The following is a 53,740-nucleotide window of genomic DNA, read 5'->3' as shown; positions in this document are numbered from 1 at the left end:
GGCCGGCGCCGCCGACATACTGGATAAGCAGCAGGCCGACCCAGAATACCGGAACCGAGACGCCCATCACCGAGAGCGCCATGATGGCACGATCGATCAGGGTGCCTCGGCGCCGCGCCGCGAGCGTCCCCAGCGTGATGCCGAGCGGCACAGCCCAGATCAGGCAGGCCAGCATCAGCTCGACGGTCGGCCAGAGGGTGAGGGCGATCTCGTCGACCACGGCGCGGTTGGAAATCATCGACCGGCCGAGATCGAGCTGGAAGACGCGGCCGAGATAGCGGCCGAACTGGACCCAGAGCGGCTGGTTGAGGCCGAGATCGTTGCGGATGGCGTCGACCTCGGCTTTCGTGGCGGTCGGGCCCGCGACCACGGTTGCCGGATCGGTGGGCACGACCTGCAGCAGCAGGAAGCCGATGAGCAGCACTCCCAGCAGCACCGGAAGCGAAATCATCAATCGATGGGCGATATGACGCGCCATTTATTTCGAAACCTGCCCCTCTTCGGGTAAGAACACTGGCCGACGCCGCGGCGCTCGACAAGCGCCCGGCGGCTGGCATGATCGCTGCAACGTCATGTCGTGGCGTTTGCAAGAACCGCGCCGAGGAACATCGACCATGTCATCTGGCAAGCTGAACGAGCAGGCAAAAGGCGTCTACATCATCGCCGCGACGCCCTTCACCGACGAGGGCGCGGTCGATCTCCAGAGTGTCGATACCCTGACCGATTTTTATTTGGGGTGCGGCGTACATGGCTTCACCCTGCTGGGCATGATGGGCGAGGCGCACAAGCTCACGGCCGACGAATCGATCTCCGTGGTCAATCGCGTAATCGGTCGCGCCCAGGGCAGGCAGGTGATCGTAGGCGTCAGTCACGCCGGCCTGGAGAACGTGCGGCGCCTGTCGCACGAAGCGATGATGGCCGGCGCCGCCGGCGTGATGGTCGCGCCGCCGCCCGGTCTCAAGGGCGACGAGGGCCTCTACAACTACTATGCGCAGGTCTTCGCGGCGCTGGGTCCGCATATTCCCGTCGTGTACCAGGATTACCCGCAGACCACCGGCGTCTATCTGCCGGTCAACGTGTTCGAGCGGCTGGTCGACGACTTTCCGCAGCTCGTCATGCTGAAGCATGAGGATGCGCCGGGTCTCGCCAAGCTCACCAAGGTCCGCGAGGGCGAGAAGAAGCCGGGCCGCCGTCGCGTGTCGATCCTGGTCGGCAACGGCGGACTCTACTATCCGCAGGAGATGCGTCGCGGTGCCGATGGCGCGATGACCGGCTTCGCCTGGCCCGAGATGCTGGTGCAGGTCTACGAGCTCTTCGCGAAGGGCAAGCCGGAGGAAGCGGAAGACCTGTTCGACATCTTTCTGCCGCTGGTGCGCCACGAGGTGCAGCCGGCGATCGGTCTTGCGCTGCGCAAGGAAGTGCTGTTTCGGCGCGGCGCCATCAAGAGCCCCAAGCAGCGCGCGCCGGGATCGTCGCTGACGGCAACGGACAAGACCGAACTCGATGGAATGATTGCGCGCCTCGAGCGGCGCCTGGCGGCCACCGGCCGTCTCGCCAAGGCGGCGGAGTAGGGGAACATGGCTGACTACGATCTGATCGTCCGCAACGCCCGCATCGTCACGGCCGAGCGCCAGACCGAGGGTGACATCGCCGTCAGGGATGGGCACGTCGTCGAGATCGCTCCCGACCTCAAGGGCAGCGGTGCACGCGAGATCGATGCCGGTGGCAAGTTCGTCCTGCCGGGCGGCGTCGACAGCCACTGCCACATCGAGCAGAAGTCGGGCATGGGCGTGATGTGCGCCGATGATTTCTATACCGGCACCGTCTCCGCCGCGTTCGGCGGCACCACCACCGTCATTCCCTTTGCCGCCCAGCATCGCGGCATGTCGCTGCGGCAGGTGGTGAATGAGTATCACGAGGCTGCGACGCCGAAGGCCGTCATTGACTACGCCTTCCACCTGATCGTGACCGATCCGACGCCGCAGGCGCTGGGGCAGGAACTGCCGGCGCTGATCAAGGACGGCTATACCTCGTTCAAGATCTACATGACCTACGATGCGATGAAGGTCAGCGACTATCAGATCCTCGACATCCTTTCCGTGGCGCGGCGCGACGGTGCGCTGGTCATGGTGCATGCCGAGAATCACGACATGATTCAGTGGCTGGCGCATCATCTGGTCGAGCAGGGTCACGGCGCGCCGAAGTTCCATGCCATCGCCCACGCCCGCATCGCCGAGGCCGAGGCGACCAACCGCGCGATCTCTCTGGCGCGCCTGGTCGATGCGCCCCTGCTGCTGGTGCACATGTCCGAGATCGAGGCGATCGAGACCCTGCGCCAGGCGCAGAAGAAGGGCCTGAAGATCTTCGGGGAAACCTGCCCGCAGTACATCGCGCTGACGGCCGACGACATGGACAAGCCCGGCGTCGAGGGCGCCATGTGGTGCTGCAGCCCGCCGCCGCGCGATTCGGCGGCGCAGGAGGCCGTTTGGGCCGCGCTGAAGGACGGTACGTTCCAGACCTTCTCGTCCGATCATGCGCCTTACCAGTTCAATGCCGGCGGCAAGATCCCCAAGGGCGACAAGACGACCTTCAAGGAGATGGCCAACGGCGTGCCGGGCATCGAGATCCGGCTGCCGATGCTGTTCTCGGAGGGCGTCCAGAAGGGCCGCATCACCCTGCAGCAGTTCGTGGCGCTGACCTCCGCCAACCACGCCAAGCTCTACGGCCTCTATCCGAGGAAGGGCACGATTGCCGTCGGCTCCGACGCCGATTTCGCCATCTGGGATGCCGACAAGGACGTGACGGTCACCTGGAAGGACCTGCACGACAATGTCGGCTACACGCCCTACGAGGGCCGCCAGATCAAGGGCTGGCCCATCACCGTCGTGAGCCGCGGCAGGGTCGTGGTCGAGAACGGCAAGCTCAATGCCGAGCGGGGCTCCGGCCAGTTCCTGCCCTGCGCCTCACCCGATTCGTCGAAGCCGATCGGGCAGTCCGCGCCCGAGCTGCAGGCGATGTCGCGCTTCGGCCTGAAGCCGCTTTTTTGATTTGATGCCATTACCCGCACCCTGTCATCCCGAGCGGAGCGAGGGACCTTTCGAGAGACACGCAAGGGTCCTTCGCTGCGCTCAGGATGACAGACTTACTTTCCTTCAAGCCGAGAGCCGATAATGTCCCGCCGTCTGAAAGTCTCGTCCGCCCAGCTGGGGCCGATCCATCTCGCCGACAGCCGCGCCAGCGTGGTCAAGCGCATGATTGAGATGCTGAAGGAAGCCGATTCGCGCGGCTCCAAGTTCATCGTGTTTCCCGAGCTCGCGCTGACGACCTTCTTTCCGCGCTACTGGATGGAGGATCCCAACGAGGTCGAGAAGTACTTCGAGAGCCAGATGCCGAGCCCCGAGACGCTGCCGCTGTTCGAGCTGGCACGCGAGAAGGGCATCGGCTTCTACCTGGGCTATGCCGAGCGCACCGAGGAAGAGGGATCGACGCACCATTTCAATACGTCGATCCTGGTGGGGCCGGACGGGCGGCTGATCGGCAAGTACCGCAAGGTCCATCTGCCGGGTCATGACGAGCATCGCCCGACGGTGCCGTACCAGCATCTCGAGAAGAAGTATTTCGAGGTCGGCAATCTCGGCTTCAACGTCTGGAAGATGTTCAAGGACGAGGTGATCGTCGGGCAATGCATCTGCAACGACCGTCGCTGGCCCGAGACGTTCCGCGTCATGGCGCTGAAGGGCGCCGAGATGGTGGTGCTGGGCTACAACACGCCAAGCGACAACGTCTATGCGCCGCACGAGCCGCCGTACCTGCGTGTGTTCCACCACATGCTGTCGCTGCAGGCAGCTGCCTACCAGAACGGCATCTGGGTCGTGGCGACGGCCAAGGCCGGCAAGGAAGACGGGTTCTGGCTGCATGGCGGCTCGGTCATCGTGGCGCCGACCGGCGAGATCGTGGCCAAGGGCACGACCGAGGAGGACGAGGTCATCTCCTACGATTGCGACCTCGGCCTCGGCGAATACATCCGCAACACCACGTTCAATTTCGCCAAGCACCGCCGGCCTGAGCACTACAAGCTGATCAGCGAGCGCACCGGCGTGAAGCTCGAACCGTCGAACTGAGGGATATAGAGATGCAATACGCTTCCAACGACCTGACGCCGCACGAGCGCTACAAGGTCCTGACCGCCTTCGTCCTGCCGCGACCGATCGCCTGGGTGACCACGATGGGCCCGACCGGCACGGTCAATGCCGCGCCGTTCAGCTTCTTCAATGTCTTTGCCGAAGACCCGCCGCTCTGCATGTTCGCGATCAACAAGCGGCCGGACGGGCGCATCAAGGATACCTGGAGCAACATCGAGCGCACGGGCGAGTTCGTGGTCAACCTGACCGACGAGCCGCTGGCGCTCAAGATGCACGAATCGAGCGGCGACTTTCCGCCCAACGTCGGCGAGCCCGACTATCTCGGCCTGAAGCTCGCGCCGTCGGTCGACATCAAGACGCCGCGACTGGCCGATGCGCCGTGGGCGATGGAATGCAAGACCTGGCAGGTCATCAACGTGAAGGACGACCGTCAGCTCGTGATCGGCGAGGGGCTGCGCTTCCACATCCGCGACGAGCTGTGGGACGACAAGGCCAAGCGCGTCCACATGGACAAGTACCATCCGGTCGGACGCATGTTCGCCGACCGCTACTGCCGCACCAACGACCGCATGGAGTTTCCGGCGGCGCCCGTCGTCAAGGCCGCGGCGGCTGAATGACGGGCCTTGCCCGTCAACCCGAGCATTTGCGAGGGATCTTCTGATTTCGGACGGGTCCCTCGCTTACGCCCGGGATGCCAATCAGGACCAGTTCAGCCGGGAACGCCCGATCGCCATCGAGACGGCGGCCTGGCTGGGCTCGACCACGGGCAGGCCGACATGGCGCTGCAGTCGGTCGCGGTAGCGCGCCATGCCGGCGCAGCCCATGACCAGCACGTCGGCCCCGTCCTCGTCGCGCAGTTCGGCGGCGACCTCGGCCATGCGGCTGAAGGTGCGGGCCTCGTCCGCGAGTTCGACAACTCCCAGTCCGATCGCGCGGTCGCCCGCCATGCGATCGTTGAGGCCCATCTGGCCGACATAGCGCAGGTGGCGAGGGATCGATTTCCGCAGGATCGAGATGACGCCGAAGCGCTGACCGAGGGTGAGCGCCGTCAGGATGCCGCACTCGGCGATACCGAGGACGGGCTTGGTCGTCAGTTCGCGCGCGGCATGGAGGCCGGGATCGGAGTAGCAGGCGATGACGAATGCCGAGCAATCGTTGTCCCGCTTGCGGACCATCGTGCCGATCAGCGGAACCACCTGCTCGACATGCCCCTGGTTCTCGATGCCCGGGGGGCCGTCGGCAAGGGTCACGCATTCGATGGCAGGTCCGCCGGCCATGCGCAGCGGTTCCATGGCGACGTCGATTCCGCGGGTGACGGCTTCGGTGGAGTTGGGATTGATGACGAGGATGCGGTCGGGCATGGCGCGAGGATGGCCTCTAAATTGCTATTCAACAATGCCTGTTCTACCGTCACCGCCTGGGGATTTCATGGGAAGGAACGCACCGCAATGATTCACCGCCGTTTTGCCGCGATCGCCATCGCAGCCCTCATGTGCGCGAGCCCTGCGCTCGGCCAGGACAAGAAGCCGCCTCTGCGGACCGGTGTCGATGGTACCTTCGCACCGCATGCCATGCCGAAGCTGGGCGGCGGCGTCGAAGGCTTCCAGATCGACGTTTTCACCGAGGTCGCCAAGCGTATGAAGCGCGACATCACGATCGATGCCGTGAGTTTCTCGACGCTGATTCCGGGCATGCAGTCCGGCCGCTACGACTTCATCGCCGCGCCGACGACCGTGACCAAGGAGCGGGCCGAGAACATGCTGTTCACGGCGGGCTACCTGTGGACCGCCTTCCAGTTCGGCATCAAGAAGGGCAGTGCGCCGATCAAGAGCTGGGCCGATCTCAAGGGCAAGGCCGTGGCGGTGAACAAGGGCACGCCCTACGAGACGCTCGCCAAGAAGATGGGCGAGGAACATGGCTTCACGGTGCAGGTCTATGACACGCAACCCGACGCCACGCAGGCCGTGCTTTCGGGCCGGGCCTACGCCACGCTGGGCGGCAACACCACTATCGTCTATGCGGCGTCCAAGAACCCGCAGTTCATTGCCGACCTCGAGCTTGCCGAAACGCGTGCCCATTGGGCGGCGCCCGTGCCCAAGGACAATCCCAAGCTTCGCGCCGAGCTGCAGGATGCGCTCGACTGCATGAAGAAGGACGGCACGATGGCCAAGTTCTACGAGAAGTGGTTCAACAAGAAGCCGGCGGCCGACGATCTCGCGGTCGTGATCACGCCGGGTTACGGCGTGCCGGGCATGCCGGGCTACGATCCGACTCCGCACGAACTGAAGTGCGGCGGCTGACCGCCGTCGTCCTGAATCGACGAAACGAGGGGCCTTTCCGGTGCCGGCGAGGTCCCTCGCTTCTTTTTGATCCACCCGAAGCTACAAGAACCCCGTGACCAGCCACATCGTCGACGCGCGTGCCATCCACAAGCATTTTGGTACCCTTCACGTCCTGAAGGGCGTCGATCTGAAAGTGGACGAGCGCGAACTGGTTTTCGTGATCGGCCCGTCGGGCTCGGGCAAGTCGACGCTGCTGCGGTGCCTCAACCGCCTCGAGGAGCCGTCTTCCGGCTCGATCATGGTTGATGGCATCGACATGCTCGACCCGCGCACCAACATCAACCATGCCCGCCGCCGCATCGGCATGGTTTTCCAATCGTTCAATCTCTACCCGCACATGACCGCGCTGGGGAACGTGATGCTGGCCTTGCGCAAAGTGGCGGGCAAGAGCCGGGGGGAGGCCGAGTCGCTCGCCCACGCGGCGTTGAAGCGGGTGGGCCTGGCCGATCGCGCCGACCACACGCCGGGCCAGCTTTCGGGCGGCCAGCAGCAGCGTGTGGCAATCGCCCGCTCGATCGCCCTGGAGCCGCGCGTGATGCTGTTCGACGAGCCGACCAGCGCGCTCGATCCCGAATTGGTGGGTTCCGTGCTCGAGGTGATGCGAGACCTGCGCGAGAGCGGCATGACCATGATCGTCGTCAGCCACGAGATGGGCTTCGCACGCAATGCCGCCGACCGGGTCGTCTTCATGGACGACGGGCTGATCGTGGAGCAGGGGCCGCCGGGCGCCATTTTCGAGAACCCTGCCCATGAACGCACGCGCGCCTTCATCGGCCAGATCCAGCGGCACTGAGGGCCGCACGGCATGAGCGGCTGGGACAAGTTCGTCGAAACCTTCTTCAACGCGAAGGTCATGGTCAAATACCTGCCGGACATCCTCTCCGGCGTGGTGGTCACCATCGAGCTCGCGCTGCTGATCGTCGTAACCGGCCTCGGGGCGGGGCTGGCGTTTGCCCTGTTGCGCAGCCTCGCGATCCGGCCGCTCAACTGGCTGATCATCTTCGTCGTCGACCTGTTCCGTTCGCTGCCCCCGCTGGTCATCATCGTACTGATGTATTTCGGCCTTCCCTATGCGGGGCCGGCGCCGTCGGGCTTCGTCTCGACCTGGCTGTCGCTGGCCTTCGTGCTGATGGCCTTCTCCGAGGAGATTTTCTGGGCCGGCATCACCTCGATCCCGAAGGGGCAGTGGGAGGCGTCGCGCTCGACCGGACTGACCTTCGGCCAGACGCTGTTCAACGTCGTGCTGCCTCAGGCCTTCCGGCTCACCATACCACCCCTCACCAACCGGACCATCGCCATCACCAAGGGCACGGCGCTCGGCACCGTCGTGGCCGTCACCGAGATCCTGGGGCAGGCCAGCTCGGCCATGTCCAATTCCTACAATCCCTCGCCGCTGATGATGGGGGCGGCGGCCTATGTCGTGTTGTTCCTGCCCGTCGTGGTCGCGGCCCGCTGGGTCGAGACAAAATTCGCGTGGAAGCGATGATCGAGGCCTTCTTCAACATCGAGATCATGAAGGCGGCCTGGCCGATCGTGCTGACGGGCCTGTGGAACACGATCCTGCTGTCGCTGATCGTGGTGCCGCTCGGCCTGCTGGGAGGCTTGATCCTGGCGCTGCTGGCTTCGATCAAGCATCCGCTGGTGCGGTGGCCGCTGATGGCCTGGGTCGACTTCTTCCGGGCGTTTCCGCCGCTGGTGCTGCTGGTCCTGCTGTTCGCCGGGCTGCCGTTCGCCGGGCTGGAGCTGGGCGGCTTCGCCTGCGTGGCGATCGCATTCTTCCTGAACACCGGCTCGTATTACGGCGAGATCTTCCGCGCAGGCATCGATTCCGTGCCGGCAGGCCAGGTCGAGGCGGCGCGCTCCACCGGTCTCAGCCGGATGCAGTCCATGCGCTACGTCGTGCTGCCGCAGGCGGTGCGCAACGTGATGCCCGACCTGCTCTCCAACACGCTGGAAGTGGTGAAGCTCACCTCGCTGGGCTCGGTCGTCGCAGTCCCCGAGCTGCTCTATGAGGCGCGCCAGGCGCAGAGCATCACCTACAATCCCACGCCCATCGTCATGGCCGCGGTGATCTACTTCCTGCTGCTGTGGCCGCTGGTGCGGCTGCTGAGCCGGCTCGAGAACCGCGCCTTGGCCGGCCGACATTGAGGCGGCCCCTCAACGCCTGGTGACGCAGTCGCGGTAGGTGACCGTCTGGTTGGGGCCTTCCTCGACGAAGGCCGTGTCGCCCTTGCTCCAGAACACGAACGTGCCGCTCGAATCGGCGTAGCGCGTACCCGAGGCGGAGAGCGTCTGAGGCAGGCTTAACTTGCGGCCGTCGCTCAGCTGCACAACCACGCGCCCGCCGGGGATGGGACGGCCATCGGGGGCGACGCCCGACTTGCCGTCATAGTAGTCGGCGACCATCGTCTTGTTCTGCTGGCACTGATAACGGACCGTTGCCATCGGTGCATCAGGGGGCGGCGCCTTGAAGGAGGGCCCGTCGCTGCAGGCGGCGAGCGACGTGATCGGCAACAGCGTGACGCCCAGGATGCGTAAGCGGATCATGATCGAAGCTCCGGCCGGAAGCGGAAACGAGCGGCGAAGCATCATAAACGCCGGCGAGGGCCGGTTGTTTCCGCCGCGGTCAATCCCGCGCGAGTGCCATGATCAGCTCGCGGGTCTTCTCGCGGAGGCTCTTGCTGCGGATCTTGTAGTAGGCGCGGACCAGTTCGAGGGTTTCGCGCTTGGTGTTCAGATCGGAGTCCGTGGACTTTTCCGTTGAACGCGGACGTCCAGGCTTTCGCTTGGTCGTCACGGCGGCCTCGTCCATGCCGTCGAAGAAATGTTCGACGGGAACGTCGAGGACTTTCGCGAATTCGAAGAGTCGGCTCGAACTTACGCGGTTGAAGCCGCGCTCGTACTTCTGAACCTGCTGGAAAGTCAGGCCCACGGCGTTGCCGAGATCGGTCTGACTCATGCCGAGAAGGGCCCGACGCTGTCGGAGTCGGTTGCCGACATGAGTATCCACTGGATGAGAGCGCGCCACGTATACCTCCGCTGATTAAGATACCTATTGCAGTGCCGGCTTACACGCACCTTTCGGGCGCGCCTGGTGGATTGGTTGTTCAATTCCTTGTGCGCTCTGCGAAGTTCGCTGGCCGGATAAAGTCCGAAAGCTGCGGTTGCCTCTCAGCTGCAGGCTTTCTACCTTTCAAGCAGGCGGCAAAGACCGCTGTTGGGAGGAAGAATGATTGTCAGTCTCGTTCGCGCGGCTTGTAACTGCCTGCTTGCGCTGGCTTTAGCACATTCCGCATCGGCACAGACGAACTGGCCGGACAAGCCGGTGAAGATCGTTGTCGGATTCACGGCGGGCAGCTCGACGGATGTCACCGCCCGTATGTTTGCCCAGAAATTCTCGGAGGCCTGGGGCCAGCCTGTGATCGTCGAGAACGTCGCGGGCAACTCGGGCGCGATCGGCGTCGACCGCGTGGCGAAGGCCCCGCCGGACGGCTACACGCTGATGTGGTCCGGCAACGCCGCCATCACGATCCTGCCGTCCATGCAGGCGCTGCCCTTCGACCCGTTGAAGGACCTGACCCCGATCTCGACCTCCCTGGCGATGCCGTCGTTGTTCATGGTGAACAACGACCTGCCGGTGAAGTCGATCGCCGAACTGATCGCCTATGCCAAGGCCAATCCGGGCAAGCTGTCCTATGGGACGCCGGGCATTGGCACGCCGCAGCACATCGCGGGTGAGCTGTTCTGCGTGCTCGCCGGCATCAAGATGGAACACATCCCTTATCGCGGCGCCAACATGGCGGATCTCATGAGTGGCGTCGTCCAGGTCGGCATCCAGAACGCCGGCGCGGCGATGCCGCTGGTGCGTGACGGGCGTGTACGCGGCATAGCGGTCACGTCGCTCAAGCGGACGCGAGGTGCGCCCGACCTGCCGACCCTTGCCGAGCAGGGCTTCCCCGGCTTCGAGGCGACCTCATGGTTCGCGCTGATGGGCCCGGCCGGGCTGCCCGCGCCGATCGTCGACAAGGTGCGGGCCGAATCGCTGAAGGTGCTGGCCGATCCGGAGATGGAGAAGAAATTCAACGCCATGGGCCTCGACCTCGTGGGCAGCACGCCGGAGGAAACCCGCGCCGCGATCGCGGCCGACATTCCGAAATGGGCGAAGGTCATCAAGGACGCGAACATCAAGACGGGGCAATAGCCTCGGCTTCCCGGGGGAGGTAGGCTGGCCCGATCGTCAGCAGGGGATCGCTGCATGTCCGCCAGATCCGTGCTCAATGCCGTCTCGCTCAGTGGGTTTCTTGTCGTCTCGATCATGGTTTTCGTGACCGTGGTTTACGTCGGCTTGATCGGCGTGGGGGTGGTCGGACTGCTGATGTGGGTGATCTGCAACCTGATCGAGATCGACGCGCCGGCGAGTGTCCTCCACACCGCCGACTTCCTCGCCCGGCGGGAGCAGCTCCGGGCGGGGCCGCGGGCGGAGGAGCATGCGGCTTACATGGCCGAAAGGATCCCGTGGCTGCAATCGATCCGGTTCTACAGGTACCTCGGCGCAGCCCTGTCGGTTTTCGGAATCGGGGGCTTCGCACTCTTTCAGATCTAGCGGGCGAACATCTAGTATTCCTCGATGATCTGCCCGTTCGGGTGGATAGTGACCCGCTTCGGAACGCCCTGCGGCCTGGTCGGTACCGGGTCGCGCGTGACCTTCGCCCGCCATGACCCGTCATTCTGCTGGTCCAGCCGCTGAACGCGATAACCCTGGTTCTCCAGCCGGTCGCGATTGAGGGAGAAGGTGTTCGGCTGCGGCGGGGGCGGCGCCATGACCGGTGCCGGCGGCGCAACGGGCGGCGGGGGCAGGGCCCCCGGGGACATGGTGTCGGGCATGCGGCCACCATTGCCGATCGATCCGGGGACCAACTGGGAGAAGGCCGCGCCGGCGAATGAGACGATCGCCAATCCACATCCAAGGAACAGGAGGCTTTTTTGCATGGCCTACATATAGGGTCCCTGCCGCGATCTTGCTAAGAGGGAGCAGGGAGAATCCATCGTATGAGCTTGAAGGGCGTCGGAGCGCGCAAGCGACTGTCCGACATTGTGCGGCAGGCGGAGCAGGCAGCGCCACTGCCGAAGGTACTCGGTCCGCTCAGCATCGTTTTCATGGGAATCGGGGCCATCATTGGCGCCGGTATCTTCGTCCTGACGGGGACGGCGGCCGCTCTCTACGCCGGCCCGGCCGTGATCCTGTCCTTCGTGATGGCCGGCATCGCCTGCGCGTTCGTTGGACTCTGCTACGCCGAACTGGCAGCGATGATGCCGGTCTCCGGCAGTACCTATACCTACACCTATACCAGTCTCGGGCAGCTTGCCGCGTGGCTGGTCGGCTGGAACCTCATACTCGAATACTCGATCGGGGGAGCCGCCGTTGCCGTCGGCTGGTCGGGCTATCTCGATGGTACCCTGGGCCTCATCGGCATCGATCTCTCGCCGCGCTTCACGAGTTCCACGGGGACGATCGTCACGCTTGCCGACGGCAGCCGCGCGACGGCGATTGCCAATTTGCCGGCCGTCGCCATCGTGGTCGTTCTTACCCTCCTGCTGGTGGGCGGCACGCGCGAATCGGCACGCGTCAACAATCTCATGGTTGCCCTGAAACTGTCAGTCATCCTCGCGTTCATCGGCGTCGGGGTGTTCTACATTTCGACGGCCAACTGGCGGCCTTTCCTCCCACCCAACGACGGCACGTTCGGCGTCTTCGGCTGGAGCGGCGTGCTGCACGGCGCAACCGTCGTGTTCATCACCTATATCGGCTTCGATTCCGTTTCGAACTGCGCCCAGGAGGCGAGAAATCCCCAGCGGGACATGCCGGTCGGTATCATCGGCGCACTTGCCATATCGACGGTCCTCTACATCCTCGTGGCGGGCGTGCTTGTCGGGGTCGTGCCCTATCGCGAGCTCGACGTCGCGGCACCGGTGGGCCTGGCCGTCGAGCGGATGGGTCTCGGCTGGCTCGCGCTGCTGATCCAGCTCGGCGCCCTGATCGGCATCACAACCGCCATCCTCGTTCTTCTCTACGGCCAGAGCCGCATCTTCGCCGCGATGGCGAAGGACGGACTGATGCCGCCTCTCTTCGGCGCCATTCATCCTAAGCTGAAGACGCCCTGGATGAGTCAGATCCTGATCGGCGTCGTGGTCGCCACATTCGCCGCCGCTACCCCCATCGAGACGCTGAGCGAACTCGTGGGCGTCGGCACGCTCTTCTCGTTCGTGATGGTGTGTGCAGCGCTCATCCGCCTGCGCCGTCTCGAACCGGAGCTGCATCGCCCCTTTAGGGTGCCCGGCGTACCGTGGGTGCCGCTTCTCGGCATTCTGTCCTGCCTCGGGCTGATGGTTGGCCTTTCCCCGGTAACCTGGATGCGCTTCATCGTGTGGATGGTGATCGGCCTTGCGGTCTATTTCGCCTACGGACGGTCGCGCGCCACGGCTCGGCTGGCAGACTAGGCTTCAGCCGAGCAGCGAGTGCCGCTTGCGTGTGAGCGGCACCACCACGACGCTGGCGCCGGGCCGGGCGATGGCTTCCGTCACGGCCGCTGTCACCTCCGCGCCGGTCTTGGCCAGCGTCGCGGGGGCGCCGTAGCCCTTGGCCAGTGCCTCGAGATCGATACCCGGAAGGTCGAGTCCCGGCACGTTGGGTGTCTGCTCCAGGTCGGCGAAGGATTTGAGGATCGCGTATTCGTGGTTCTGCAGCACCACGAACACGACGTGTGCCTTCTGCTGTACGGCGGTGTAGAGCGCCTGCACGGAATACTGGAACGAGCCATCGCCCATGAGGGCGATCACGGGGCGATTGCGACCGCTTTTGCGCTCGGCCAGCGCGAGGCCGACCGCGGCAGGCATGTCCCAGCCGAGGCCACCCGAGGCAAAGGTGTAGAAGCAGTCCGGCTGATCGATGCGGAACTGGTCCTGCATCTCCGCGACCACCGAGGGCGCTTCTTCGACCAGCACGAAATCGGCGGGGCAGGCCTTGCGGACGGCCGCCATGATCGCATCGCCCGCGAGGGGCTGGGCATTCATGTCGGGGGCGCCGGGAGCCCCGCGCAGGGGCGCCAGGACCGACGCACTACGCTTCTTTATCAGCGGCTGGATGGCGTCGAGGAACAAGCGCGCGTCCGAAACGAGGCTGTCGCCGATCGGCGCCTTCGAGGACATGTTCGGATCGTCCGTGATCTGCAGGAGCTGGGTGCCCTTCGGCACGTATTCGCCGCCCACATAGGGGTAGTAGCGAAAGACCGGTGCGCCGATGACCACGACCAGATCGTGTCCGGCGAACTTTTTCCCGAGCGGCCCGATGGCGGCCGGCAGGGCGCCGGCATGCAGCCGGTGGGTCTCGGGAAACGGCGTGCGTTCTGCGAAGGGCGCCGTCCAGACTGGCACGTCGAGCGTCTCGGCGAAGCGGATGCCCGCATGCCACGCCTCGCTTCGGGCGAGATCCGACCCATAGACGATCACCGGGGACTTCGCCGCGTTGATCCGCTCGGCGAACTCCGCAAGACGGACGGGGTCGGGGCCCATGCGCGTGGCGACCGTGCGAAACGAATCGATGTCCGGCATCGGCTTGTCCCAGTCGTCGAGCGGCAGGGACAGGAACACCGGACCGCTGGGCTGCTGAATAGCCGTCGCGTAGGCCCGCATGAAGGCCGCCGGAATGTCCTCGGCACGGGCGGGCTCGTAGGCCCACTTGACCCAGGGACGGGGCAGGTTGGCGGCGTCGATGTTGGTCAACAGCGGTTCCAGAAGCAGCATCTCGCGAGTCTGCTGCCCGGCCGTGATGATGAGGGGCGTTTTGTTCTGATAGGCCGTGACGATGCAACCCAACGCATTGCCCATGCCGGCGCCGGTGTGGACGTTGACGATGACGGGCTTGCGAAGCCCTTGAGCGATACCGTCGGCAATCCCCACCACGCTCGCTTCCTGGAGGGCCATCACGTAGTCGAAGTCGTCGGGGAAATTCTTGAGAAAGGTCTCCTCCGTGGAGCCCGGATTGCCGACCACCGTCGTCACGCCGAGTTTGCGAAGCAGGTCGAAGGTGACGTCCTTGACGGTGCGCATGAAGTGCTGCCCCCAGTGGGAAAAAGCGGCTGACGCCCGCATCCTAGACCGCCAGGGACCTACGGCCACGCCCAAACTGGTTGACGGTTTCGGGCATGCGAACGGAGCGCCCCACGAGGGGTAGGACGCTCCGCCTTTCCGCATCTCAGTAAGGTGTGGCTCCTACTGCTCGCGGATGTTGCCCTTGGTGTCGAGCGTGACGGCGACCTCGACGTTGTTGCGCATCGCCTTACCGGTCCAGTTGCCGGCCGTGTCGCGCGTGAGCGACTTGATGCCGTTGTAGCCCTTGGCCTCGATCTGGGCCTTGGCGGCGGCCTCCGCTGCCGTCGCGTTTGAGGAGGTGGTCGGCAGGTTGGTGTTCGGGTTGCTGGTCTGACCGGGCATCGAGTTCATGTCGCGACCGGCGGGCGTGCTCGGCTGCATCGTCTGCGCCCACGCGGCGCCGCCGACGGCTGTGCTGGCGATCACGGCGAGGGTGATGAGGGTCTTCATGTTTGTCCTCCATTGATTGATATCGTGGGCTGCTGTGGATGAACGCTGCGTCGGCATGAGGTGTTGCATCGAAATGCCGAAACCCCGCTTTCGACCGGGCCTTGATTTGGGCCCGAAACGGCCGCCGTTCGTCGTGATCGGGGGGCTCGCTCCCTCGCCAGAGACGGCAGGGCTGGGTTAAGGACGAACCTTCATGGATTTCGTCCTTAACGCGCCTGTCCTCGGCCATGTCGGCCTGTTCGCCGCAGCGTTTCTCGCGGCCACCATCTTTCCCTTTCAGTCTGAACTGGTCCTGGTCGGGCTGCTGGTAGCCGAGCCGTCGCACTGGCCGACGCTGCTGCTGGCCGCCAGCGTGGGAAATACCCTGGGCTCCCTCGTGAACTGGCTCCTGGGTCGCTTCATCGAGCGGTTTCGCGACCGGCGCTGGTTTCCGGTGAAGCCGAAGGACTATGAGCGGGTCGAGCGCTGGTATGCCCGCTGGGGCATATGGTCGTTGCTGTTCGCCTGGCTGCCGTTTGGCGGCGATGCGCTCACGGTCGTGGCAGGGGCCTTGCGCACGCCGCTGCTGCCGTTCGTCGTGCTGGTCGGCGTCGGCAAGACGGCGCGCTACGCCGTCCTGGTCGCAGCGACGCTGGGATGGCTCGCCTAGCGGCAGGCGCATGGCATCGAAATTGCTTCCCTGGTGAGTGCCCGATACGGGCCGGGGGAGGCATTCATGCAGTCATCATCGTTGCGTCGACGCACAGGATTGGCGGCTCTCGCGCTGACGCTGCTTTCGGCCCTGCCGGCGGTTGCCCAGGACAAGGTCCGTTTCCAGACCGACTGGATCCCTTCGGGTGAACACGCGATGTACTACGGCGCGTGGAGCAAGGGCATTTATGCCAAGCACGGCATCGACATCACCATCACGCGCGGCTACGGCTCGGGTGACACGGTCACCAAGGTGGCCTCCGGCGCCGCCGACTTCGGGGTCGCCGATATCGCCGCCGTCATGACGGCGCGGGCCCGCACCAACGTACCGATCAAGACGATCGCCGTACTTTACAACGAATCGCCGCACTCGCTCTTCGTGCTGAAGAGTTCGGGGATCACCAGTTTCAAGGGGCTGGAAGGCAAGAAGATCGGCATCACGCCGGGCAACAGCCACCGCTTCTATTTCCCGGAAGTCGCGAAGAAGGCGGGAACCGATCCCAACAAGCTGATCTGGACGAATATGGACGGGGCGGCGATGGCGGCCCAGCTCATCGCCAAGAACATCGACGCGGCGCCGTTCTATTCGATCCACTATTACTACATCAACAAGGCGGCGGTTAAGGCCGGCGAAGAGATCCTGCCGCTGCCGTTCGTTGAGGTCGGTTTCAAGATCTATGCCGCCACGCTGATCACCACCGACAAGATGGCCCAGGACAAGCCGGACCTGGTGAAGCGCTTCCTGGCCGCCAGCAAGGAGGCCTTCGAGTGGGCGGCGGCCAACCCGGAGGAAGCCTGCAAGCTGCACGTTGCGCGTTTTCCCGAGGTCGAGCTGGACGACTGCATGGGCAGCGTCAAGGCCGTGATGAAGTTCGTCTTTAACGACCACAGCAAGGAGTTCGGCTGGGGCAAGGAAAGCCCTGAGCGTCTCAAGTTCTCCTGGGAGACCATCGCAACGGCCAACGAACTGAAGTCCGACTTCGACTACAAGACGGCGATCGACACGAGCAAAGTCGCCAAGTAGCGGGGCCCAAGGTGATCTCGCTCAACCGCGTCACGCGCGTCTTCAACAGCCGTGACGGCGACCAGGTCACGGCGTTGCAGGATGTCTCCCTGGAGATCGGCCGCAACGAGTTCATCACGTTGGTCGGCCCCTCGGGATGCGGCAAGTCCACCCTGCTGCGTATCGTGGCGGGGTTGATCCTGCCGACGGCGGGGCGGGCCTCGATCGGTGGGGCGGAGATCACCGAGCCGCGCTCCGAGACCGGCATCGTTTTCCAGGCGCCGACGCTGTTGCCCTGGGCCAGCGTGCTCGACAACGTGCTGTTCCCTTTGCGGATGATGCATCGCATCGATTCGACCAGCACCGACAAGGCGATGGCGCTGCTGAAACTGGTCGGGCTTGCCGGCTTCGAAGGCAAGTCGCCGCGCGAGCTGTCGGGCGGCATGCAGCAGCGGGTCGCGATCTGCCGCGCCCTGGTGCACGATCCCGACATCCTCCTGATGGACGAGCCGTTTGGCGCCCTCGACGCGCTGACGCGCGAGGAAATGACCATGGAGCTGTTGCGCATCTGGAGCGAGCGGCCCAAGACGGTCCTGTTCGTCACCCATTCGATCACCGAGGCGGTGGTGCTGGCGGATCGCGTCGTGGTGATGTCGCCGCGACCCGGCCGCATCCAGGAGATCATCGAGATCGGCCTGCCGCGGCCGCGCAGCTTCGAGTCGGAGGCCACGCCGGAATTCCACGAGGCCAGCCAGCATATCCGTCAACTCATCTTCGGAACACGCCATGTCGGTCCAGGCCGCGCCGCCGCTTGACGAGCGGCAGAAGCCGCCTCGTCGCCGGAAGAAGAGTGCGGCGCTCTATGAGGTCGTGCTGCCGCTGATCGCCACGGCTGGCCTGTTTCTCCTGTGGGAAGCCGCCTGTCGGGCCTTCAATATTCCGGGCTACCTGCTGCCGGCGCCGACCGAGATCTGGAAAGACACGATGGCGATCGGACCCACGGTCGCCGGCCATACGATGGCGACCTTCAAGACTGTGATGCTTGGGTTCGTCGTATCGATTCTGATCAGCCTGCCGCTGGCCGTGGTGCTTACCGCGTCACCCGCGATCGCGGCGGCGGTCTATCCGTTCCTGGTGTGGACGCAATCGATCCCGAAAGTAGCGCTGGCGCCCATTCTGGTCGTGCTTCTGGGCACCAACGAGCTGCCGCGCATCGTCATCACCGTATTGGTGGCGTTCTTTCCACTGGTGATCTCGGTCGCGACGGGGCTGCTCTCCGTGCCGCCGGAGCTGATCGAACTCAGTCGCGCCTGTCGCGCCTCGAAGCTCAGCGAACTGCTGCGCATCCGGTTGCCCTATGCGGTCCCATTTATCTTCGCCGGCCTCAAGGTGGCGATCTCCCTGGCCGTCGTCGGGGCGGTGGTCGCCGAGTTCGTCAATGCCGATGCCGGTCTCGGATTCCTGATCCAGACCTCGACCGCCTTCTTCAAGGTGCCGGTCGCGTTCGGAGCGCTTATCATCCTGTCGGTGATGGGCGTCGTCCTGTTCCAGATCGTAGTGGCGGCGGAGCGAATCTTCTTCCCGTGGTCGAGCAGCAACGCGACACCGGGGGCCTGACCGGTCGTGCAAGGGAGAGCGTGAGATGGCAAAGAAGCCGAATCCTTCGATGACCGTAATCCGCGGCGGGCGCGTCGTGGACATCAAGGGGCACGCCGCGCCCAAGGCCGATATCCTCGTGAAGGGCGATACGATCGTCGAGATCGGCACGAAGGTCGCGGCCCCGGACTCCGCCACGGTGATCGATGCCAGCGGCAAGCTGCTACATCCCGGCCTGATCAACGGGCATACCCACAGCCACGGCAACCTCGCCAAGGGCATGGTCGATCGCGTCACCCTCGAACTGCTGTTGACGGCCGGCCCCTACATGAGCGGCGCCCGCACGCTGGAGGACAAGTACCTGTCGAGCCTGATCGGCGCCTGCGAGATGGTGATGAAAGGCTGTACGGCGGCCTACGATCTCGCGGCCGAGTTCCCCATGCCGACGGCGGAGGGGCTGGCGGCCATCGGTCAGGCCTACGCCGACGTGGGCATGCGCGCCATGTTGGCACCGATGGTGGCCGATACGAGCTTCTTCCAGGCGATCCCGGGCCTGATGGACCAGCTGCCGCCGTCCCTGCAGAAGGAAGTCGAGGCCTATCAGTTCTCGCCCTACAAGGCGAGCGTCAAGCAGATGAAGAAGGCGCTGCACGGCTGGAAGCTGGACGGGCAGGGCGTTCATCTCGCCGTCGCACCGACCATCCCGCACCACTGCAGCAAGGAATTCCTGCTGGCCTGCCTGAAGCTCGCCAAGGATTACGACACCGGTCTGCATACCCACGTCTCGGAATCGAAGGTCCAGGTGATCGCCGGCTACAGGCTCTACGGCACGTCACTCACCGCCTACATGGATTCGCTGGGACTCGTTGGCCCGAAGTTCACGGTGGCCCATGGCGTCTGGCTGGACGGCGACGACATGAAGCTGCTGGGCGACAAGGGAGCGTCGGTGTCGCACAATCCGGGGTCCAACATGGTGCTGGGCAACGGCATCGCCGACATGCGCGGCATGCTGGATGCCAAGGTCAATGTCGGCATCGGCACCGACGGTGCGAGCTGCTCGGACAATCAGAACATGTACGAGAACATGCGCCTGGCCTCGATGGTTTCGAAGGTGCAGGGGCCCGACAACCGCAAGTGGATCAGGACCGAGGAGGTGTTGCATGCGGCAACCGCAGGCAGCGCGCGCGCACTCGGCCTGGGTGAGAAGATCGGCAAGATCAAGGTCGGCTACAAGGCCGACATTGTCTTCCTCGACCTCGGCCATATCAACTGGATCCCGTTCAACGATCCGACCAACCAGATCGTCCACACCGAGGACGGCTCGGCGGTTCATTCAGTGATGATCGCGGGCCGCATGGTGCTGGAGGATCGCAAGCTGTTGAACGTCGACATGGTGCAGCTCGCCCGTCTGGCGGAAAAGGCGCGGGAGCGTCTGGAGAAGGGCCGTAAGCCCGCCAAGGCGCTCTACGACAAGCTGGAGAAGGTCGTGAACACGTTCTGTCCAGGGCTGGGGAAGCAGCCGCTACACATCGACCGCTTCGGCGGGGGCCATCACCACGGCTACCACCATCATCACTAGTAGCCGAGGCGCCAGCCCTTGCGCAGGTAGCCGTAGCGCACGATGCGGACGGCGACGATGCCGTTGAGGGCAAACCCGCCCACGACGGTGATGAGCATGAGGATCATGCCTTCCATCGAGGCACTGAACAGATAAACGATGATGGTCAATCCGAAGATGGCGCCGGCTGCAATGGCCGCCATCGCCAGCAGGTCGAGCAGCGCGAGCAGATACAGCCCCTTTGTGAGGACGAACAAGGGCCCGGCAAAGGCCGCCCAAACATACGACCACTGGTCGATGACCATGAAGTCGTCGTTGTCGGCCTTGTCGAAGCGGTACGTCGGGAACAGCGCGTCTACGATCACAGGGTGCGTTCGGAAAGGGTCAGGGTTCAGTTTCGGCCGGAACGTATCACGAGCGGTGCAAATGGGCCAACAAAGGACTTGGTCAGGCCGCGGTAACGCCCACCAAAGTGTCGTGCAACCAGAACATGGCGATGTAGGCCGCGCTGCCGATTATGACCACCAGCAGGTCGTTGAAGGACCAGCCTGCCGCGGCAGCACCCGGATCGCCACGCCGCCTCACGGCAATGCGGTCGTAAACCGCCCACGCCAGCAAGCCTCCGAACAGGAGCATCGATCCCAGGTCGCCGTTCACAAGCAGGTGGGAGAGGGCCCAGGCCTTGACTGCGACCAGCATTGGATGCCGGAGCAAGGACTTTATGCGTCCCGCCGGGGCATAGGCCGCCGTAAGGGCGACAAAGGCGAACCACAGAAGGAACAGCGCAATCGGATGGAGCAGCGAAACCGGCGGGTTCCAGATCTGGATGTAGCCGGCGCTCCGGTAGCGCCCGAAACCGATGACGATCAGGACGAGTCCGACTGCCGCGACCAGCGAGTAGAGGCCCTTGTAGCCGCCCTCGCCGAGACGCCCGATGGCGGCGGCGCGGGCGCCCCTCATGGTTGTGAAAGTGTGTATTCCCAGGAAGAGGGCGAGGCCGAGGATCAGCAGCGTCATGCACGACTTATAGCACGCCACTGATTGCGGCGCGGCAGCAAATACTTCGCGCCCCGAGCCCTGCGCGAATGCGCCCTACTGGGCTTGCGTCACGTTACCAGCGCTGTCCACGGAAACGGCGACTTCGACGTCGTTCTTGGTTGCCGTGCCGTGCCAGCTACCGTCCTCGCGACGGGTCAGGTCTTTCACGTTCTTGTAGCCGCTGGCCTCGATCTGCGTCTTCACCGAGGTTTCGGTTTGGGCCGTGCCGGGCATGCCTGCGGGTGGAACGGCAGGCGTCGTGGACGTACCCGTCGTCGGCGGCATCTGGGCGGCAGCGACGCCAATTGAGGCAACGAGAGCCACCGCCGCGGTCAGGATGAGCTTCATCGGACACTCCTCGCATTGTATTTCGGAAAACAATGCAAACGCCCGCTCGACGTTCCCTGCTGCGGGGATAACCCGGCCTCACGCAAGGTCTTCGGTGGAAGCCTTCAGCGTGTAGTCGGGAGCACAGCCAAGTACCTTGACGAACGTCCGGTCGATCAGCCGGGCGATATCGATCGGATCGTTGCCAGACGTCCCTACGGTGGCGAAGGCGTTGGCATCCCAGTCGACCAGGTCGAGCGCGACGTGTTCAAGAGTCTCGACCGCACCGCTCAGTTCCAGGCGTGTAAGGGGATCCTCGGCAAACGGATAGGGCGCCAGATTGATCGTCTCCGCCATCACCTGGATGGAAACGTCCATCCCGTCGGCATTGACCGCCTCCAGCGTGCAGCAGAGCAGGCCGCCTTCGTTCTTCTCGCCGTAGATGTCGGCAAGGGCTTGCCCGATCGCCTGCATCTGTCGTTCTGGCATTCGATTCTCCGCTCACTTGTATCGAGGGCCGCCGCTGTTGCCGCCGCAACATGGTCGACAGGCGTGGCCAAAGGCCCTGGCACCTTTTGTTTTGGCAGGAAGCTGCCGAACCGGGGCCGAGTGCCCGCGCGTCAGGTTGCCGTGAAGTAGTGCAGTGCCATGCCGACAAGGCCTGACGCCACGATCGGATAGGCGGGATTGATCTTCGTCCGCCACAGCAGCAGGAAGACAATAAGCGAGATCACACCGAAGAAGACGTCGGTGATCGCGCCCTTGCCCATGATGATCGCGCCGGCCAGCACGAGCCCGACGGCAACGGACCCCAGCCCGGCCTGGATCGATGGCCGCCAGCGCCATGTGGCGAGATGGGTCCACAGCCGGCCGATGAAGAATGTCAGCAGGCCGGTCGGGAGGAAAAACGCGATCAGGGCGACCAGCGCCCCCGGGATGTGCCCGACGACCACGCCGATCGAGGCGACCATCATCATGTTCGGGCCGGGGGCGAGCTGACCCAAGCTGTAGAAATGCAGCAGTTCCGGAAAGGTCAGCCAGTGGTAGGTATCGACCGTGAGCTCCTTCATTTCCGGGAAGGCGGCCATGCCGCCGCCGACGGTGAGGAGGGATAGGTAGGCGAAGACGCCAGCGAGATCCCACAGGTTCTTCACGGCACGTCCTTGTCACGCGGTCGATGCCACCAGATCGCGACGATGCCGGCGACGATCAGCGCATACGGCACCGGCACCTTGAAGAACGCGACCGCCACCGCCGTGAGGACGACGAAGACGTAGTCGGCTACGGTCTTCAGCGTCTTGGCCCCGAGCTGGACCAGCACGACCACGATCAGTCCGACGGCGCCTGCCGCGATCCCGTGCAGGAACGCCTTGGACCAGGGACCGTCCCCGCCGGCGCCATAGGCGAATCCCGCCGCGATCATGAGGGAGGCCCCGGGCAGGCACATTCCCAGCGTGGCGACGAGGGCGCCCAGGCCGCCGCGCAGCCGGTCGCCCACGAGAATCGACATGTTGGTCGCGTTCAGGCCCGGCAGGGTCTGGCTGATCGAAAGAAGCTCAACAAAGCTCAGATCGTCGAGCCAGCGCTGCCGGACCACGAGGCCCGTCCTGAGATAGCCGACCACGCCGCCGCCCAGGCTGGTCGCACCCATCACGAGGAACACCCAGAACAGCTTTCCGAGCGACGGCGGCGGGGCCACCGGTGGGGTGTCTGCGACGCTCATTCGTGTGCTTGCGGCGGGTTGCCCTTTAGGCGGTAAACGGCGCCGGTCTTGGTCGTGGTGAGCGAGAGCCAGTCGGCGGCGACCTGCTGCAGCTCCAGGAAGAAGCGCTCGCAGTGGTTCAGCGCCTTGTGCTTGATGTCGTCGGGTCCGGTGAAGCGAAGCTGGAAGGCGAACTCGCCCACGAACGCGTGATGGTCGCCACGCGCGCGCCACAGGCCGAGATTGGCCGTTGCGGCCGTGTGGTGCCCGAAATCGAGCAGGCAGATGTCCTGCAGCAGTTCCTCGACGATGGTCTGGTTGACCAGCGACACGTCGTTGGGCCCGTCGCACGAGATCGTGCCCAGGGTGGGGAAGATCTGCGTCAGTTCGGGAAGGGACATGTTGCCCAGCGACGACATGACGATGCGGGCGGCCTGGGGCGCCTGGCTGAGGCCGAACTCCACATTGTGGGAAAGCAGACGCCGGATGCCGCCGATCCGCTCCTTGAGCGGCATCACCTCGAGCTTGAACTTGATCTTGTACTTGCCGTCGATACGCGGCCGCACGTCGAGAGACTGGGCCTTCGCCATGTCGTCGCTGCGATACTTGAAGACGATCTCCGGATCGCCGATGGCAAATCCGTCCTCGTAGGCGATGCGACGCCGCACGATAAAGCTATTGTTGTAGAGGTGGTAGCCGCCGGTATCGAGGAACAGGACCTCGCGGACCTCCGGTCGCTGCTGGGATTTCGGGGTATGCTGGTAGCCTACGCCCGTCGTTGCCGCGGCCTGCTGGACCAGGGCGGCGAACTCCTTGAAGACGCGGGCGGAGGTGAAGCGATCTGGCTTCAGGATCAGCTTGCACTGCAGGTACTGGATATCGTCGTACCGGCGGCCGTCAGCGTAGTTGCCGGTCTGATGTTCGGCGAGCCACTGGGCGATCTGCCCGTCGTCCTGATGTGAATGCATTCGTCCCCCTGTACATACCGTAGCGCTGGCCTATCGCGCTGTCATCTGAGCCGAGGCCGGCTGGTCAGCCCGGCCGTAGGTTTCGACCCTGCCGTCGGTGAAGCAGACGTAGTAGCGGTCCGACATCGACCACGGCGTGCGGCTCCAGAAGTCCTTGAGAACCGTGTAGTAGGCGCAGTCCTTGCCCGGCGAGTGCGCCGATCCGTCGGGCGGCCCCATGAGCGTGCGGACCTGGTCGCGATCCATTCCGGCCTGCAGGCGTTCGACGCTGTCTCCGTGCACGCAGCCGGTGAGCAGGGCGGTCGAAAGCAGGCATGCAACGTACTTCATGGCTTTCTCCTTGCGATTGGTCTGGGCAACTGGTCCGGGCAATTAGTCTGGCTGGGCCTCGCCGCCAACAATTGTCGGGCAGGCGGATGGCTGGCGCAATTCCGAACGATGCGCTACGTCCGATGGATGCAAGACCATAATAGATTCGTCGTGCCGGGCCTCAAGGCGTCGCTGAGCGGCGCCACGGCCGGCCTGCCCGAAACCCCCATTTCCGAAGTGGCGATGACGGTGTTCGGAGATCCAGACGTCGTGCCGTTGTGGTTCGGCGAGAGCGATCTCGTGACCCCCGATTTCGTGCGCAACGCGGCCGCTGCCGGCCTGCAGGGTGGCGACACGTTCTACACTTGGCAGCGCGGCATCCCCGAGTTGCGCCGCGCCCTCTCGGCCTATACGGAGCGGCTCTATCGCATCAAGTGCCCGATCGAGCGGCTCACCGTGACGACGGGCGGGATGCAGGCGATCCTGCTGACCTGCCAGCTCCTGCTCGATCCGGGCGACAACGTCGTCATCGTCTCGCCGATCTGGCCCAACATCACCTCGGCCACCAGGCTGGTCGGCGGCGTGCCGAAGTACGTCGCGCTCGACGGCACGCCGGCGGGTGGATGGAAGCTCGACCTGCAGAAGATCTTCGATGCCGTCGACGACCGTACGCGCGCGATCTTCGTGAACTCGCCCGGCAATCCGACGGGCTGGACGATGACCACGGAGGAGCAGGGCGCCCTTCTGGACTTCGCCCGCAAGCGCGGCGTGTGGATCATGGCCGACGAGGTCTATGCCCGCCTGATCTACAGCAAGCGGCCGGACGGCCGGCAGGTGGCGCCGTCCTTCCTCGAACTGGCCGGTCCCGACGATCCAGTGATCGTGCTCAACAGCTTCTCCAAGCCCTGGGCGATGACGGGCTGGCGGCTGGGCTGGCTCACCCACCCGGCGGCGCTGGGCGACCAGTTCGCCAAGCTGGTGCAGATCAACACGTCGGGTGCGCCAGCCTTCCTGCAGAAGGGCGCCGTGGCGGCGCTCGAGCAGGGCGATGGCTTCATCCACGAAATGGTCGAGCGCTGCCGTGCGGGCGGCGAACTGGTGTTCCAGCGCCTCTCGGCCCTACCGAAGGTCAGGATCGCGCGGCCGGACGCGGCCTTCTATGCCTTCTTCTCGGTCGACGGTGTCGACGACACGCTGGCCTTCTGCAAGACGATGGCCAAGGAGTACAAGGTCGGCCTCGCGCCGGGCGAAGCCTTCGGGCCGGGTGGACAGGGCAATGTGCGCCTGTGCTTCGCGTCGAGCGCGGAGCGTCTCAGCAAGGGCCTCGATCGCATCGAAGCGGCGATCAAGGCATTGTGATGCCGGCATGCCCGCAGCACCCTCCATTGCCGTCCAGCACCTGCGCAAGGTGTATGGCGAGATCGTCGCCGTCGACGATCTGAGCTTCTCGGTTCCGCGCGGCACCGTACTGGGCTTGCTCGGAGGCAATGGCGCCGGCAAGACGACGACCATTGCGATGCTGCTAGGCCTGCTCGAACCGACCGGGGGCAGCATCGGAATCCTCGGGATCGATATGCTGAAGCGTCGCTACGCGGCGCTGCCGCGCATGAACTTCTCCTCGCCCTATGTCGACCTGCCGCATCGGCTGACGGTGCGCCAGAACCTGCAGTTCTATGGCCGGCTCTACGGCGTGAAGGATCTCAGGCATCGCATCGTGGAGATCGCCGAGCACATGCAGGTGGCGCCGTTCCTCGACCGGGCGGCCGGCAAGCTGTCGGCCGGCCAGAAGACGCGGGTGGCGCTGGCCAAGGCGCTGATCAACAAGCCCGACGTGCTGCTGCTCGACGAGCCCACGGCCTCGCTCGATCCCGACACCGCGGACTGGGTGCGCGGCTACCTCGAAAGCTACCAGCACGAGACCCACTCCACGATCCTGCTCGCCTCGCACAACATGGGCGAGGTCGAGCGGCTGTGCGACGACGTGATCCTGCTGCAGGCCGGCAAGGTGTTCGAGCGGGGCAGCCCGCGCGAACTGCTCGAACGGTTCGGCCGCGAGGACATGGAGGAGGTGTTTCTCGACATGGCGCGCGGCCGCGGCCGCGGGCTCGACGCGCTGAAGCCCGATGGGGGCCAGCCATGAGCGGCTCGCTGAACCGCATCTACGCGCTCGTCCTGCGCCATATCTATCTTTGGCGCAGTTCGGTGATGCGCCTGGTCGATTCGATCTACTGGCCGGCGGTGCAGATGGTGATGTGGGGCTTCATGACCCAGTACCTGCTGCCCCAGGCCTCGTTCGTGGCGCAGGCGGCGGGCGTGCTGTTGTCGGGCCTGCTGCTGTGGGAGGTCGTCGTCCGAGGCAACCTCTCGCTGTCGATCGCCTTCCTGGAGGAGATCTGGTCGCGCAACCTCGGCCATCTCTTCGTGAGCCCGATCCGCTCCTGGGAACTGGCGACCGGCATAATCATCGCGGCGCTGCTGCGCACCCTGCTGGGCATGATCCCGGTGTCGCTGCTGGCCTGGGCCTTTTTCGGCTACTCGATCTACACGCTCGGCCTGCCGCTGATCGCCTTCTTCGTGATCCTGCAGATGTTCTCCTGGTCGATCGGGCTCGCCATGTCGGGACTGGTGATGCGGGTGGGGCAGAGCGCGGAGAGCTTCGCCTGGGCGGCGGTGTTCGTGCTGATGCCGGTGAGCGGCGTCTACTATCCCGTCTCGGTGCTGCCGCAATGGCTGCAGGTCATCGCCTGGGGATTGCCGCCGGCCTATGTCTTCGAGGGAATGCGGGCCATCATGGCCGACAAGGTGGTGCACTGGGACATGCTGGCTATCGCGTTCGGCCTGTCGGTCGTCTACCTCGTGGTCGGCTTTCAGGTATTCCAGTGGTTCTTCCGCTCTTCGCGACGGGCCGGTTCACTCCTCGGTCAGGGTGAGTAAAATGGGGCCTGTTTCCGGAGGTGAGTGATGTTCAAGCACGTATGGGTTCCCGCTCTTCTGTCGCTCGCCGCCGCAGCCTGTTCGACCGTGGACAAGCTGGGCTCGGAGCCGATCAAGCCACCGAAGCCGGTGCCGGCATGGTCCAATGTCTACACCGTGCCCTATGACGCGATGGTGACCTGCCTTGCGGCGCCGGCCGGCGATGGCTTCGTCGTGAACATCGAGCCGCCCTCCACGCCGGGAACGACATCGGTGCTCTACGTGCCGCGCAGCGCCCCGCAGGCTGAGTCGCGCTATGTCGTGAAGCGGGTGCCGGACGGCACCATCCAGGTCGACTGGATCCGAATCGGGTCGGTCGGCGGTCTCGACTGGCTCGACGTCCAGGCGCGCCAGCGCGCCAACCGCTGCGGCGGACTGGGCTAGCCAGCTACCGCGCGTTCAGGACGGCGGTGCAGGCGGCCGGCAGCTTGGGCCGGTAGGGCTTGGGAGGCGTGGTCGGCGGCACGAGCGGCGCCTTGCGGAACCACGATTCGAGTGCCTCGCCGCATCCGTCGTCCTGCGCATAGTCGGCCTGTGGCTGGCACTGCGGGTTGCCCGGCGGACAGTAGAGGCGGATGTGGAAGTGCGAATCGTGCCCGTACCAGGGGACGAGCTTGCGCAACCACGAGCGATCGCCGCCTACCGTCTCGCACAGTCGCTGCTTGATCCACTTGTTGACGAACATGCGGTCGAGGTTCGGCATCTGCGCGGCCGTCCGCAGCAGCAGCACGTGCTGCTCGTTGAAGACCGTATCGTCGATGCCGCTGTCGTCGGCCCGCACCAGCGAGCGCAGGCGCGGATTCTCGCGGTCAGCCGGCGCGCGTCGTGCGCCGGGCTGGCGCTCGAACCAGATGTCGGCGTCGAGGCCGATCTGGTGGCTGGCGTGGCCGGACGGGGCGGGACCTCCGCGCGGCTGGCCGATGTCGCCGATGTAGAGGTGCGCCTGTCCGGCGGCCCGCATCTTCTCCGCCAGGGTCTTGATGAACTCGATGGTGACCGGCTGGCCCCAGTAGCGGTTGCGGCTGACGCGAATGGCCTCGTATCCGGGGCCGTCCAGCGGCAGGGCGTGCGCGCCCTGCAGACAGCCCGCCGTATAGAAGCCGATCGACTGCGTCGGTCCCGGGGCCGGCGTCATGACGGTGGCCCAGTCGTCGGCACGTGCCGCACCCGTCAGGCCGAGGATAACCGCGAGCAGCGGAACCAGGAAACGCATCATCTTGTTGGTACGATAGTCGCTCGCTAAGACTTTGCCCATGGCCGACTACGAGTTCCTCGCGATCGAACGGCACGGCGCCGTCACGACACTGACACTGAACAGGCCGCAGCGGCGAAACGCGCTGACGCACCGGATGATGCTCGAACTGGAAGACGCTTTCGTCGGCATCGGGCAGGATGCCCAGTGTCGCGTGCTGGTCCTGCGGGGAGCCGGCGGGCACTTCTGCGCCGGCGGCGACCTCGACGCCATGGCGAACTTGCCGCCGCTGCCGCCCTCCGGCACCGACCCGCTGGTTCCGGCCTATCGCCAGTTCGGCAACGCCCTGCTCGCGCTGAATGGCCTGCCGCAGGCCACCATAGCGGTGGTCGATGGCTCGGCGGTGGGTGCGGGTTTCGGGATGGCTTGCTGCTCGGATGTGGTGATCCTGCACGCGAGCGCGCGCTTCGGCATCCCAGAACCCAAGGTCGGCTTCATTCCCTCCCAGATCATCCCGTTCCTGGTGCGCCGGATGGGAGAGGGGCCGGTGCGCGATCTGGCCGTGACTGGACGCGTCATCGACGCCGCCGAAGCACATCGACTCGGCGTCGGGCGTTATCTTTGCGCCGGCGCCGCCGAGGTCGAGACGACCCTGCAGGGGCTGCTCGACGATATCCTGAAGATGGAGCCCAAGGCGCTGGCCGTCGCGAAGCGGCTGGTCATGTCCTGTGCGACCCAGGAAGATCGCGTCGTGATGGACGAGGCGGCACAGAGTCTGGTGGGACTGCTGCGGCAGCCGGAGGCGGCCGAGGGCATCCGGCATTTCATGGCGAAGACCACGCCCTCATGGGCGAAGAGGTAGGCATGCGAAATTATCGTCACATTGAAGTCCGCCCGGTTGCGGGCGCGCTGGGCGCGGAGATCCACGGCGTCGACATGTCGATCGAGCTCGAAGACGACGTGGTTGCCGAGATGCGCCAGGCGTTCCTCGATCATCTGGTGATCTTCCTGCGCAACCAGACGGTGACGCCGCAGCAGCAGCTCGCCTTCGCCCGCAAATTCGGCGATCCGATCGAGTATCCGCAGCTCAAGGGCCTGCCGGAATCGCCGATGATCACGCCAGTGGTGAAGCTCGAGCATGAACGCAACAATTTCGGCGGCATCTGGCACTCCGACACGACCTACCTGCCGGTGCCGCCCATGGGCAGCATGCTTCTGGCCCGCGAAGTGCCGCCGTTCGGCGGCGATACGATGTTCGCCAACCAGTATCTTGCCTACGAGGCGCTGTCGGATGGGCTCAAGGCGACGCTCGACGGGCTCGTAGGCGTGAGCTCGTCGGCCAAGGCCGACGTCACCAAGACCCGGGAGGACCGCATGAAGGCGGCGGGGGCCGAACTGAAGGTGCTGACCGCCGAGCATCCGATCGTGCGCACCCATCCCGAGACCGGTCGCAAGGCGCTCTACACGTCGGATGCCCATACGGCGCACTTCAAGGGATGGACGGAGAAGGAGAGCCTGCCGCTTCTGCGCTTTCTCTGGGAGCATCAGACTCGGCCGGAGTTCACCTGCCGCTTCCGCTGGGAGGCCGGGTCGCTGGCCTTCTGGGACAATCGCTGCGCGATGCATAATCCAATCAACGACTATCATGGCTTCCGGCGCGTCATGCACCGGATCACCCTCGCTGGCGACAAACCGAGATAACGGAGAAAGAGCATGTCCGGACTGGAAGGTCTGTTGGCCGTACTGGTACTGGTGACGGCCAACGGGTTCTTCGTCGCTGCCGAGTTCTCGCTGGTGGCGGTCCGCCGCAGCCGAGTGATCGAACTGGCCGCCACGGGCCGCATGAATGCCCAGGCTCTCGTTCGGGCGCTCGATCATCTCGACTCCAACCTTGCCGCCACGCAGCTCGGCATCACGATCTCTTCACTCGGGCTCGGGTGGATCGGCGAACCGGCGATCGCCCACATGATCGAGAAGCCATTAGCCGAGCTCTGGGGCACGACCGGCGGCGTCGGCGCCTACGCCATTGCCGTCGGCATCTCTTTCGTCATCATAACCTCGCTGCACATCGTCCTGGGCGAGCTTGCGCCCAAGAGTCTCGCACTTCAGCGCAGCGAGGGGACGGCGCTTTGGGTCGTGCGGCCGCTCAGCCTTTTCCGTTGGCTGCTCAGCCCGGCGATCCTGGTGTTGAACGGCGCGGGCAACCTCGTGCTGCGGCTCTGCGGCCTGCGGCCGGGAACCGGCGAGGAATCCCTGCATTCGCCGGGGGAGTTGAAGCTGCTGGTCGAGGCCAGCCAGGACGCCGGCCTCCTGCAGGACGCCCAGGAGGAGGTCGTGGTGCGGGCGCTCGAAATCGGCAATCGCCGGATCGGCGAGATCATGACGCCGCGCACCGGGCTCGACTGGATCGACGTAAGCGATTCACCCGAGGAGATCATGCGGACGGTTCGGGAAAGTCCCTACGAGCAGATGCTGGTCGGTCGCGGCAGCGTCGACGATCTGCTGGGAGCCATCACCAAGACCGATCTGCTGAATCAGCTCCTGGGCGGCGGCACCCTCGACCCGGCAGCGGCGGTTGGAGCGCCACTGATGGTCCATGAGGCCATGCCGATCTTCAAGGTCCTGGAGCAGTTCAAGCAGGCGCCGGTTCGGCTCGCGGTCGTGGTCGACGAGTATGGCGGCATCGAAGGGATCGTCACGCAGGCCGACCTCCTGGAGGCGCTGGCGGGTGATATTCCGGAAATGCCCGGGGAGCATCCGGATATCGTCGAAAGGCACGACGGCTCATTGCTGATCGACGGCATGGCGCCCGTGCACGCGACGCTCGACCGGCTGGGGTTGGCGGTGCCCCCGCCCGTGAGCACCAAGTTCCATACCATCGCCGGCTTCGCCCTGGCCCAGCTCGGCCACCTGCCGGTGGCGGGTGAGCGTTTCAGCTACGAGGACTGGACCTTTGAGATCGTCGACATGGACGGTCGGCGCATCGACAAGCTTCTGGCGACGAAGGGCAGTCTGCCCGGGGCATAGAGATTTTCTGCATCGAGGGAGCGCACGACTTGAGATGCGCTCATGTCTTGCCGTTGGAGCGGGCTTGAGCCGAACGGGGGACGACGCACTCCGAAGCGTCAGCGCGGACCTGTGGGGTTCATGGTGATCGTGCCGATGGAGGAACGGGCGGTCTCCCCGCGCGATCCGCCGATCTCGATATAGGCGAGCTTTTGCCAGCGATCGACGAAGTTACGCGCCCAGGGTGACAGCATGTTGCCGGACTGGCCGAGCGGCGTGGCGAAGCGGCTGTTCTCCAGGTCGCTGAAATCGTAGATGCCGCGGTAGCTCGCACCGTGTACGGCGTCGAAGGGCCGCTTGCCGCGGAACGATGGGGAGGCGCGGTTCAGTGTCTGGTTGCCGCCATCCGCCGGATAGCGGACCGAGGCGATGTCCCGTAGGAGCGGTACACCGTCGAACAGCGGATGGCGATGCACGGCATTGTGCTCGCGTCCCCACTGCCACTTGGTCATGTCGTTGCCTTGGCGACGGGCGATCCAGTCCAGCGCACGGTCGAGCGCCAGCGCGATGGCGTCCTCGCAGCTCTCGGTGCGCTTGGTGCCGCCGTCGTCGCACCAGCCCGGCTTGTCGCGCAGGATCCGCACCATCAGGGGTACGTCCGGCACCGGTAGGGAATTGTAGAGCTCCTCGCCGAGTTCATCCGCCAGGAGGCCGCGCTGCAGTTCGGCGATCCACGCATCGTAGATCAGCGGCTCGGGACGGCCCGCGAGCATGAACATGTTCCAGCGGCCGAGCAGATCGCGGGCCTGAGCCGCGCGTGCATTGCGAGGCGCGCCTTTCAGCAGCCACGGCAGCATCTCGGCGGCGTCCAGGGTCAGGTTGTCGGCCTGCATCACGATCATGCCGTAGACCGGATGGCGCTGGACCTCACCCAGGAGCTGGGCGGCGCGCCGCTGCCGGTAGGGCTCGGCCCAGTCCTTGCTGATGAAGTGGCGGTAGTCGTCCGGCACAAGACGGCCGTTGGCGTTGACGATTCGCCCGGCTGGCGGATTGTACGCGCGCGGCAGTTCGTCGAATGGCACGAAGCCTGCCCAGTCATACTCCGACGTCCAGCCGGGCACCGGCATCGAGCCGTCGCCCTTGCGCCGGATCGGCACGCGCGCCGGCGAGATCAGGCCGATGTTTCCCGACGTGTCGGCATAGACCATGTTCTGCATCGGCGACACGATGCGACGCGTGGCGGCCAGGAACTCTTCCCAGTTCTGGGCCGAACCGACACGGGCGAAGCCTTCCGCCGAGGTGTCGGCTCCATCGAGCGCCGTCGCCTGCAGCGCGAGTACGTGCCCTTGCGGCGTCAACCCGTCGCTGCGACGGATGAAGTCGTCAATCACCGGGCCGTGGCGCGTTTCGCGCACCCGCATCGTGACGGGCTCGCCCCAGGCGACCTTGATCGTTTCCTCGCGCACGCCGAAGGGGCGGGCGCCGTCGGGCGTGATGTAGCGGTTCGGATCGGTCGGATCGACGCGCTCGACGAAGATGTCCTGACTGTCGAGATTCGTCGTGGTGAAGCCCCAGCCGATGGTGCCGTTGTGGCCCAGCACCACGGCCGGCGAGCCCGGGGAGGTGGCGCCGCGGATGTCGAAGCCCGGGCCAACCAGGCGGGCGAGGTACCAGACGCCGGGGAAGGAGAAGCCGAGATGGGGGTCGTTGGCGAGCAGCGGGCGGCCAGACACGGCATGCGCGCCCGAAAGCACCCATTCGTTGGAGGCCATGCGCTTGCGGGTCACCTCGTTGTCGGTCCCGCGGAAGATGCGGTCGAGGTCGATGTCCTTCACGGCCGCGAGAACCATCGACAGCGTCGCGTCCTTGCTGTCGCCGTCCGGCTCGATCAGGAACTTGACGCCATCCTCGCCAATCTTCTGCGAAAGCCTGAGGCGCAGCAGCTCTGCGCGCCAATTGCCGTCGAGGCCGAGCGCCATGAGCTTCGCCCAGACGAGCGAATCGGCCGGCCGCCATGCCTCGGGTCGGTAACGCCCTCCGGACATCAGCTTGATCAGGGTCAGTTCCAGGCCGAACTGCTGGTCGTCGTCGGCCAGCCATGCGTTGACGCCCGCGGCATAGGAATCGAGCCGCGTGCGCATGGCGGGCGAGAGGGCATTCACGCTCTCCGACGCACGGCGATAGACGCCGAGGCCGCGCATGGTGCGGTCGCTGTCGATCAGGGCGCTGCCCACCAGCACGGCCGGCACGAGTTCCGCGAGGCGTCCCTGACCGACGCGACGCATCAGCTCCATCTGCCAGAAGCGGTCCTGGGCGTGGACGTAGCCAAGCGCGAACGAGGCGTCCTCGATCGACCCCGCCGTGATGTGCGGCACGGCGTTCTTGTCGCGGATGATCTCGACGGGCGCCTTGAGGCCGGCGAGTTCGAGCGTGCCGCTGTAGCTCGGCAGCGCGCCGCGGACATGGAAGTAGGTGCCGGCCAGGAAGACGGCGAGTGCCAGCGCCGTACCGCCCAGGAACTTGCCCAGGACGGCCGCGACGCGAACCAACACTCTCACCGGTTCAGCCGCCGATATACGAGAGGATCGCGTCGCGGTCGCTGTCGAGGTCCGGCGCGGGGCGTCGCGTCGTCGGATCGGGGAAGGCCGACATCTTGAGCGGATTGCCGGCCAGCTTCAGCGTGCCGCCACTGCCGTCCGGCACGTCGACCAGCATGTTGCGCGCCGCGACCTGGGGATGCTCGATGGCCTGCGCGATGTTGTTTATCGGCCCGCAGGGCACGCCGCCCTTGGACACGACGGCGATCCAGTGGTCGGTCGTGTTGGTCTTCAGGACGGATTCGATCTCGTCCTTCAGCTTCTTCTGGCTCTTCTGGCGCAGGGCGTTCGACTTGTACTCGGGATTGGTCGCCATGTCGGGGCGGCCGAGCGCTTCGCACATCTTGATGAACAGGCTGTCGTTGCCGGCGGCGATGATCATCGAGCCGTCCGACGTGGCGAAGGCCTCGAAGGGCGTGATGGTGGGATGGCGGGCGCCGAGCGGGCCGGGGATTTCCTTCTCGACCGTGTAGCGCATGATCGCGTTTTCGAGCAGCGCGAGCTGACAGTCGAACATCGCGATGTCCACCTTGGTGGATTCACCTGTCTTGAGGCGGTGCACGATCGCAGCATTGACGGCCACCGCCGTATAGAGCCCGGCGCCGATGTCGCCGATCGACATGCCGACGCGACTCGGCGGCTGGCCCTCGTTGCCGGTGATGCTCATGATGCCGCCCTGGCCCTGCATGACCATGTCGTAGGCCGGGTCCTTGGAATTCGGGCCGGTATGACCGAAGCCCGAGGCCGATGCATAGATCAGCTGTGGGTACTTGGCGTGCAGTGTCTCCCAGCCGTAGCCCAGCTTCTCCATCGTGCCAGGGCGGAAGTTCTCGACCACAACGTCGGCCTTCTCGAGCAGCTTCTCGAAGATCTTGCGGTCGGCGTCGGCCTTGAGGTCGAGCGCGATGCTTTCCTTGCCGCGGTTGACCGAAGCGAAGTAGGCCGACTTGCCATTGACGAACGGGCCGTAGGCGCGAGCGTCGTCGCCGCCCTTGGGCGGCTCGACCTTGATCACCCTGGCGCCCATCTCGGCCATCAGGAGCGTGCAGTAGGGCCCCGCGAGGATGCGGGAGAGATCGATGACGAGGATGCCCGACAGGGGGCCCTTGGTATTCTGGGTCATGCCGGGTTCTTAGCCAGTGGATCGCCGCGAATCCAGCCACACATTGATCGCTGCGGCCGAGATGACCACCAGCCCGCCAAACAAGGTGAGATCGTCCGGCTTTTCGCCATCGAACAGCCACACCCAGACCGGCCCCAGCACCAGTTCGAGCAGACCGAGCAGGGACGCCTGGGCGGCCGGAATGCGCCTCAGGCTCGCCATGTAGAGCAGCAGCCCGATCGCCAGCTGGCCGGGGCTCAGCGCAAAGAGCCAGGGCAGCTGCGACCACGTGACATTCTCGGGGTGGGCGAACGGCAGCGCCACCAGCCCCGAGATCAGGCCGGCCAGCCAGATCGAGGGAGCCATGCCGATGTCGCGGCGGTGCCGCACGACGACATAGTTGCCGCTCATGCAGAGGACCACGATCAGCGCGACGGCCATGCCGGCCAGTGCGCCGGGCTGCAGGGAGCCCGCGACGCTGATCGCGAGACCGACGACGGCCGCTGCCATGGCCACGATCGTGTGACCATGCAGTGGCTCGCCGAGGAAAATGCGGGCGGCGAGCGCGGTGATGAACGGCGTCGCGCCGAACATGATCAGCACGTTGGCGACCGGCGCCAGGCCGAGTGCCAGGATGAAGCTGACGAAGCTTCCCGCTAGCAGCACAGCGCTGATCAGAAGGGCGGCGCCGCCGTTGCGGACGTCGATCAGGATCTGGCGTCGCTGCCAGATGAGGAGCGGCAGCATGGTGACGACGAGAAGGGCCGAGCGCCAGAAGGACACGTCCCACGCAGGCAGGTCGATTCGCCGGACGATGACACCCGCCGTGCTGAAAGCCGTCGCGGCGGCGACGGCGTAGAGCACTCCGAGCAGTGCGGAACTTGGCGGGGCGGCAGACGTTTTCATCGAACCGAGTGTGTGAATACGGATCAGCCGTGCCCCCGTCCATCGATTCCCTCGATCTCCCGCCGTTCAAGCCACGCTTTCCGTGGTGGGGCGCCGATCTCCAGACCATCGCCATCCGGCTCACGTCCGCCCGTGTCTGTGACCTCGCTCCCCACACCAGCGAGCGCATGGCTTTTCCCATGGCCGATCGCACCGGCGACATCCTTCTCGGCATGCTGGACCGGCCGGCGCAGCCGGTCGCCGGTCGTCCGCTCGTGCTCCTCATCCACGGCCTCACCGGCAGCGAGAACAGCGCGTACATGCTGAATGCTGCCCGTTACCTGCTCGATGGCGGTTACTCCGTTTTGCGCCTCAACCTGCGCGGTTGCGGTCCTTCGCGGCCTTACTGCCGCGAGCACTACCATGTCGGACGCACCGCGGACTTTCGTCGTATCCTCGACCAGCTGCCGGAGGATCTTTCGGAGAGCGGCGTCGTCGCGATCGGCTACTCGCTAGGCGGAGCCATGCTTCTCAAGTATCTCGGTGAGGAAGGTTCTTTCTCGCCGCTGCTCGGGGCGGCGACCATCTGCGCACCCATCGACCTGGCACGCACCTGCCGGCACATGATGCGCGCCCGCAACTGGCTCTATCACACCTACCTGCTGAACGACATGAAGGCGGAAGCGCTGGCACCAGGCGCACTCACCACGCCCGAGGAGCGCGAGATCATCAAGTCGGCGCGCAGCGTCTGGGAGTACGACGATCGCTTCATCTCCCCGCGATACGGCTTCCGGGGTGCGGAGGATTACTACGACCTGTGTTCGCCGCTCACCTTCATGCCCGAGATCCGCGTTCCCACCATGGTCATCGCTTCCTGCGACGATCCCTGGATTCCCGTGGAGTACTATCGGGAGTTCAACTGGGCGGACAATCCGTCTCTGGTTCCGCTCATGCCACCGGCCGGCGGGCATATCGGCTTCCATGCCCACGACAGCGCCAGGCCGTGGTGCGACCTTGCGGTGGAGAAATTCATCGACCGTCTTGCTACCATGAAGGCGTGAGCCTCGATATCCAGCCGTTCCGTCCTCGTTTTCCCTGGTGGGGCGCCGACCTACAGACCCTTCGGAATCATCTTCGGCGCCCGCCCGGTGAACTGGCGCCGCACAAATCGGAGCGCCTCGAGGTCGACCTGGGTGACGGGACGGGAGACCGGCTCGTCTGCAGCCTTCACCGTCCCGCAATGCCGGTTGAAGGTACGCCCCTTACGATCCTGATACACGGGCTGACGGGCACGGAAGAGAGTTCCTATATCAGGAGCATGGCGCGCTGCCTGCTCGATGCCGGTGAGCGGGTCCTATCCCTAAACCTGAGGGGCGCGGGCCCGTCGCGCGCAACGTGCCGCGGACAATACTACGCGGGACGCAGCGAGGATTTCCGCGCCTTGCTCCGCAAGCTGCCAGCTGAGCTCACTGGCGGTGGCATGCGTGCCGTCGGGTACTCGCTGGGCGGCGCCATGCTGCTCAAGTATCTTGGTGAAGAGGGAAAGGCGGCCCCGTTGCGTGCCGCCGCAACCGTCTGCGCGCCGATCGATCTGTCGGCGACCTGTCGCCGGATGATGCAGCGGCGCAACGCCCTGTATCACCGTCACATCCTGCGTCAGATGAAGGTCGAGGCGACAGCGCCAGGCGCTTTCTTATCCGCGAAGGAACGCGCCGCCATACTGGGGGCCGGCTCCGTTTGGGACTATGACGAGGTCTTCATTGCGCCGCGCCACGGCTTTGCAGGGGCGGAAGACTACTACGAGCGCTGCAAGCCGATCGCCTTCATGGGCGGCATTCGGGTGCCGACGCTGGTGCTCGCGGCGCTGGACGATCCCTGGATTCCCGGCGCGATCTACAGCGGCTACGACTGGGCGGCCAACCCGTCTCTGACGCCGCTGCTATCGGAGCGGGGCGGTCACGTCGGCTTCCATGGCTCGGGTAGCGGCAGGCCCTGGAGCGACCTTGCCGTCGCTACCTTCTTCGCGGGCGTGGCATGAGCCGCGCGGACGGCAGCCTCGACGCTCTGAACTTCTTCCTGGCCGACGTGCGTGATGGGTTGGGGCCCTATCTGGCGATCTACCTGCTCACGATCCAGAAATGGGATGTCGCCAGCATCGGCCTCGTCATGTCGATCGGGGGCATTGCCGGGATCCTTGCCCAGACTCCGGCGGGCAGCTTCATCGACGCTACCCGGTACAAACGTGCGGCCGTTATGGCGGCGGCGATCGTGGTAACCGCGTGTTGCCTGATCCTGCCGCTCGCGCCCGACTTCCTGTCCGTGGCGATCGCCCAGTCCGTTGCGGGGATCGCCGGCTCCGTCTTTGCGCCTGCAATCGCGGCGATCACGCTCGGCATGATGGGGCCGACGGCGTTCGCGCGACGTACAGGTCGCAACGAGGCGTTCAATCATGCAGGCAACGCGGTTGCCGCCGTCCTGGCCGGAGGGGCGGCGTACTTCACCGGCCCGATTGCCGTCTTCTACCTGATGGGCGCGATGGCGCTCGCGAGTATTGTCTCGACGCTCCTGATTCCGGCAGGGGCCATCGACCACGACGTCGCGCGTGGCCTCGACGATGGAAGCCATCGCGTCCACGCGAGGCCGGCCGGCATTGCCGTGGTGCTCGAGAATCGCTCCCTGCTTGTGTTCGCCGGAAGCGTCGTGCTGTTCCACTTCGCAAACGCAGCGATGCTTCCACTTGTCGGCCAGAAGCTCGCGCTGACAAACGAGTCTCTGGGAACGACCCTGATGGCGGCCTGCATCGTGATCGCCCAGCTCGTCATGATTCCCGCCGCCCTGGTCGTGGGCGCCAAGGCCGACGAGTGGGGGCGGAAGCCGCTTTTTCTGGCGGGCTTCCTCGTGCTTGCGGTGCGCGGGGCGCTCTATCCGCTCTCCGACGATCCGTACTGGCTGGTCGCCGTCCAGGCGCTCGATGGCGTGGGGGCCGGAATCTTCGGGGCTCTCTTTCCCATCGTCGTGGCCGATCTCACACAGGGGACAGGCCGCTTCAACGCCTGTCTCGGCGCCATCGCGACAGCGCTAGGCCTCGGGGCCGCGATGAGCACGAGCTTTGCTGGCTTGGTGGTCGTCATGGCCGGCCATTCGGCGGGCTTTCTGGCTTTGGCGACAGTCGCCGCCGCTGGGCTGCTGATCTATGCTGCCTTCATGCCCGAGACTAAGCCGCCTTTAGAGGGCTTGGCGCGAGGAGGATCATGAGGTTCTTCGAAAATGGGTGAGACCCAGCCGATGGCGATGATCGTTGGCGTGGCATGTTCTGCAGTGGCGCTTGTACTGGCGTGGCGCGCCTATCGCGGCGCCGCGGAAGAGGAGAAGCGGCGCAAGCGCGAACGCGAGGAGCGGGAACGCTCCGAGCGTCGGTAGGACCTAGCTCAGAACCAGCGGTTCGTCCGGCGGTCCGTCGCGCAACAGAGCGGGCAGCAGCGCGCCAAGGTCGAGCGGTTCGAAGCGTTCGGACGACGCCGCGATCTCATCGGCGGTCCACCAGCGGTGGCCGCGCGTCCAGCTCCGTTCCTTCTCGTCGAGGCCCGACATATCGATCTCGGTGCGGTCGGTGCGGGCCAGGAAGAAGCGTTCCTTGTGCAGCACGTCCTTGCCGCGCCAGCTCATGCGGCGTTCGCGCGACCACACCCAGCGCGGCGTGTCGATCACCGGCAGCTTGGTCTCCTCGGCCGCCTCGCGCACCGCGGCCTCGGCATAGTCTTCGCCCGGATCGACCATGCCGCCGATCATCACCCAGAAGGGATCGAAGAACGGTTTGGCCGGATCGAACACCTTGGGATCGTGGACGTTGAACAGGAACAGCCGGTCCTGCGGGTCGAGCAGGACAAGCCGGGCCGACGGACGCTCGATCATTTCGACTTGAGGAGACGTGCCGCGTCGACCGCACCGTAGGTCAGGATGCCGTCGCAGCCGGCGCGCTTGAAGCCGGTCAGCGTCTCGATCAGCACCTTGTTCCAGTCGAGCCAGCCGCGGTCGGCGGCGCCCTTCAGCATCGCGTACTCGCCGCTCACCTGATAGGCGTAGGTGGGGACACCGAACGTGTCCTTCACCCGGCGCACGATGTCGAGGTAGGGGAGGCCCGGCTTCACCATCACCATGTCGGCGCCTTCCTCGATGTCCAAGCCCACTTCGCGAAGGGCCTCGTCGGAGTTGGCGTAGTCCATCTGGTAGGTCTTCTTGTCGCCCTTGAGCGCGCCCGAGCTGCCGATGGCGTCGCGGAACGGATTGTAGAAGGCCGAGGCGTACTTGGCGGCGTACGACATGATCTGTTCGTGGTGGTAGCCCTTGGCGTCCAGCGCCGTGCGGATCGCTCCGATGCGGCCATCCATCATGTCCGAGGGCGCCTGGATGTCGGCGCCGGCCTCGGTCTGGACGATCGCCTGCTTGACCAGCGCCTCTACCGATTCGTCGTTCAGGATGCGGCCGTCGCGCACAATGCCGTCGTGGCCGTCGCTGTTGAACGGGTCGAGTGCCACGTCGCAGATGATGCCGATGTCCGGAACCGCCTTCTTGACGGCCGTGATGGCGCGGCAGACCAGATTACCCGGATTGTACGCCTCGCGTGCATCGGGCGTCTTTGCCGCAGGATCGGTCTCGGGGAAGATCGCCACCGCCGGGATGCCGAGGTCTCGGGCCTCCTTCGCAGCTTCTGCGAAGAGGTCGATCGAGAGGCGGTCGACGCCGGGCATGGACGCGACCGGCGTGCGGCTGTTGGCGCCTTCCTGGACGAAAACCGGCCAGATCAGGTCGTCTACGGAAAGCTTGTGCTCGGCGACGAGGCGGCGGGACCATCCCTCGCCGCGATTGCGGCGCAGGCGGGTCGTGGGATAGCGGCCGAGGGTCGTGAAACGGGCAGACATGAACCGTTTTATCGCGCGAACGGGGGAGGGCCGCAATGCGGCTCCTTTTCCTGCGGAAAGCCGTCGCCAGAGTTGATACGGTCCGGTCGATGGATTTCACCCTTTCAGAAGACCAGCAGGCTTTCCGCGACACGGCCCGGCAGTTCGCGACGGACCGCATGCTGCCGAACGCGGCGCGGTGGGACGCCGAGAAGATCTTTCCGGAGGAGGTTCTGCGCGAAGCCGCGGCCCTCGGCTTCGGCGGCATCTACGTGCGCGACGACGTCGGCGGCAGCGGCCTCAGCCGGTTCGATGCCGCCCTGATCATGGAAGAGCTGTCGGCTGCCTGTCCCAGCACGGCGGCGTATATCTCGATTCACAACATGGCCGCCTGGATGATCGATGCTTTCGGCGACGATCAGCAGCGCCGGCGCTTCCTGCCCAGGCTCTGCTCGATGGAGCATTTCGCGAGCTATTGCCTCACCGAGCCGGGGGCCGGCTCCGACGCGGCGGCGCTGTCGACGCGCGCCGAACTGCAGGGCGACCACTACGTCCTGAACGGCAGCAAGGCCTTCATATCGGGCGGCGGCCGCAGCGACATCTATGTCGTGATGCTGCGCACCGGCGGCGCCGGGGCAAGCGGCGTATCGACCCTGGTGGTCGAGGCGGGCACGCCCGGCCTGTCCTTCGGCAAGCAGGAGAACAAGCTCGGCTGGAACAGCCAGCCGACCGCATCGGTGATCTTCGAGAACTGCCGGGTGCCGGTCGCCAACCGGCTCGGGCCCGAGGGCCACGGCTTCAAGATCGCGATGATGGGGCTGGATGGCGGGCGCATCAACATCGGCGCCTGTTCGCTGGGTGGCGCACGCGCCTGCCTGGAGACGGCCTCGCGCTACGTGCTTGAGCGCAAGCAGTTCGGCAAGCTGCTGGCGGACTTCCAGGCGACGCAGTTCAAGCTCGCCGACATGGCGACCGAACTAGACGCCGCGCGGCTCATGATCTGGCGTGCCGCCTCGCTGCTCGACGCCAAGTCGCCCGAGGCGACCCAGGCGGCGGCCATGGGCAAGCGCTTCGCCACCGACACGGGGTTCCGTGTGGTCAACGAGGCGCTGCAATTGCATGGCGGATACGGCTACTTGAAGGATTTCCCGCTGGAGCGCTATCTCCGCGACCTGCGCGTGCACCAGATCCTCGAAGGCACCAACGAGATCATGCGCGTGATCATCTCGCGAAGGCTCCTGGTGGGCTGACCCCGTCCGAAGTTTGGAGTTTGAATTGTCAGAAGCTGAAATTCTGTTCGATGTGAAGGATGGTCTGGGCATCATGACGCTCAACCGGCCGAAAGTCCTCAACTCGCTGTCGCACGGCATCATCCTGGAGATGGAGCGCGTGATGCCGGAGTGGGAGAAGGACCCGTCCATCAAGGCGGTGGTGCTGCGTGGCGCGGGTGACCGGGCCTTCTCCGCCGGCGGCGACGTGGCGGGGCTCTATCGCGAGATGCGCGACAATCCCTCGGGCACGCTGCGCCGCGACTTCTTCCGCGACGAGTACATCGTCAACCGCCGCATCTACCGCTACGCCAAGCCGTGGATCTCGCTGATCGACGGCATCAACATGGGCGGTGGTGTCGGTCTGTCGGCGCACGGCTCGCACTCGGTGGTGACCGAGAAGTACCTCTTCGCGATGCCCGAGACGACCATCGGCCTCTTTCCTGACGTCGGCGGCGGCTACTTCCTGACGCGCCTTCCGGGTGCGCTGGGCACGTTCCTGGCGCTCACCAGCTACCGCCTCAAGGCGGCGGACGCGGTGTGGGCGGGCATCGCCCATGCCTTCGTGCCGAGCGCGAAGATCGACGATCTGCAGGCCGCCCTGGCCGCGGCGGATCTTTCCGGGCCCCGCGCCGACGAGAAGGTCGATGCGGTCATCGACCGGTTCAAGGCGGATGCCGGCGATCCCACGCTGCCGGCGCTGATGCCGGAGATCGACCGCTGCTTCTCGGCCGAGACGCTGCCCGAGATCGTTGCCAAGCTGAAGAAGTCGAACAGCGAGTTCGCGCAGAAGCAGTTGGCGGCGCTCATGAAGCTGTCGCCGCTGTCGATGGCCATCACGCTGGCCCAGCTCAAGGCCTGTGCGAACAAGTCGTTCGAGGACACGATGACGATCGAGTACCGCATGTCCCAGCGCTGCATGCAGAAGGGCCACGACTTCTTCGAGGGCGTGCGCGCGCTGCTGATCGACAAGGACCAGAAGCCACAGTGGAACCCGCCGACCATCGACGGCGTGACCGCGGCGATGGTCGAGGAGCATTTCAGGCCGGTGGCGAACGACCTGTTCTTCGACTGAAGCGGCAGAAAACCTAACGGAGGAAACCATGGCGAAGATCGCCTTCATCGGTCTAGGCAACATGGGCGGCCCGATGGCCGCCAACCTGGCCAAGGCGCAGCATCACGTGTCGGCATTCGACCTGTCGGACGCCGCCGTGGCCGCGGCGGTGGAAAAGGGGGCGCACAAGGCCTCCTCCGCGGCGGAGGCCGTCAAGGGTGCGGAGATCGTCGTCACCATGCTGCCGGCCGGCAAGCATGTCCGCGAGGTCTACGAGAAGGACGTCCTGCCGAACGTTGCCAGGGGCACGCTGCTGATCGATTGCTCGACCATCGACGTGGAGAGCGCCCGCCATGTGGCGGCGCTGGCCGAGAAGGCCGGCATGGACATGGTCGATGCGCCGGTCTCGGGCGGCGTAGGCGGAGCCACTGCCGGCACGCTCACCTTCATGGTGGGCGGCAGCGAGACGTCCTTCGCCAAGGCGAAGCCCATCCTGGAGAAGATGGGCAAGAACATCGTGCTGGCCGGCACCAGCGGCGGCGGGCAGGCGGCGAAGATCTGCAACAACATGATCCTGGGCATTTCCATGATTGCCGTCAGCGAAGCCTTCATGCTGGCCAAGCGGCTCGGTCTCGATGCGCAGAAGTTGTTCGATGTTGCCTCGACCGCCTCGGGCCAGTGCTGGTCGCTCACCAACTATTGCCCGGTACCGGGGCCGGTGCCGGCTTCGCCCGCCAACCGCGACTACCAGCCGGGCTTCACGGCGGCGATGATGCTGAAGGACCTGATGCTCGCGCAGCAGGCCGCGAACGCCGCGGGCGCCAGCACCCCGCTCGGCGCGGAGGCTGCCCAGCTCTTCAGCCTGTTCGTCAACTCGGGCAACGGCGCCAAGGACTTCTCCGGCATCATCAAGATGCTGGATGGCAAGTGAGGATCGGATGATCACGCTCTACGACCTCGCTTTCGAGGAAGACCGGCGACCCAGCCCGTTCTGCTGGCGAACCAAGTTCTCGCTGGCGCACAAGGGGCTCGACTTCACCAGCGTGCCGATGGGCTTCACGGAGAAGGAGAAGATCGCGTTTGCCGATTCCAAGACGGTGCCGGTCCTCAAAGACGGCGAGAAGCCGATCAAGGACAGCTGGGCGATCGCCGTCTATCTCGACGAGATGTACCCCGAGAAGTTGCTGCTGAAGAGCGAGATGGGGCGCTCCTACGCGCGGTTCATCAACGGCTGGGCGGATACAGTCATCAATGCCGCTCTCTTCCCGCTGATCGTGGGCGACCTCTATGATCGCGTCCGGCCGGAGGACAAACCCTACTTCGCCGAATCGCGCGGCGCACGGCTGGGCACGCAGGATTTTACAGGGTTCCAGGCCAAGGCGCGCGAGAAGGGGCTTGCGGCGCTTCGTACCGCTCTCGAGCCCGCGCGGCGGGCGTTGCGCGAGCAGAAGTTCCTGTCGGGCGCGGAGGCCGCCTATCCGGACTACATTCTGGCGGGCACCTTCATGTGGCCGCGCACGATCAGCCCGCTGGAGTTGCTGGAGCCTGACGACCCTGTCCATGCCTGGCGGGAGCGGATGCTCGATCTGTTCGGGGGCATGGCCCGCAAGGCGAAGACCGCGTAATGGCCGCCACGGAGGACAGGCCGTTCGACCCGGCGCAGCACCGCTTCGGGCCTGCGCACTGGTTCGAGGATCTGGCTGTCGGACAAAAGTTCTACATCAACTCGCGGACGCAGACCGAGGCGCTGTTCTCGGCCTTCCAACTCGCCAGCGGCGACAACCATCCGATCCACTACGACAGGGAATACTGCAAGGCGCTGGGCCATCGCGACATGCTGGCCCATGGGCTGCAGGTGGCGATCCAGGGTGCGGCGGGTGGGGGAATCTTTCCACATTTCGTGGGCGAATCGCTGATCGGATTCCTGGAGCAGTCATCGCGCTTCCTGAAGCCGGTCTATGTCGGCGACACGCTCTACCCGATGCTGGAGGTGATCGAGCTCAAGCCCGGTCGCACCACGGGGGTCGCCGTCCTGAAGCTCACCATTCACAATCAGGCGGGCGAACTGGTGTGCGACGGAGAGCACAAGTATCTTTTGAGGAAGAAGCCGCAGTAGGCGGCAGGAGGAGAGACCATGATCGGCGTTATCGCGAAACTGACCATCAAGCCCGGCACCAATGCGGACTTCGAGGCGACCATGAAGGCCCTGCAGGCCAAGGTCCATGCCGACGAGCCCGGCAACAAGCTCTATGCGCTGCACAAGACGGGCGACGTTAATGTCTACGTCATGTTGGAGCGTTACGAGAACCAGGCGGCGCTCGAGGCCCACCGGGCGGCTCCGCATTTCAAGGAACTGGGCCGCAAGCTCGGCGACTATCTTGCCGGCCGTCCCGACGTCCAGGTGATGGAAGAAGTCTAAAGACGAGCGCGGCGAGGTCGACGCATGGATGGCTTTACCCGTCGTCACACCCAGCCCGGTACAGCGCCCGGCACCCTGGCCGGGCGCGCGCCCGTTCCCGACGAGGCTCTCGACTTCACCCTGGTTGAGTACACCCAGGACGAGGTCGAGGTTCTTCATGGGGTGGAGGTGGATCAGTGCCGCTTCCACCTCGGTACTCCCGGCCATACATGGATCGACGTGGGTGGCAGGCCGAGTTCGGAGATGCTGCGCAGTCTCGGCATGGCGTTCAATCTCCATCCGCTGGCGCTTGAGGATGTGTTCCACGCGAACCAGCGCAGCAAGCTCGACATCTACGAGGGGCAGGGCTTCATCGTCCTCAACGATCCGGCCTACGAGGACTGCACGCTGAAGGGCCGGCAGGTCAGCATCTTCTTCGGCGACAACTACGTCATCTCCTTCCATGACCTGAAGGCTGACATCTTCAAGCCGGTCCGCGACCGTATCCAGACGGCGGGCTCCCGGCTGCGCACCTTCGGCATCGACTACCTCGTCTATGCGCTGATCGATCTCGTGGTGGACCGCAAGTTCCCGTTGATCGAAGCCCTGTCGACGCATCTCGAGGAGCTGGAGGAGGAGGCGCTCGATCATCCGACCAAGGACACGCTGGCGCACATCCACCAGGCACGGCGAGCGCTGGTGTCGTTCCATCGCATCCAGTGGGCCGAACGCGAGACTGTGCTTGCGGTGATGCGGCCCGACGTGCCGTTCATCATGCCGGAGACGCGCACCTACCTTCGCGACTGCTTCGACCATGCCGTGGCCGTCCTGGAGCTGGTCGAGAGCTACCGCGAAATGGCCAACGGCCTCATGGAAGTCTACCTCATGGATTCGTCCAACCGGATGTCCGAGGTCATGAAGACCATGGCGGTCATCACCGTGTTCTTCATGCCGCTGAGCTTCCTGGCCGGCATCTACGGCATGAACTTCGACCGCGACACCGGAAACATGCCCGAACTGGGCTGGAAGTACGGTTACACGTTCTTCTGGGTGATGGTCGTCGTCATCGTCGGCTCGATCTTCCTTTGGCTGAAGCGCAAGCGCTGGATCTGAGGGCGCCATGACCTACCGAATCTACGGCTCTGAACTGTCGCCCTACTCGGTGAAGGTCCGGTCCTTCTTCCGCTACAAGAAGATCGACCACGAATGGATCCCGCGCTCGCCCGCGGTCCAGGCGGAGTTCCAGAAGTACGCCAAGCTGCCGCTCGTCCCGCTGGTCGTGACGCCGGAAGGCGAGGGCGTCCAGGATTCGACCCCGATCCTCGAACGCTTCGAGACCTCGCATTCCGAACCGTCCGTTACTCCGGCGGATCCCGCCCTCGCTTTCGTGTCGGCGCTGCTGGAAGAGTATGGCGACGAGTGGGGCAACAAGTGGATGTTCCACTATCGCTGGCGCTATCAGCCGGACGTGTGGTCGACGGCCGAGCGTATCGCCCTGCAGATGATGGGCGCGCAGGGCACGCTTGCCGTGGCACAGGCGCGCGCGGCCGTGGCCGAGCGCATGACGGGGCGGCTGGGGTTCGTAGGGTCCAACACGGCGACGGAGCCGGTGATCGAGGCGTCGTTCGCGAAGGCCCTGGGCCTAATCGAGGCGCATCTGGCGTCGCGGCCCTACCTGCTGGGCGGCCGTCCCGCCATGGCCGATTTCGGCCTGTGGGGCCAGCTCTACGAGGCCGCGACCGATCCGACCCCGGGCGCGCTCATGCGGGCCTCGGCGCCGAAGGTGATGGCCTGGGTCCAGCGGATGCTCTCGCCTCGGGAGGAAGGCGCCTTCGAGACGCTCGACGCGCTTGCACCGACGCTCGAACCGCTCCTCTCCCAGGAGGTGGGCGCGCTGTTCCTGCCCTGGTCGGCGGCCAACGCGGCTGCGATCGGGCGCGGAGACAAGAGCTTCACTGTGAACCTTGGCGAAGTGTCCTGGGCGCAGGAGCCCCAGAAGTACCATGCACGCTCCCTGGCGGAGATCCGCGCAAAGTTCGCCGCCGCCAGGGGCGCGAGCGGACTGGAACCGCTCCTGGCAAAGACGGGCTGCCTCGCAATCCTCGCCGGCTAGCGGATCGACGTCAGGATCAGCGTCACGCCCGACAGGCAGAGCAGGCCGAGCAGGATACGCCGGAACTGTGCATCGTTGACGCGGCCGTAGAGGGCCAGGCCGATGCGTGCACCGACGAGCGTCGTCGGGACGGTGATCACCGCCCAGATCAGGAATGTCCGGTCGAGAAAGCCAGCGATCCCGGCTGAGACCAGGGCGAGTAACAGAACGCTCATGTTGAAGGGCTGGTTGACGCCCCGTTGTTCGTCCTTGCCGAAGCCGCGAAGCTGCGCCCAGATTGCCGGCGCCGGGCCGCTGAGGCTCGCCATGCCGCCCAGCACGCCGCCGATCAGCCCGACCGTGGCGTCGGCGGCAGGCCCGCCACCCGTGATGACGGGCGGGCGTCGCACGATTGCCATCCAGGCGCTGTAGACGATCAGCAGGACGCCGACGCCGACCTTGAGCGGCTCCGGTTCTAAGTGGTGCAGGAGGAGCGTACCCACCGGGACGCCGACCAGTCCGGCGGACAGCATCGGCCAGAGGCGCGACCAGCGCACGCCACTCCAGATCCGGGGTAGCGACTGGATGTGGCCGGCAACGCCGCAGAGGGCGGTGAGGGGGGCGGCCGTCAGGGGCGACATGGCCTGCAGCCAGAAGCCCAGCGCCACCAGCGCGTAGCCGGTGCCGCTCAATCCGTTGACGAAGCCTGCGGCCAGCGCCCCGGCGACGACGATCGCAATGTCGCCGGGGGGAGGCAGGGTCACGGCCGGCTAGTTTCCGGCGCTGAACGCCTGCATGCCCGTGATGGCACGGCCGAGAATCAGCGCATGGACGTCGTGCGTGCCCTCGTAGGTGTTCACCGCTTCGAGGTTCATGGCGTGGCGGATCACGTGATACTCGTCCGAGACGCCGTTGCCGCCGTGCATGTCGCGGGCGACGCGGGCGATGTCGAGGGCCTTGCCGCAGTTGTTCCGCTTGATCAGCGAGATCATCTCGGGCTGGGCATGGCCCTTGTCCTTGAGGCGGCCGACGCGCAGGCAGGCCTGCAGGCCGAGCGCGATCTCCGTCTGCATGTCGGCCAGCTTCTTCTGGATCAGCTGCGTCGCGGCCAGCGGCCGGCCGAACTGCTTGCGCTCCATCGTATAGTTGCGCGCCTGCTTCCAACAGAATTCGGCGGCGCCCATGGCGCCCCAGGCGATGCCGTAGCGGGCGTTGTTGAGGCAGCCGAACGGGCCGCCGAGACCGGCGACGTTCGGCATCATGTTCTCGACCGGCACGAACACCTCATCGAGCATGATGGCGCCGGTCACCGAGGCACGCAGGCTGAACTTGCCTTCGATCTTCGGCGTCTCGATGCCCTTCCAGCCCCGCTCCAGGATGAAGCCGCGGATCGCACCGCCGTCGAGCTTGGCCCAGATGACCAGCACGTCGGCGATCGGCGAGTTGGTGATCCACATCTTGGAGCCGGAGAGCTTGAAGCCGCCGGGAACCGTCGTGGCGCGGGTCTTCATGCCGCCGGGATCGGAGCCGTGATCGGGCTCGGTGAGGCCAAAGCAGCCGACCCACTCGCCGGTGGCGAGCTTGGGAAGGTACTTCATGCGCTGCTCTTCGCTGCCGTAGGCATAGATCGGATGCATGACCAGCGAGGACTGGACGCTCATCGCCGAGCGGTAGCCGGAATCGACGCGCTCGACCTCGCGGGCGACGAGCCCGTAGGAGGTGTAGTTGGCGCCGGCGCAGCCGTACTTCTCCGGGAGTGTGGAGCCCAGCAGGCCGAGCGCCCCGAACTCGTTCATGATCTCGCGGTGGAACTTCTCGTGGCGGTTGGCCTCGAGGACGCGCGACATGAGCTTGTCCTGGCAGTAGTCGCGGGCGACGTCGCGGATGGCGATCTCTTCCTCGGTGAGCTGGTCGTCGAGGAAGAAAGGATCCTCCCAGTCGAAGGGCTTGGCGTCGGCGGTGATGCCCTTGGCGGCGCTCTTGATCGGGGTGGCGGCGTTGGCCATGTCTGCTCCTGGCTATTTCGCCCGCGTCTTATCAGGCAGGGCGTGCCGCGCCAACGGGCTAAAGAGTCGTACCGCCGCCGGTCTTGCCGGTCAGCGCCCGGAAAAGCTCGAGGTTCAGCCTGCCGAAGGCCTCGGTGGCCCGCAGCTCGACGGTCCGCGGGCGCGGCAGGTCGATCCGGAGGTCTGCCGCTATGCGGCCCGGCCGGGCCGACATGACGATCACGCGATCGGACAGGAAAACCGCCTCCGGGATCGAATGGGTGACGAACAGCACGGTCTTGCGGGCCTCCCGGGCGAGGTCTTTCTCGCCCCAGATGCGCAGCAGTTCGAGCGCCATGTCGTCCCGTGTCATGGCGTCCAGGGCGCCGAACGGCTCGTCCATCAGCAGGAGCGGCGGGTCGAGCAGCAGGGCACGGCAGAGCGCGGCACGCTGCTGCATGCCGCCCGACAGTTCGCGCGGCAGCTTGGGGCCGAAGCCGGCGAGACCGGCCATCTCGAGGAGCTGTTCGGCGCGCGGGCGCAGTTTCGCAGGATCCTTGCCGGCGAGTTCGGCTGGCAGGAGCACGTTCTCCAGGATGGAACGCCACTTCAGCAGGATGGGGGCCTGGAAGACCATGCCGATGTCGGGGATCGGCTGGGTCACGGTCCGGCCGGCGACCGTGATCGTGCCGCGCGTGGCCGGCCGCAGGCCGGCCACGATGCGCAGCAGGGTCGACTTTCCGCAGCCGCTCGGGCCGACCAGCGAGACGAACTCTCCGGCCCCGATCGACGCGGAAATGCCGGCGAGGGCCTCGACCGGGCCGCTCGCCGCCTGATACGTCATGCCGACCTCGTGGAGGTCGATCAGTCCCTTGTTCACGCGACGCGACTACCTCGATCAGTTAGGCATCGCCACCTTGGTGAAGAACTCGGTCGAGTAGACGTCCTTGCACTCGACCTTCTTCGGCAGGCCCATGTAGGCGTTCACCAGATCGACCGAATCGCACATCTTCTTCTCGTCGATCCAGCCGATGCCGTTCTTGGCGTAGCGATCGGTCCTCATCAGTCCAAGGCCGATCAGCATATTGGGCGTCATCACCTCGACGTCGACCTCGGGCACGCGCTTCTTCAGGATCTCCATCGCGGCCTTCGGGTCGGCCATGACGTCGCGCCAGCCCATGTAGGAGGCTTCGAGGAAGTCCTTGAGGGCCTTCGGACGGTCCTTCATCGTCTTCGCGCTGGCGATGATCGACATCGAGTACATGTCGAATCCGAAGTCCGCCCACGGCATCATGACGACGTTGCCCTTGCCGGCAGCCTTCTCGTAGAGCGGGAGGCCGGTGCTGTAGTCGCCCACGCCGTCGACGCGCTTCTCCGCGACGGCCGCGATCTTGGCGGCGGGCTCGATGTTCACCCAGGACACCTTGGAAGGGTCGATCCCGTTCACCTTGGCGAAGGCCGGGAACATCTGGCGCTGCGAATCGCCCGGAGGGGCGGCGAGCGTCTTGCCTTCCAGGTCCTTCGGCTTGGAGAGGGGCTTCTCCTTGAGGCTGAAGATGTTGAGCGGCGTCTTGTCGAAGACCATGCCGACTGTCTTCACCGTTGTGCCACGGCCGACCGAAGCAATAACCACGGCGGCGTCGGCGAGGCCGGCATCGGCGCGGCCGGTATCGACCTTGGCGATCGAATCGCCGGAGCCCTTGGAGTTTTCCAGCGTCACGTCGAGGCCCTTGGCCTTGTAGTAGCCCTTGTCGAGGGCGACCCAGTAGGCGGCATGGTCGCCGACCGCGAACCAGTTGAGCGCGAAGGTGAACTTCTCCTGCGCCGAGGCGGCGCCGGAGGTGGCCAGCAACGCGGCCAACGCGAGCGACAATGTACGAGCCATGACGATCTCCCTTTTCCCTTCCCCGAACTCAGTCGACACCCTCGGCCCACGGGGCCCAGAGATGCGCCAGCAAGACGACGGCGCCGTAGAGCAGGAGGCCCACGACGGAAATCCAGACCAGGGCCGCGAACGCCACCGAGGTGTTCATGCTGCTCTGCGTGGTGACGATGACGTAGCCCAGGCCGCGCTGCGAGGCGACGAACTCGCCGACGATGGCGCCCACCACGGCGGCGGTCGCCGTGATCTTCAGGGCGCTCAGGATGTAGGGCAGCGCGTTGGGGATGCGGATCTTGACGAAGATCTTCCACTTCGGGGCGTTGAAGACTCGGCCGAGGTCGAGCATGTCGGGCTCGACCTGCGAGAGGCCGACCGCTGTGTTGATGACCACCGGGAAGAAGCCGATCAGGGCGCCCATCAGCATGTTGGGAAAGATGCCGTAGCCCATCCAGATCAGGAACAGCGGCGCGATTGCCACTTTCGGGAGCGTGTTCACGAACACGAGGAAAGGCACCAGGGCATTGGCGAGAACCGGCGACCAGGCGATCGCGACGCCCAGCGCCACGCCGACCACCGCGGCCATCAGGAAGGCACCGATGATCTCCAGCGTGGTCGTCCACAGATGGCCGGCCCAGGCCGTGTCGCCATGCCAGAGCGCGTTCCACACCGAGAGCGGCGCGGGCAGGAGGTATTCGCGGATGTTGCCGAAGGTGACGGCGGTCTGCCAACTCGCCAGCAGGAAAGCGAAGAGAACGACGGTCGGCCAGTATTGCCGGCTGAAGGCGCCCAGTTTCGTCATGCGCGCGGTGCGATGAACCTGTTCATCGCTTTCGTCGCGCTGATATCATGCAGCCCCATGCGATGAGACTGGCGAACGCGCATTTGCCCGTCAAGGCGAGGTTCGTCCGTGAAGCTTTCCCTCTGCAACGAAGTCATCCGTGAACTCCCGTTCGAACGCCAGTGCGCCCTGGCCGCAGCACTGGGCTACAGAGGCCTCGAGGTCGCGCCCTTTACCCTGGGCGACGATGCATGGCGCATGCCGGCCGCCCGGCGGGGCGAGGTCCGTCGCGCCTGCAGCGATGCTGGCCTCGAGGTGAGCGGCCTGCACTGGCTGCTGGCGGCACCCGCCGGCCTCTCGATCGCCAGCGCCGATCGCGCGGTCTGGCAACGCAGCCTAGATGTGATGCTGGCCTCGATCGAACTCTGCGCCGAACTGGGCGGCGCCTACCTCGTCCATGGCTCGCCCGCCCAGCGTCGCGTCGCGGATCCCGACGATGCCAGGCGGATCGAGGAGGCCTGGGCCGCGGCGGCGGCGGCATCCGAGAAAGCGGGCGTCGTCTATTGCCTGGAACCGCTGGCCCGGCCCGATTGCAACTTCGTCAATACGCTGCGGGAAGCCGAAGCGGTCGTCCGCCGGCTCGGTAGTCCGGCGTTCAAGCTGATGGTCGATACGCTGGCGTCGGGCCTCGAGGAAAGGGAGCCGGTCGCCGATGCGATCCGCCGATGGATGCCGACCGGCCTGATGGCTCACGTCCAGTTCAACGACCGCAACAAGCGGGGACCGGGCGAGGGCGCCGACAAATTCGCTCCTGTCGTCCAGGCTCTGCGCGACACCGGCTACGATGGCTGGATCGCCATGGAGCCCTTCATTTACGAGCCCGACGGGCCGACCTGCGCGGCGCGCATGATCGGCTACGTGCAGGGCCTGCTGGAGCAAAGCGCATGAAAGTGAAAGTGGATGCGGTCGACCGCTTCGAGCGCGACCATCGCCTGCGCCTCCCATTCCGCTTCGGCGTCATCACCGTGACCCAGGGCATCCAGGCGATCATTCGCGTGCGGATCGCACTGGAGGACGGCCGCACCAGCGAGGGAGTCGCAGCCGAGGCATTGGGCGCCAAATGGTTCGAGAAGAGTCCCGAGTTTTCCGACGCCCAGAATCTCGACCAGCTACGGCAGGCGCTGCAGCTCGCCATCGACCACTACACGGCGCGCGGCTTCGACACGCCGTTCGGCCTCTATGCTGGCAGCTACCGCCAGCAGATCGCGCGCGGCGCCGAACTCGGGCTCAATCCACTCGTGGCTTCCTATGGACCGGCGCTGCTCGACCGCGCGATCATCGATGCGGTGGGCAAGGC

General features: G+C 65.4%; 63 protein-coding genes (2 of these 63 running past the window's edge). 37 read left to right on the top strand and 26 right to left on the bottom strand.

Features of this window, described 5'->3' with window-relative positions; genetic code table 11:
- A protein-coding gene (locus tag LJ725_RS02740) for an ABC transporter permease (protein WP_230549081.1) crosses the window boundary here: on the bottom strand, window positions 1-478 show its 5' portion. The gene continues 461 nt to the left of window position 1, outside the view; 478 of the gene's 939 nt are visible here — the first part of the coding sequence; the start codon lies at window positions 476-478; the stop codon falls past the left edge of the window.
- Window positions 479-614: 136 nt separating this feature from the next.
- Between LJ725_RS02740 and LJ725_RS02735 the strand changes: the two genes are divergently transcribed.
- The 4 genes from LJ725_RS02735 (at window position 615) to LJ725_RS02720 (ending at window position 4,759) form a co-directional block, all read left to right on the top strand.
- Entirely contained in the window at window positions 615-1,571 is a 957-nt protein-coding gene (locus LJ725_RS02735) for a dihydrodipicolinate synthase family protein (protein WP_230549080.1), read from the top strand.
- Between the two features lie 6 nt (window positions 1,572-1,577).
- On the top strand, window positions 1,578-3,047 hold the full coding sequence (hydA, locus tag LJ725_RS02730) for a dihydropyrimidinase (protein WP_230549079.1): 1,470 nt from the start codon (window positions 1,578-1,580) through the stop codon (window positions 3,045-3,047).
- A gap of 123 nt (window positions 3,048-3,170) precedes the next feature.
- Entirely contained in the window at window positions 3,171-4,121 is a 951-nt protein-coding gene (locus LJ725_RS02725; RefSeq protein ID WP_230549078.1) for an N-carbamoyl-D-amino-acid hydrolase, read from the top strand.
- Window positions 4,122-4,132: 11 nt separating this feature from the next.
- Entirely contained in the window at window positions 4,133-4,759 is a 627-nt protein-coding gene (locus LJ725_RS02720) for a flavin reductase family protein (protein WP_230549077.1), read from the top strand.
- Window positions 4,760-4,840: 81 nt separating this feature from the next.
- Here LJ725_RS02720 and LJ725_RS02715 read toward each other — a convergent pair whose 3' ends face one another.
- A complete protein-coding gene (locus LJ725_RS02715; RefSeq protein WP_230549076.1) occupies window positions 4,841-5,503 on the bottom strand; it encodes an aspartate/glutamate racemase family protein in 663 nt (220 codons plus the stop codon).
- An 87-nt stretch (window positions 5,504-5,590) separates the two neighbouring features.
- Between LJ725_RS02715 and LJ725_RS02710 the strand changes: the two genes are divergently transcribed.
- From LJ725_RS02710 to LJ725_RS02695, 4 genes are all read left to right on the top strand, one after another.
- Window positions 5,591-6,442, top strand: coding sequence for a transporter substrate-binding domain-containing protein (locus tag LJ725_RS02710; protein WP_230549075.1), 852 nt, complete (start codon window positions 5,591-5,593; stop codon window positions 6,440-6,442).
- 94 nt (window positions 6,443-6,536) lie between these two features.
- A complete protein-coding gene (locus LJ725_RS02705) occupies window positions 6,537-7,277 on the top strand; it encodes an amino acid ABC transporter ATP-binding protein (RefSeq protein WP_329958335.1) in 741 nt (246 codons plus the stop codon).
- Window positions 7,278-7,289: 12 nt separating this feature from the next.
- Window positions 7,290-7,970 (top strand): amino acid ABC transporter permease, encoded by a 681-nt coding sequence (locus tag LJ725_RS02700; RefSeq protein WP_230549074.1) that lies wholly within the window; start codon window positions 7,290-7,292, stop codon window positions 7,968-7,970.
- Window positions 7,967-8,632 (top strand): amino acid ABC transporter permease, encoded by a 666-nt coding sequence (locus LJ725_RS02695; protein ID WP_230549690.1) that lies wholly within the window; start codon window positions 7,967-7,969, stop codon window positions 8,630-8,632. The genes LJ725_RS02700 and LJ725_RS02695 overlap by 4 nt, the downstream gene beginning before the upstream one ends.
- 9 nt (window positions 8,633-8,641) lie before the next feature.
- Here the strand turns inward: LJ725_RS02695 and LJ725_RS02690 are convergent, their stop codons facing one another.
- Together LJ725_RS02690 and LJ725_RS02685 are read right to left on the bottom strand one after the other, a co-directional pair.
- Entirely contained in the window at window positions 8,642-9,031 is a 390-nt protein-coding gene (locus LJ725_RS02690) for an MliC family protein (protein WP_230549073.1), read from the bottom strand.
- Window positions 9,032-9,110: 79 nt separating this feature from the next.
- Window positions 9,111-9,443, bottom strand: a complete 333-nt coding sequence (locus tag LJ725_RS02685) for a helix-turn-helix domain-containing protein (RefSeq protein WP_230549072.1) — start codon at window positions 9,441-9,443, stop codon at window positions 9,111-9,113.
- Window positions 9,444-9,713: 270 nt separating this feature from the next.
- Between LJ725_RS02685 and LJ725_RS02680 the strand changes: the two genes are divergently transcribed.
- Window positions 9,714-10,685, top strand: a complete 972-nt coding sequence (locus LJ725_RS02680) for a Bug family tripartite tricarboxylate transporter substrate binding protein (RefSeq protein ID WP_230549071.1) — start codon at window positions 9,714-9,716, stop codon at window positions 10,683-10,685.
- A 54-nt stretch (window positions 10,686-10,739) separates the two neighbouring features.
- Entirely contained in the window at window positions 10,740-11,087 is a 348-nt protein-coding gene (locus tag LJ725_RS02675) for a hypothetical protein (protein ID WP_230549070.1), read from the top strand.
- Between the two features lie 11 nt (window positions 11,088-11,098).
- Here LJ725_RS02675 and LJ725_RS02670 read toward each other — a convergent pair whose 3' ends face one another.
- Complete coding sequence (locus LJ725_RS02670; RefSeq protein WP_230549069.1) at window positions 11,099-11,440, bottom strand: hypothetical protein; 342 nt, start codon at window positions 11,438-11,440, stop codon at window positions 11,099-11,101.
- Window positions 11,441-11,533: 93 nt separating this feature from the next.
- On the opposite strand from LJ725_RS02670, the gene LJ725_RS02665 reads away from it, so the two are divergent.
- Window positions 11,534-12,982 carry an amino acid permease gene (locus LJ725_RS02665; protein WP_230549068.1) on the top strand — a complete coding sequence of 483 codons (1,449 nt, stop codon included), beginning with the start codon at window positions 11,534-11,536 and terminating at the stop codon, window positions 12,980-12,982.
- Between the two features lie 3 nt (window positions 12,983-12,985).
- On the opposite strand, the gene mdlC is transcribed toward LJ725_RS02665, so the two are convergent.
- Entirely contained in the window at window positions 12,986-14,590 is a 1,605-nt protein-coding gene (gene mdlC / locus LJ725_RS02660; RefSeq protein ID WP_230549067.1) for a benzoylformate decarboxylase, read from the bottom strand.
- Between the two features lie 162 nt (window positions 14,591-14,752).
- Entirely contained in the window at window positions 14,753-15,082 is a 330-nt protein-coding gene (locus tag LJ725_RS02655; RefSeq protein WP_230549066.1) for a hypothetical protein, read from the bottom strand.
- Window positions 15,083-15,275: 193 nt separating this feature from the next.
- Here LJ725_RS02655 and LJ725_RS02650 point away from each other — a divergent pair, with 193 nt between their 5' ends.
- The 5 genes from LJ725_RS02650 to LJ725_RS02630 all read left to right on the top strand — a co-directional run bounded on the left by LJ725_RS02650 (window position 15,276) and on the right by LJ725_RS02630 (window position 19,950).
- Window positions 15,276-15,731 carry a YqaA family protein gene (locus tag LJ725_RS02650; protein ID WP_230549065.1) on the top strand — a complete coding sequence of 152 codons (456 nt, stop codon included), beginning with the start codon at window positions 15,276-15,278 and terminating at the stop codon, window positions 15,729-15,731.
- A gap of 66 nt (window positions 15,732-15,797) precedes the next feature.
- On the top strand, window positions 15,798-16,796 hold the full coding sequence (locus LJ725_RS02645; protein ID WP_230549064.1) for an ABC transporter substrate-binding protein: 999 nt from the start codon (window positions 15,798-15,800) through the stop codon (window positions 16,794-16,796).
- 11 nt (window positions 16,797-16,807) lie between these two features.
- Complete coding sequence (locus LJ725_RS02640) at window positions 16,808-17,590, top strand: ABC transporter ATP-binding protein (RefSeq protein ID WP_230549063.1); 783 nt, start codon at window positions 16,808-16,810, stop codon at window positions 17,588-17,590.
- Window positions 17,562-18,392: an ABC transporter permease gene (locus LJ725_RS02635; RefSeq protein ID WP_230549062.1), complete on the top strand. Its 831-nt coding sequence runs from the start codon at window positions 17,562-17,564 to the stop codon at window positions 18,390-18,392. The genes LJ725_RS02640 and LJ725_RS02635 overlap by 29 nt, the downstream gene beginning before the upstream one ends.
- 25 nt (window positions 18,393-18,417) lie before the next feature.
- Entirely contained in the window at window positions 18,418-19,950 is a 1,533-nt protein-coding gene (locus tag LJ725_RS02630) for an amidohydrolase family protein (protein ID WP_230549061.1), read from the top strand.
- On the opposite strand, the gene LJ725_RS02625 is transcribed toward LJ725_RS02630, so the two are convergent.
- From LJ725_RS02625 to bamE, 8 genes are all read right to left on the bottom strand, one after another.
- The gene (locus LJ725_RS02625) at window positions 19,947-20,294 is read right to left on the bottom strand and encodes a hypothetical protein (RefSeq protein ID WP_230549060.1); all 348 of its coding nucleotides are present in this window, start codon (window positions 20,292-20,294) and stop codon (window positions 19,947-19,949) included. The genes LJ725_RS02630 and LJ725_RS02625 overlap by 4 nt on opposite strands.
- An 82-nt stretch (window positions 20,295-20,376) precedes the next feature.
- Window positions 20,377-20,946, bottom strand: coding sequence for an NnrU family protein (locus LJ725_RS02620; protein WP_230549059.1), 570 nt, complete (start codon window positions 20,944-20,946; stop codon window positions 20,377-20,379).
- 75 nt (window positions 20,947-21,021) lie between these two features.
- The gene (locus LJ725_RS02615; protein ID WP_230549058.1) at window positions 21,022-21,315 is read right to left on the bottom strand and encodes a hypothetical protein; all 294 of its coding nucleotides are present in this window, start codon (window positions 21,313-21,315) and stop codon (window positions 21,022-21,024) included.
- Window positions 21,316-21,393: 78 nt separating this feature from the next.
- Entirely contained in the window at window positions 21,394-21,783 is a 390-nt protein-coding gene (locus LJ725_RS02610; protein WP_230549057.1) for a hypothetical protein, read from the bottom strand.
- A gap of 131 nt (window positions 21,784-21,914) precedes the next feature.
- A complete protein-coding gene (locus tag LJ725_RS02605) occupies window positions 21,915-22,448 on the bottom strand; it encodes a chromate transporter (RefSeq protein ID WP_230549056.1) in 534 nt (177 codons plus the stop codon).
- Complete coding sequence (locus LJ725_RS02600) at window positions 22,445-23,017, bottom strand: chromate transporter (RefSeq protein ID WP_230549055.1); 573 nt, start codon at window positions 23,015-23,017, stop codon at window positions 22,445-22,447. Before LJ725_RS02600 ends, LJ725_RS02605 begins: the two co-directional genes overlap by 4 nt.
- Window positions 23,014-23,964, bottom strand: coding sequence for a hypothetical protein (locus LJ725_RS02595; protein ID WP_230549054.1), 951 nt, complete (start codon window positions 23,962-23,964; stop codon window positions 23,014-23,016). Before LJ725_RS02595 ends, LJ725_RS02600 begins: the two co-directional genes overlap by 4 nt.
- Window positions 23,965-23,994: 30 nt before the next feature.
- Window positions 23,995-24,294, bottom strand: coding sequence for an outer membrane protein assembly factor BamE domain-containing protein (gene bamE / locus LJ725_RS02590; RefSeq protein ID WP_230549053.1), 300 nt, complete (start codon window positions 24,292-24,294; stop codon window positions 23,995-23,997).
- 150 nt (window positions 24,295-24,444) lie between these two features.
- Here bamE and LJ725_RS02585 point away from each other — a divergent pair, with 150 nt between their 5' ends.
- The 4 genes from LJ725_RS02585 to LJ725_RS02570 are packed head-to-tail and all read left to right on the top strand — an operon-like array spanning window position 24,445 to window position 27,630.
- Complete coding sequence (locus LJ725_RS02585) at window positions 24,445-25,632, top strand: pyridoxal phosphate-dependent aminotransferase (protein WP_230549052.1); 1,188 nt, start codon at window positions 24,445-24,447, stop codon at window positions 25,630-25,632.
- Window positions 25,633-25,639: 7 nt separating this feature from the next.
- A complete protein-coding gene (locus LJ725_RS02580; protein ID WP_230549051.1) occupies window positions 25,640-26,413 on the top strand; it encodes an ABC transporter ATP-binding protein in 774 nt (257 codons plus the stop codon).
- Complete coding sequence (locus LJ725_RS02575) at window positions 26,410-27,207, top strand: ABC transporter permease (RefSeq protein ID WP_230549050.1); 798 nt, start codon at window positions 26,410-26,412, stop codon at window positions 27,205-27,207. The genes LJ725_RS02580 and LJ725_RS02575 overlap by 4 nt, the downstream gene beginning before the upstream one ends.
- A gap of 27 nt (window positions 27,208-27,234) precedes the next feature.
- Entirely contained in the window at window positions 27,235-27,630 is a 396-nt protein-coding gene (locus tag LJ725_RS02570; RefSeq protein WP_230549049.1) for a hypothetical protein, read from the top strand.
- Window positions 27,631-27,634: 4 nt separating this feature from the next.
- Here LJ725_RS02570 and mepA read toward each other — a convergent pair whose 3' ends face one another.
- Window positions 27,635-28,501 carry a penicillin-insensitive murein endopeptidase gene (gene mepA / locus LJ725_RS02565; RefSeq protein ID WP_230549048.1) on the bottom strand — a complete coding sequence of 289 codons (867 nt, stop codon included), beginning with the start codon at window positions 28,499-28,501 and terminating at the stop codon, window positions 27,635-27,637.
- Here mepA and LJ725_RS02560 point away from each other — a divergent pair.
- From LJ725_RS02560 to LJ725_RS02550, 3 genes are read left to right on the top strand one after another with little or no spacing between them, the layout of a single operon-like run.
- The gene (locus LJ725_RS02560) at window positions 28,500-29,300 is read left to right on the top strand and encodes an enoyl-CoA hydratase/isomerase family protein (protein WP_230549047.1); all 801 of its coding nucleotides are present in this window, start codon (window positions 28,500-28,502) and stop codon (window positions 29,298-29,300) included. The two genes, mepA and LJ725_RS02560, sit on opposite strands and share 2 nt — an antisense overlap.
- A 2-nt stretch (window positions 29,301-29,302) precedes the next feature.
- Window positions 29,303-30,139, top strand: a complete 837-nt coding sequence (locus tag LJ725_RS02555; protein ID WP_230549046.1) for a TauD/TfdA dioxygenase family protein — start codon at window positions 29,303-29,305, stop codon at window positions 30,137-30,139.
- Window positions 30,140-30,151: 12 nt separating this feature from the next.
- Entirely contained in the window at window positions 30,152-31,465 is a 1,314-nt protein-coding gene (locus tag LJ725_RS02550) for a hemolysin family protein (RefSeq protein ID WP_230549045.1), read from the top strand.
- 98 nt (window positions 31,466-31,563) lie between these two features.
- On the opposite strand, the gene LJ725_RS02545 is transcribed toward LJ725_RS02550, so the two are convergent.
- From LJ725_RS02545 to LJ725_RS02535, 3 genes are read right to left on the bottom strand one after another with little or no spacing between them, the layout of a single operon-like run.
- Window positions 31,564-33,993 carry a penicillin acylase family protein gene (locus tag LJ725_RS02545; RefSeq protein WP_230549044.1) on the bottom strand — a complete coding sequence of 810 codons (2,430 nt, stop codon included), beginning with the start codon at window positions 33,991-33,993 and terminating at the stop codon, window positions 31,564-31,566.
- A 13-nt stretch (window positions 33,994-34,006) separates the two neighbouring features.
- Window positions 34,007-35,164 (bottom strand): CaiB/BaiF CoA transferase family protein, encoded by a 1,158-nt coding sequence (locus LJ725_RS02540; protein ID WP_230549043.1) that lies wholly within the window; start codon window positions 35,162-35,164, stop codon window positions 34,007-34,009.
- A gap of 9 nt (window positions 35,165-35,173) precedes the next feature.
- Entirely contained in the window at window positions 35,174-36,049 is an 876-nt protein-coding gene (locus tag LJ725_RS02535; protein ID WP_230549042.1) for a DMT family transporter, read from the bottom strand.
- A gap of 29 nt (window positions 36,050-36,078) precedes the next feature.
- Between LJ725_RS02535 and LJ725_RS02530 the strand changes: the two genes are divergently transcribed.
- The 4 genes from LJ725_RS02530 to LJ725_RS02515 are packed head-to-tail and all read left to right on the top strand — an operon-like array spanning window position 36,079 to window position 39,448.
- Window positions 36,079-37,089 (top strand): YheT family hydrolase, encoded by a 1,011-nt coding sequence (locus LJ725_RS02530; protein WP_230549041.1) that lies wholly within the window; start codon window positions 36,079-36,081, stop codon window positions 37,087-37,089.
- Complete coding sequence (locus tag LJ725_RS02525) at window positions 37,086-38,066, top strand: YheT family hydrolase (RefSeq protein WP_230549040.1); 981 nt, start codon at window positions 37,086-37,088, stop codon at window positions 38,064-38,066. Before LJ725_RS02530 ends, LJ725_RS02525 begins: the two co-directional genes overlap by 4 nt.
- A complete protein-coding gene (locus tag LJ725_RS02520) occupies window positions 38,063-39,283 on the top strand; it encodes an MFS transporter (protein WP_230549039.1) in 1,221 nt (406 codons plus the stop codon). The genes LJ725_RS02525 and LJ725_RS02520 overlap by 4 nt, the downstream gene beginning before the upstream one ends.
- Window positions 39,284-39,295: 12 nt before the next feature.
- A complete protein-coding gene (locus tag LJ725_RS02515) occupies window positions 39,296-39,448 on the top strand; it encodes a hypothetical protein (RefSeq protein ID WP_230549038.1) in 153 nt (50 codons plus the stop codon).
- Window positions 39,449-39,451: 3 nt separating this feature from the next.
- Here LJ725_RS02515 and LJ725_RS02510 read toward each other — a convergent pair whose 3' ends face one another.
- Window positions 39,452-39,940, bottom strand: a complete 489-nt coding sequence (locus tag LJ725_RS02510; protein ID WP_230549037.1) for an NUDIX hydrolase — start codon at window positions 39,938-39,940, stop codon at window positions 39,452-39,454.
- Complete coding sequence (hemB, locus tag LJ725_RS02505) at window positions 39,937-40,947, bottom strand: porphobilinogen synthase (protein ID WP_230549036.1); 1,011 nt, start codon at window positions 40,945-40,947, stop codon at window positions 39,937-39,939. The genes LJ725_RS02510 and hemB overlap by 4 nt, the downstream gene beginning before the upstream one ends.
- Before the next feature lie 89 nt (window positions 40,948-41,036).
- On the opposite strand from hemB, the gene LJ725_RS02500 reads away from it, so the two are divergent.
- Genes LJ725_RS02500 through LJ725_RS02465 form a run of 8 tightly spaced genes read left to right on the top strand, consistent with a single transcriptional unit; the run spans window position 41,037 to window position 47,759 of the window.
- Complete coding sequence (locus LJ725_RS02500; protein ID WP_230549689.1) at window positions 41,037-42,176, top strand: isobutyryl-CoA dehydrogenase; 1,140 nt, start codon at window positions 41,037-41,039, stop codon at window positions 42,174-42,176.
- Window positions 42,177-42,201: 25 nt separating this feature from the next.
- Window positions 42,202-43,269 (top strand): enoyl-CoA hydratase/isomerase family protein, encoded by a 1,068-nt coding sequence (locus LJ725_RS02495; RefSeq protein ID WP_230549035.1) that lies wholly within the window; start codon window positions 42,202-42,204, stop codon window positions 43,267-43,269.
- Between the two features lie 28 nt (window positions 43,270-43,297).
- The gene (mmsB, locus tag LJ725_RS02490; RefSeq protein ID WP_230549034.1) at window positions 43,298-44,179 is read left to right on the top strand and encodes a 3-hydroxyisobutyrate dehydrogenase; all 882 of its coding nucleotides are present in this window, start codon (window positions 43,298-43,300) and stop codon (window positions 44,177-44,179) included.
- A gap of 7 nt (window positions 44,180-44,186) precedes the next feature.
- Window positions 44,187-44,873 (top strand): glutathione S-transferase N-terminal domain-containing protein, encoded by a 687-nt coding sequence (locus LJ725_RS02485; RefSeq protein ID WP_230549033.1) that lies wholly within the window; start codon window positions 44,187-44,189, stop codon window positions 44,871-44,873.
- Window positions 44,873-45,364, top strand: coding sequence for a MaoC family dehydratase (locus LJ725_RS02480; RefSeq protein ID WP_230549032.1), 492 nt, complete (start codon window positions 44,873-44,875; stop codon window positions 45,362-45,364). Before LJ725_RS02485 ends, LJ725_RS02480 begins: the two co-directional genes overlap by 1 nt.
- An 18-nt stretch (window positions 45,365-45,382) precedes the next feature.
- The gene (locus tag LJ725_RS02475; protein WP_230549031.1) at window positions 45,383-45,667 is read left to right on the top strand and encodes a putative quinol monooxygenase; all 285 of its coding nucleotides are present in this window, start codon (window positions 45,383-45,385) and stop codon (window positions 45,665-45,667) included.
- A gap of 24 nt (window positions 45,668-45,691) precedes the next feature.
- A complete protein-coding gene (corA, locus tag LJ725_RS02470; RefSeq protein WP_230549030.1) occupies window positions 45,692-46,759 on the top strand; it encodes a magnesium/cobalt transporter CorA in 1,068 nt (355 codons plus the stop codon).
- Window positions 46,760-46,766: 7 nt separating this feature from the next.
- The gene (locus LJ725_RS02465; protein WP_230549029.1) at window positions 46,767-47,759 is read left to right on the top strand and encodes a glutathione S-transferase family protein; all 993 of its coding nucleotides are present in this window, start codon (window positions 46,767-46,769) and stop codon (window positions 47,757-47,759) included.
- Here LJ725_RS02465 and LJ725_RS02460 read toward each other — a convergent pair.
- From LJ725_RS02460 to LJ725_RS02440, 5 genes are read right to left on the bottom strand one after another with little or no spacing between them, the layout of a single operon-like run.
- Window positions 47,756-48,502, bottom strand: a complete 747-nt coding sequence (locus LJ725_RS02460; protein WP_230549028.1) for a sulfite exporter TauE/SafE family protein — start codon at window positions 48,500-48,502, stop codon at window positions 47,756-47,758. The genes LJ725_RS02465 and LJ725_RS02460 overlap by 4 nt on opposite strands.
- Window positions 48,503-48,508: 6 nt before the next feature.
- Window positions 48,509-49,744 carry an acyl-CoA dehydrogenase gene (locus LJ725_RS02455; RefSeq protein WP_230549027.1) on the bottom strand — a complete coding sequence of 412 codons (1,236 nt, stop codon included), beginning with the start codon at window positions 49,742-49,744 and terminating at the stop codon, window positions 48,509-48,511.
- A 58-nt stretch (window positions 49,745-49,802) separates the two neighbouring features.
- Window positions 49,803-50,603, bottom strand: coding sequence for an ABC transporter ATP-binding protein (locus tag LJ725_RS02450; protein ID WP_230549026.1), 801 nt, complete (start codon window positions 50,601-50,603; stop codon window positions 49,803-49,805).
- A gap of 18 nt (window positions 50,604-50,621) precedes the next feature.
- The gene (locus LJ725_RS02445; RefSeq protein ID WP_230549025.1) at window positions 50,622-51,608 is read right to left on the bottom strand and encodes an ABC transporter substrate-binding protein; all 987 of its coding nucleotides are present in this window, start codon (window positions 51,606-51,608) and stop codon (window positions 50,622-50,624) included.
- A 28-nt stretch (window positions 51,609-51,636) separates the two neighbouring features.
- Complete coding sequence (locus LJ725_RS02440; RefSeq protein ID WP_230549024.1) at window positions 51,637-52,404, bottom strand: ABC transporter permease; 768 nt, start codon at window positions 52,402-52,404, stop codon at window positions 51,637-51,639.
- Between the two features lie 108 nt (window positions 52,405-52,512).
- On the opposite strand from LJ725_RS02440, the gene LJ725_RS02435 reads away from it, so the two are divergent.
- Window positions 52,513-53,331 (top strand): sugar phosphate isomerase/epimerase family protein, encoded by an 819-nt coding sequence (locus LJ725_RS02435; protein WP_230549023.1) that lies wholly within the window; start codon window positions 52,513-52,515, stop codon window positions 53,329-53,331.
- Window positions 53,328-53,740: the beginning of an enolase-like domain-containing protein gene (locus LJ725_RS02430; RefSeq protein ID WP_230549022.1), read on the top strand. 1,033 nt of this gene lie beyond the right edge of the window; 413 of the gene's 1,446 nt are visible here — the first part of the coding sequence; the start codon lies at window positions 53,328-53,330; the stop codon falls past the right edge of the window. Before LJ725_RS02435 ends, LJ725_RS02430 begins: the two co-directional genes overlap by 4 nt.

It is taken from the genome of Reyranella aquatilis, assembly GCF_020880995.1.
Lineage (GTDB): Bacteria > Pseudomonadota > Alphaproteobacteria > Reyranellales > Reyranellaceae > Reyranella > Reyranella aquatilis.
The sequence above is the reverse complement of the archived record's forward strand: the minus strand, read 5'-3'. Positions and strand labels throughout refer to the sequence as shown.

What these genes read in the sequence shown, in the direction of transcription:
- LJ725_RS02445 (WP_230549025.1), bottom strand. Translation starts at nt 51,608, where the DNA reads ATGGCTCGTACATTGTCGCTCGCGTTGGCCGCGTTGCTGGCCACCTCC.
- LJ725_RS02540 (WP_230549043.1), bottom strand. Translation starts at nt 35,164, where the DNA reads ATGACCCAGAATACCAAGGGCCCCCTGTCGGGCATCCTCGTCATCGAT.
- LJ725_RS02535 (WP_230549042.1), bottom strand. Translation starts at nt 36,049, where the DNA reads ATGAAAACGTCTGCCGCCCCGCCAAGTTCCGCACTGCTCGGAGTGCTC.
- LJ725_RS02615 (WP_230549058.1), bottom strand. Translation starts at nt 21,315, where the DNA reads ATGAAGCTCATCCTGACCGCGGCGGTGGCTCTCGTTGCCTCAATTGGC.
- mmsB (WP_230549034.1), top strand. Translation starts at nt 43,298, where the DNA reads ATGGCGAAGATCGCCTTCATCGGTCTAGGCAACATGGGCGGCCCGATG.
- LJ725_RS02485 (WP_230549033.1), top strand. Translation starts at nt 44,187, where the DNA reads ATGATCACGCTCTACGACCTCGCTTTCGAGGAAGACCGGCGACCCAGC.
- LJ725_RS02635 (WP_230549062.1), top strand. Translation starts at nt 17,562, where the DNA reads ATGTCGGTCCAGGCCGCGCCGCCGCTTGACGAGCGGCAGAAGCCGCCT.
- hemB (WP_230549036.1), bottom strand. Translation starts at nt 40,947, where the DNA reads ATGTCTGCCCGTTTCACGACCCTCGGCCGCTATCCCACGACCCGCCTG.
- LJ725_RS02650 (WP_230549065.1), top strand. Translation starts at nt 15,276, where the DNA reads ATGGATTTCGTCCTTAACGCGCCTGTCCTCGGCCATGTCGGCCTGTTC.
- LJ725_RS02715 (WP_230549076.1), bottom strand. Translation starts at nt 5,503, where the DNA reads ATGCCCGACCGCATCCTCGTCATCAATCCCAACTCCACCGAAGCCGTC.
- hydA (WP_230549079.1), top strand. Translation starts at nt 1,578, where the DNA reads ATGGCTGACTACGATCTGATCGTCCGCAACGCCCGCATCGTCACGGCC.
- LJ725_RS02515 (WP_230549038.1), top strand. Translation starts at nt 39,296, where the DNA reads ATGGGTGAGACCCAGCCGATGGCGATGATCGTTGGCGTGGCATGTTCT.
- bamE (WP_230549053.1), bottom strand. Translation starts at nt 24,294, where the DNA reads ATGAAGTACGTTGCATGCCTGCTTTCGACCGCCCTGCTCACCGGCTGC.
- LJ725_RS02600 (WP_230549055.1), bottom strand. Translation starts at nt 23,017, where the DNA reads ATGAGCGTCGCAGACACCCCACCGGTGGCCCCGCCGCCGTCGCTCGGA.
- LJ725_RS02645 (WP_230549064.1), top strand. Translation starts at nt 15,798, where the DNA reads ATGCAGTCATCATCGTTGCGTCGACGCACAGGATTGGCGGCTCTCGCG.
- LJ725_RS02700 (WP_230549074.1), top strand. Translation starts at nt 7,290, where the DNA reads ATGAGCGGCTGGGACAAGTTCGTCGAAACCTTCTTCAACGCGAAGGTC.
- LJ725_RS02520 (WP_230549039.1), top strand. Translation starts at nt 38,063, where the DNA reads ATGAGCCGCGCGGACGGCAGCCTCGACGCTCTGAACTTCTTCCTGGCC.
- LJ725_RS02555 (WP_230549046.1), top strand. Translation starts at nt 29,303, where the DNA reads ATGCGAAATTATCGTCACATTGAAGTCCGCCCGGTTGCGGGCGCGCTG.
- LJ725_RS02440 (WP_230549024.1), bottom strand. Translation starts at nt 52,404, where the DNA reads ATGACGAAACTGGGCGCCTTCAGCCGGCAATACTGGCCGACCGTCGTT.
- LJ725_RS02735 (WP_230549080.1), top strand. Translation starts at nt 615, where the DNA reads ATGTCATCTGGCAAGCTGAACGAGCAGGCAAAAGGCGTCTACATCATC.
- LJ725_RS02580 (WP_230549051.1), top strand. Translation starts at nt 25,640, where the DNA reads ATGCCCGCAGCACCCTCCATTGCCGTCCAGCACCTGCGCAAGGTGTAT.
- mdlC (WP_230549067.1), bottom strand. Translation starts at nt 14,590, where the DNA reads ATGCGCACCGTCAAGGACGTCACCTTCGACCTGCTTCGCAAACTCGGC.
- LJ725_RS02475 (WP_230549031.1), top strand. Translation starts at nt 45,383, where the DNA reads ATGATCGGCGTTATCGCGAAACTGACCATCAAGCCCGGCACCAATGCG.
- LJ725_RS02695 (WP_230549690.1), top strand. Translation starts at nt 7,967, where the DNA reads ATGATCGAGGCCTTCTTCAACATCGAGATCATGAAGGCGGCCTGGCCG.
- LJ725_RS02560 (WP_230549047.1), top strand. Translation starts at nt 28,500, where the DNA reads ATGGCCGACTACGAGTTCCTCGCGATCGAACGGCACGGCGCCGTCACG.
- LJ725_RS02455 (WP_230549027.1), bottom strand. Translation starts at nt 49,744, where the DNA reads ATGGCCAACGCCGCCACCCCGATCAAGAGCGCCGCCAAGGGCATCACC.
- LJ725_RS02655 (WP_230549066.1), bottom strand. Translation starts at nt 15,082, where the DNA reads ATGAAGACCCTCATCACCCTCGCCGTGATCGCCAGCACAGCCGTCGGC.
- LJ725_RS02500 (WP_230549689.1), top strand. Translation starts at nt 41,037, where the DNA reads ATGGATTTCACCCTTTCAGAAGACCAGCAGGCTTTCCGCGACACGGCC.
- LJ725_RS02465 (WP_230549029.1), top strand. Translation starts at nt 46,767, where the DNA reads ATGACCTACCGAATCTACGGCTCTGAACTGTCGCCCTACTCGGTGAAG.
- LJ725_RS02720 (WP_230549077.1), top strand. Translation starts at nt 4,133, where the DNA reads ATGCAATACGCTTCCAACGACCTGACGCCGCACGAGCGCTACAAGGTC.
- LJ725_RS02595 (WP_230549054.1), bottom strand. Translation starts at nt 23,964, where the DNA reads ATGCATTCACATCAGGACGACGGGCAGATCGCCCAGTGGCTCGCCGAA.
- LJ725_RS02575 (WP_230549050.1), top strand. Translation starts at nt 26,410, where the DNA reads ATGAGCGGCTCGCTGAACCGCATCTACGCGCTCGTCCTGCGCCATATC.
- LJ725_RS02620 (WP_230549059.1), bottom strand. Translation starts at nt 20,946, where the DNA reads ATGACGCTGCTGATCCTCGGCCTCGCCCTCTTCCTGGGAATACACACT.
- LJ725_RS02680 (WP_230549071.1), top strand. Translation starts at nt 9,714, where the DNA reads ATGATTGTCAGTCTCGTTCGCGCGGCTTGTAACTGCCTGCTTGCGCTG.
- LJ725_RS02675 (WP_230549070.1), top strand. Translation starts at nt 10,740, where the DNA reads ATGTCCGCCAGATCCGTGCTCAATGCCGTCTCGCTCAGTGGGTTTCTT.
- LJ725_RS02630 (WP_230549061.1), top strand. Translation starts at nt 18,418, where the DNA reads ATGGCAAAGAAGCCGAATCCTTCGATGACCGTAATCCGCGGCGGGCGC.
- LJ725_RS02480 (WP_230549032.1), top strand. Translation starts at nt 44,873, where the DNA reads ATGGCCGCCACGGAGGACAGGCCGTTCGACCCGGCGCAGCACCGCTTC.
- LJ725_RS02610 (WP_230549057.1), bottom strand. Translation starts at nt 21,783, where the DNA reads ATGCCAGAACGACAGATGCAGGCGATCGGGCAAGCCCTTGCCGACATC.
- mepA (WP_230549048.1), bottom strand. Translation starts at nt 28,501, where the DNA reads ATGGGCAAAGTCTTAGCGAGCGACTATCGTACCAACAAGATGATGCGT.
- LJ725_RS02725 (WP_230549078.1), top strand. Translation starts at nt 3,171, where the DNA reads ATGTCCCGCCGTCTGAAAGTCTCGTCCGCCCAGCTGGGGCCGATCCAT.
- LJ725_RS02685 (WP_230549072.1), bottom strand. Translation starts at nt 9,443, where the DNA reads ATGAGTCAGACCGATCTCGGCAACGCCGTGGGCCTGACTTTCCAGCAG.
- LJ725_RS02570 (WP_230549049.1), top strand. Translation starts at nt 27,235, where the DNA reads ATGTTCAAGCACGTATGGGTTCCCGCTCTTCTGTCGCTCGCCGCCGCA.
- LJ725_RS02510 (WP_230549037.1), bottom strand. Translation starts at nt 39,940, where the DNA reads ATGATCGAGCGTCCGTCGGCCCGGCTTGTCCTGCTCGACCCGCAGGAC.
- LJ725_RS02710 (WP_230549075.1), top strand. Translation starts at nt 5,591, where the DNA reads ATGATTCACCGCCGTTTTGCCGCGATCGCCATCGCAGCCCTCATGTGC.
- LJ725_RS02550 (WP_230549045.1), top strand. Translation starts at nt 30,152, where the DNA reads ATGTCCGGACTGGAAGGTCTGTTGGCCGTACTGGTACTGGTGACGGCC.
- LJ725_RS02665 (WP_230549068.1), top strand. Translation starts at nt 11,534, where the DNA reads ATGAGCTTGAAGGGCGTCGGAGCGCGCAAGCGACTGTCCGACATTGTG.
- corA (WP_230549030.1), top strand. Translation starts at nt 45,692, where the DNA reads ATGGATGGCTTTACCCGTCGTCACACCCAGCCCGGTACAGCGCCCGGC.
- LJ725_RS02690 (WP_230549073.1), bottom strand. Translation starts at nt 9,031, where the DNA reads ATGATCCGCTTACGCATCCTGGGCGTCACGCTGTTGCCGATCACGTCG.